Below are 55,683 nucleotides of genomic sequence, written 5' to 3'. Positions count from 1 at the left end.
TAGTGGTCGATCCGGTAGATCTGGCCTTCCGCGAAGATCTCGCCGACCGCGTCGTTGATCGCGTTGGACGACTTCAGGTCGTAGCCGAGCGGCTTCTCGAGCACGATGCGCGAGCCTTCGTTCAGGCCGACCGACGCGAGCGCCTTGCAGATTGGCACGAACAGCGACGGGCCGGTCGCGAGATAGAACACGCGGATGCCGGGCAGCGATGCGATCGCGTCGCGCAGCACGACGTAGTCCTCCGCACGGCCGAGATCGAGCTTCACGTACTCGATGCGGTCGAGAAACGACTTCCAGGCCGCGTCGTCGAACGCGTTGCCGGCCGCTTTCGCCGCATGCGGCTTCACGTGCGTGTCGACCCATTCGAGATAGCCCGCCCGATCCGATTCGTGTCGTGCGACGGCCACGATCCGACCGCCGTCCGCCAGCATGTTCGCACGGTGCGCTTCGAACAGCGCGGGCAGGATCTTGCGCATCGACAAATCGCCGGTGCCGCCGAAAAGTACGAAGGTAAAGCTGGAATCGGTATGCATGTGTCTCCGCCGTGTTGGGGGTGCTGGAAGCGATCCGTAGTGCGATAAAAATATTTTTGACACTGAATTGTAGTTTAACTACAATCCGCCGCAAGGGGTAGCACCTGGGTGAAGAAAAAAAGAAGTGCGGTCGATGAACTGCGCGAGCTTCGCCTTCGGGAACGCCTTGTGCCGAATGGTATCGGACATTGACGGAGCGCATCATCGCGCGCCGTCGCCCCCGGGCTCGCGCCGCGGCATCGCGGTGGGCCAGAAACACAAAGAGGAGACACGCCGTTGAATCTCGATTCACGCTTTCTGTAAGAGCCCGGCCGGTCATCGGCCCCGTACGCTGCATGCGTCCCGCGGCTCGATTTCCCCGTCGTTTATCAAGAAGCCGGTTCCCCGTCGGGGAACCTCACGAGTTGATTCAGTCTGGAGGAGATAAGTAATGAAAGTTCGCTCGATCATGGGCGCGCTCTGCGCCGCGGGTCTGATGGCTGGCGCCGTGGCGGCGCAGGCAGCCGAGAACGTAACCGTGCTGCACTGGTGGACCTCGGGCGGCGAGTCGAAGGCCGTCGGCGTGCTGAAGGACGACCTGCAGAAGCAGGGCTACGTGTGGAAGGACTTCGCGGTCGCGGGCGGCGCCGGCGCCGCGGCGATGACCGCGCTGAAGACCAAGGTGATCAGCGGCGATTCCCCGTCGGCCGCGCAGATCAAGGGCCCGCTGATCCAGGACTGGGCCGACCAGGGCGTGCTCGTCAACATCGATTCGGCCGCCGGCGACTGGAAGCAGAACCTGCCGCCGGAAATCGACAAGATCATCAAGTACAAGGGCCATACCGTCGCCGCGCCGTTCTCGGTGCACCGCGTCAACTGGCTGTACATCAACAAGGCCGCGCTCGACAAGGTCGGCGCGAAGGTGCCGACCACCTGGCCCGAATTCTTCGCGGTGGCCGACAAGCTGAAGGCCGCCGGCATCCAGCCGGTCGCGATGGGCGGCCAGCCGTGGCAGGACCTGACGCTGTGGGAAGACGTGGTGCTGTCGCAGGGCCCGGCGTTCTACAAGAAGGCGCTGGTCGACCTCGACCAGGCGACGCTGACGTCGCCGCAGATGCTGTCGGTGTTCGACACGGTGCGCAAGATCCAGGGCTACTTCGACACCGGCCGTAACGGCCGCGACTGGAACCTCGCGACCGCGATGGTCATCAACGGCAAGGCCGGCATGCAGTTCATGGGCGACTGGGCGAAGGGCGAGTTCGAGAACGCCGGCAAGAAGGCGGGCAAGGACTACGTCTGCGCGCCGGTGCCGGGCACCGCGAATTCGTACACGTTCAACGTCGATTCGTTCGTGTTCTTCCAGCAGAAGGGCGAGAAGAACGCGACGCCGGGCCAGCTCGCGCTCGCGAAGACGATCATGACGCCCGAGTTCCAGGAGCAGTTCAGCCTGCTGAAGGGCTCGGTGCCGGTGCGTCTCGGCGTGAAGATGGACAAGTTCGACGACTGCGCGAAGAAGTCGTATGCCGACGAGCAGACCGCGATCAAGTCGGGCGGCTTCGTGCCGTCGCTCGCGCACGGCATGGCGCAAGGCGACGCGACCGCCGGCGCGATCACCGACGTCGTGACGAAGTTCATGAACTCGCAGCAGGATTCGAAGAGCGCGGTCGCCGCGCTCGCGAAGGCCGCGAAGGTCAAGTAACGCGCGCCAGGCGCCCGGCCGGACACGCTTCATCGGCCGGGCGTTTTTGCATGTGCAGCAAACGGGCTCGCCCGCGGGCCCGTGCCGTACCCGGCGCCGGCCCGGCCTGCGTCGCCCTCGTTCCAGGAGTCGAATCAAGTGGCTGCCCCTCTTAGCGGAAACGGATCCGGCGCTGCCGCCGCACGGCGTACGTCGCCGATGTCGGCCTTCGCCGATCGCTGGATCCCGAAGCTCGTGCTCGCGCCGAGCGTCGCGATCGCCGTGGTGTTCATCTACGGCTTCATCCTGATTACCGGCTATCTGTCGCTGACCCGCTCGCGGCTGTTGCCCAACTACGAATTCGACGGCTTCGGCCGTTACACGGACCTGTTCCAGAACGACGTGTGGTGGACCTCCGCCGCGAACCTCGGCTGGTTCGGGATTCCGTTCATCGCGATCTGCGTCGGCCTCGGGCTGTTCCTCGCGATCCTGCTCGACCAGCGGATTCGCAACGAAGGCGCGCTGCGCGCGATCTTCCTGTACCCGATGGCGCTGTCGTTCATCGTCACCGGCACTGCATGGCAGTGGATCCTGAACCCGGGCCTCGGCCTCGAGAAGGTGATGCACGACTGGGGCTGGACGAGCTTCTCGTTCGGCTGGCTCGACGATCCGGACAAGGCGATCTTCTGCGTGGTGATCGCGGCCGTGTGGCAATCGACCGGCTTCGTGATGGCGCTGTTCCTCGCGGGGCTGCGCGGTGTCGACGGCGAGATCTTCAAGGCCGCGCAGGTCGACGGCGCGACGCTGCCGACCATCTACCGCAAGATCGTGATCCCGAGCATGCGCCCGGTGTTCTTCTCGGTGCTGCTGATCCTCTGCCACATCACGATCAAGACCTTCGACCTCGTCGTCGCGCTGACCGCGGGCGGCCCGGGCACGTCGTCGTCGTTGCCGGCCATGTTCATGTACACGTTTTCGTTCAACCGCGGCCAGCTCGGGCTCGGCGCGGCGTCCTCGGTGATGATGCTCGCGACCGTGGTCGCGGTGCTGGTGCCGCTGATGTATATGGAATCGAGGAGCACCCGCAATGCAGCCTAAGATGACGATCAGCCGGGCGGTGATCTATGCGGCACTGATCCTGTTCGCGCTGTATTTCCTGTTCCCGATCTACGTGATGCTGTCGACGTCGTTCAAGGACCTCGACCAGCTGCGCACCGGCAACCTGCTGACGCCGCCCACCTCGTGGACCGTCGATCCGTGGGTGAAGGCCTGGAGCGGCGCCTGTACCGGCGTGCGCTGCGACGGGATGAAGCCGTTCTTCCTGAACTCGCTGCAGATGGTGATTCCGGCCGTGCTGATCTCGTCGCTGATCGGTGCGTTCAACGGCTACGTGCTCACGCACTGGCGCTTTCGCGGCGCGGACGCGCTGTTCACGATGATGCTGGTCGGCTGCTTCATCCCGTTCCAGGTGATCCTGCTGCCGATGGCGCGCCTGCAGGGGATGCTCGGCCTCGCCAACACGATTCCGGGCCTCGTGTTCGTGCACGTCGTGTACGGGATCGCGTTCACGACGATGTTCTTCCGCAACTTCTACGTGAGCGTGCCGGCCGAACTCGTGAAGGCCGCGCGCATCGACGGCGCGGGCTTCTTCACGATCTTCACCAAGATCCTGCTGCCGGTGTCGCTGCCGATCTTCATGGTGTGCCTGATCTGGCAATTCACGCAGATCTGGAACGACTTCCTGTTCGGGATCGTGTTCTCCGGCGTCGACTCGATGCCGATCACGGTCGCGCTGAACAACCTCGTCAACACGTCGACGGGCGTGAAGGAATACAACGTCGACATGGCCGGCGCGATCATCGCCGCGCTGCCGACGCTGCTCGTCTACATCGTCGCCGGCCGCTATTTCGTGCGCGGGCTGACGGCAGGCGCGGTGAAGGGGTAAGCGCGGCTTCATCCGATACGACGAACCGGCCGCGCACCACGCGCGGCGCATCGAAACGAACCCGACGCGGCGCCCGAGTGCGCCGCGCGAGACGAGACAGAGGATTCACAGCATGGCAAGCCTTTCCATCCGTGACGTGTACAAGACCTACCCGAACGGGGTGCCGGTCCTGAAGGGTGTCGACATCGAGATCGAGGACGGACAGTTCCTGATCCTGGTCGGCGGCTCGGGCTGCGGGAAATCGACGCTGCTCAACATGATCGCCGGGCTCGAGACGGTCACGAGCGGCGAGATCTGCATCGACGGCAAGGTCGTCAACGACCTGTCGCCCAAGGATCGCGACATCGCGATGGTGTTCCAGTCGTACGCGCTGTATCCGTCGATGACGGTGCGCGAGAACATCTCGTTCGGGCTGAACATCCGGAAGGTGCCGAAGAGCGAGCAGCAGCAGATCGTCGACCGCGTGTCGGCGATGCTGCAGATCCAGCACCTGCTCGACCGCAAGCCGGGCCAACTGTCGGGCGGCCAGCGGCAGCGCGTCGCGATGGGCCGCGCGCTCGCACGCGATCCGTCGCTGTTCCTGTTCGACGAACCGCTGTCGAACCTCGACGCGAAGCTGCGCATCGAGATGCGCGCGGAAATCAAGCTGCTGCACCAGCGTCTCGGCACGACGATCGTCTACGTGACGCACGACCAGATCGAGGCGATGACGCTCGGCGACCGGATCGCGGTAATGAAGGACGGCGTGGTCCAGCAGTTCGGCGCGCCGCAGGACATCTACGATTCGCCGTCGAACCTGTTCGTCGCGGGCTTCATCGGCGCGCCGCCGATGAACTTCATCAACGGCAAGCTGGTCGAGCAGGGCGGCGGAATCGCGCTCGAGATCGACACGGGCCTCGCGCGCAGCGCGCTGATCCTGCCGTTCGACGCGGCGAAGCTCAAGTCGCACGTCGGCCGCGAGGTGATCCTGGGCCTGCGTCCGGAGCGCATCACCGACGCGCGCAACGCGCACAACGGCGAGGCGTCGAACCTGCAGCCGATCGACGTGCGCGTCGACGTGACCGAGCCGACCGGGCCGGACACGCACGTGTTCGCGCAGGTGAACGGCAAGCGGATCGTGAGCCGCGTGCATCCGGCCGCGAACCCGCAGCCGGGGCAGACGCAGTCGCTGCTGTTCGACGTGTCGAAGGCCGTGCTGTTCGATCCGGCGTCGGAAGAGCGGATCGCGTGAGGTAAGTGGGATCGAGGAATCGGACGCGTCCGGATCATCGTTCGATCCGGATGCCGTCGGTTGCCGCGATTCATGGACATGGCGAATTTGTCCGAGCATCTGCCGTGGCCCGTGCGCGTCGTGATAGCCGACGGAGGCAATCACGGACTCGGCAGTGACAAGAAGTACGAACCGATCGCGTGCATGAGTGGCATGAACAGAAGGCACGCGAAGACGGCCGGAAAATAAAACCTCGAGCGGCGGACGGTGGAGAACAGGCCGGCCACTGCGACGACCAGGCAAACGGTCGCGAGTGCGCCGAAGAGATCGCTATCTGCGATTACCGAAAGGAACACACGCATCCTTGCCTCGGCATTACTGATTGAATGCGGCGAAATTCCAGCGATACAGCTGGAATTGCTTTAGAAAGTCCTTCACTTCGGCACCCGTCGTCTCGTTTCTGTAGTTCCACCCTTCCTCGCCGGGTGCGTAGTACCCGTTTTCGACGCCCATGCCTGCATAACTGGCGCTTTGTGGATCTGCACGATTGCGGCCGAATATCCTCATGATCGTCGTGAACGGACGCACGATCACACCGCTCGAATTTCCCTGCATGATCGAAATGGACGCGGGCGAGGTGCTCGTGACCAACTGAACATGATGTCCGATGCCTGCGCGATCATTGGCCTGTACGAGCATGTCTCCTGGGAGGAGCGACTCGGCCGTCGAAAGGCGTACGGTATTCGAATCGGTGCGTTGTGTGTCCGGGGCGCCGAAAGTCAACGACACCATCTCCGCGAAACCGTACATTGTCGAATCGTATCGCTGGTGTTCCGATTCGCCGTCGATTTCCACGTTTCGATAACTGCGTACACCAGTGGTCACCTTGAGCGGCAACCCGCGCAGGGCGGCGAACTGGACAAGCAGCCGTAACGCGAAGTCCTCACATGTAAATCGATTCGCGCGCGTGCTGCCGTTGCGGTCCCAGTACGTTTCCGTCTGTAGTTGTCTTGCCAGTCGCGGAACTGCGCGCTGGTATTCGGCGACGTCGGTCCATCTACGGGCCGTTTTCCAGAATGTCTTGAATCGGACGGTGACGAGTTCGGATGCCATCCGGAGGTCGCAATCCGAAGCGTCTATTTTCCATTTGCGGCCATATCGGGAAATGATGCGAGGAGGATGCTCACAGCGACATCTGACCCAATCGTTGCTCAAGGCTTGAACGCGTCCCGCGGAAGTGAAGTCGCGCAGACGCTTTTCGCTCGGCGCGCCGGGGGCCGCTTCAATTGTCCCGACGCTCTCGCATGTGCTGCACCACGCGCGTTGTCCGACGAACGCGATTTTCCGGCGTTTGCCGTCGTCACCTACGATCGTTCCGCACTTACCGCCATCGAGTACGTAGCCGCCGCTGTCCAGCGGATCGTCTTCAACTACCGCGTAAAAAATAGTCATGCCAGTCCACTCGTTCGCGTTTGTCAGGCGGAACGTAGCACGGCACGACGGAGTCTGAAAGGTAAATGTAAACAAATGTGTCCGATAGATCGCGTTGTTTCCGGATCACCGGCGTGCGGCGACGAGGGCCCGTTTCAACGGCCCCTCGTGATTCAAACGATGCCCGGATTCAATGCGGCAACCGCACGTCGAACTTGAACGTAGCGAGCCGCGCGACGAGGATGAAGCCGGTCGCGAGCAGCACGCTGTACACCGAGTCGAACTGCAGCCACACGAGCAGCAGGTAGAACCAGCAGCCGACGAACGCGCAGGTCGCGTACGGCCGCGAATCGCGCAGGATCAGCGGGATGTCGTTGCACAGCACGTCGCGGACGATCCCGCCGACCACGCCGGTGATCACGCCCATCATCACCGCGATGAAGCGCGGCATCTCGGCGTCGAGCGCGATCGACGTGCCCGAGATGCTGAAGATGCCGAGCCCGATCGCATCGGCGATCAGCAGCAGCCGTTCGGCCGACAGCCGCGACAGCATCCGCAGCACGAACGGTGCGAACAGCGCGAGCACGAAGATCGCGATCACGTAGTCGTCGTGCACGACCCAGTAGAACGGCCGGCGCTCGAGCAGGATGTCGCGCAGCGTGCCGCCGCCGAACGCGGTCGCGAGCGCGACGACGAACGTGCCGACCGAGTCGAGGCGGTTCTTGCGCGCCTCGATGAACCCCGAAATCGCGAAGGCCAGCGTGGCGATCGCTTCCAGTATCGCGATCGCGAGCGTCAGCCTAGGATGCGGCACGCGGCCCCCGGTCGGTCGGCGCCGCGTGCGGCTGCAGCAGCACGAGCACCGCGCCCGCGCCGCCGTCGTGGCCGCGCGCCTCGCAGAACGCGATCACTTCCTCTTTCTGCACGAGCCACGCGCGCACCTTGCCCTTCAGCACCGGTTCCTTGCCGATCGAGCCGAGCCCCTTGCCGTGGATCACGCGCAGGCAGCGCAGCCCTTTCTTGCCGGCTTCGCGGATGAATTCGGCGAGCGCATCGCGCGCCTCGTCGCGCCGCATGCCGTGCAGGTCGATCTGCGCCTGCACGATCCACGCGCCGCTACGCAGCTTGCGCACGACGTCGCGGCTGATGCCGGGACGGTGGTAATACAGCGAGTCGTCGCTGTCGAGCAGCGTCTCGGGATCGAATTCGTCGGATAGCGTCGCGTTCAGCACGGCTTCCTCGTCGCGCTGCGTCTGCTTCGGCACCGGGTCGGGCGGCATGCGGCCCGACGACGCGCGCGGCGGCGCGTTCAGCGGCCGGATCGTGCCGATTTCGTTGCGGAACAGGTTCGCGTCGGCCTCCGCCTTGCGCTCGGCCTGCGCGGTTTCGATACGCGCGCGTTCGCGACGGTCGGCTTCGCCTTGCAGCGACTTGCGCAACGCACCGAGGCCCGCGAGGCCCTGGCCGCGCAACGCGGCCGTGTCGGGCACGGGCGGCGGCGCCTCGGGCGCCGGGGTCACGGGACGGGCAGCGATCTTCCGCTTCGCGGGATCGCTCGGATGGGGCTGGTTCTTCGCCATGATTCGGTAACGGGGCAGGCGCGTTCGGGCGCGCGGGCACAAAAAAAGCCGCTGCGCGGCGGCAGCGGCTTTCCGGTCGAGCCTGCTTCGCGGCAGCGGACGCCATTGTAGCGCCCGCCGCGAAAAGGCTTCCGGCTTACTTCTTGTCGTGCAGGCTTTCGAGGTAGCGCTGCGCGTCGAGCGCGGCCATGCAGCCCGTGCCCGCGCTGGTGATTGCCTGGCGGTACACGTTGTCTTGCACGTCACCCGCGGCGAACACGCCCGGCACGCTCGTCGACGTCGCATTGCCTTGCAGGCCGCTCTTCGTCAGGATGTAGCCGTCCTTCATCTCGAGCTGGCCCTGGAACAGATCGGTGTTCGGCTTGTGGCCGATCGCGACGAACACGCCCTGTACGAGCAGGTCTTCCGTCGCGCCGGTCTTCACGTTCTTGATGCGCAGGCCCGTGACGCCGGACTCCTCGCCCGTCACCTCGTCGAGCACGTGATCCCACTTGATGTCGACGACGCCTTCCTTTTGCTTCTCCAGCAGGCGGTCGATCAGGATCGGCTCCGCGCGGAACTTGTCGCGGCGGTGGATCACCGTGACCTTCTTCGCGATGCCGGTCAGGTAGAGCGCTTCCTCGACGGCCGTGTTGCCGCCGCCGATCACCGCGACTTCCTGGTTGCGATAGAAGAAACCGTCGCAGGTCGCGCAGGCCGACACGCCCTTGCCCATGAACGCTTCCTCGGACGGCAGGCCGAGATACTGCGCGGACGCGCCGGTCGCGATGATCAGCGAATCGCACGTGTATTCGCCCGAGTCGCCGATCAGGCGGATCGGCCGCTCGTGCAGTTTCGCGGTATGGATGTGGTCGAACACGATTTCGGTGTTGAAGCGCTCCGCGTGCTCCTGGAAGCGCGCCATCAGCTCCGGACCTTGCACGCCTTTCGCGTCAGCCGGCCAGTTTTCGACGTCGGTCGTGGTCATCAGCTGGCCGCCCTGCGCGATGCCGGTGATCAGCACCGGAGACAGGTTGGCGCGTGCCGCGTAGACGGCGGCCGTGTAGCCGGCGGGGCCGGAACCGAGAATCAGGACTTTGGCGTGTTTGGGCGTGGACATGTGCGAATCCGTAAAAGGCGGCCGGCGGGCGGGGTAGGCTCGCCGTGCGATCCGGGGTGACCAGGATGCCGTCATAGATGGGTATCAGACGCGCATTATAAAGGCCCCGTTGCTGCGCTGCCGAACGAGAGTTTCAATCGCGCCGATAGCGTTCGGGGCGTGCCGGCCGGACGGGGCAGCGCGCCGGGCGGCCGGCTGCCGGGTGGCGACGCGCGTTGTCGCGGGTATGGGCCATCCGGCCGGCTTGGGGTGGCCGGCGGCGCCGGATCGGCGCCCCGTCCCCGTTATGTAACCGTCATTTACACTTGGCGGCGCGGTGCAGCGTTTACAATAAGCGCGATCGAACGACAGGCGGGCGCACGGCCCGTCCTCTTTATACGGATTCATGGCAAAAGCTCCTTATTCCGCCCCGGCACAGGCGTTGCCGCACCGGATGTCGAAGCTCCTCACGGAGATCCGCTGGATTCTCCAGGTCGCGCTCTGCGCCTTTCTGGTGATGGCCCTGCTGAGCTACAGCCGGCGCGATCCGAGCTGGACGCACGCCGCCCAGGTCGATCACATCTCGAACTGGGCCGGCCGCGTCGGCGCGTGGACGGCCGACATCATCCTGCTGCTGTTCGGCCTGTCCGCCTACTGGCTGATCGTGCCGCTCGGGCGGCGCATCGCCGTCAACTACCGCCGCATCACGCGCCACGAGGCGATTCCCGACGAACCGGAGCGGCCGATCGGCTGGCTTACCGAAATCTTTGCGTTCGTGCTGGTCGTGCTCGCCTGTGACGGCATCGAGGCGCTGCGCATGTGGTCGCTGAAGGTGCAGCTGCCGCGTGCGCCGGGCGGCGTCGTCGGCGAGGCCGTCGCGGGCGCGATGTCGCATGCGTTCGGCTTCACGGGCGGCACGCTGCTGCTGCTGATCGCGCTCGCGATCGGCCTGTCGCTGTATTTCCGCTTCTCGTGGCTGTCGGTCGCCGAGCGCGTCGGCGGCGCGATCCTGTCGGCCGTCAACGTCGCGAAACTGCGCCGCGAGGCCGAGCGCGACCGCAAGCTCGGCGAGGCCGCGGCGGTGCGCCGCGAAGGCAAGGTCGAAGAGGAGCGCGTGCGCATCGAGGATCACGAGCCGGTGACGATCGTGCCGCCGGTCGTCACGCCGGCGAAGTCCGAGCGCGTCGAGCGCGAACGCCAGGTGCCGCTGTTCACCGACCTGCCGGGCGATTCGACGCTGCCGCCGGTGTCGCTGCTCGACCCCGCGCCGAAGACGCAGGAAGCGATTTCCGCCGATACGCTCGAATTCACGTCGCGCCTGATCGAGAAGAAGTTGAAGGACTTCGGCGTCGAGGCGAGCGTCGTCGCCGCGTATCCGGGCCCGGTCGTCACGCGCTACGAGATCGAGCCGGCCACCGGCGTGAAGGGCAGCCAGATCGTCAATCTCGCGAAGGATCTCGCGCGCTCGCTGTCGCTCGTGTCGATCCGCGTGGTCGAGACGATTCCCGGCAAGAACTACATGGCGCTCGAGCTGCCGAACCAGCGCCGCCAGACGGTGCACCTGTCCGAGATCATCGGCTCCGAGGTGTATGCGGCCGCGTCGTCGGCGCTGACGCTGAGCCTCGGCAAGGACATCGGCGGCAAGCCGGTGTGCGCGGATCTCGCGAAGATGCCGCACCTGCTGGTGGCCGGTACGACCGGCTCGGGCAAGTCGGTCGGGATCAACGCGATGATCCTGTCGCTGCTGTACAAGGCCACCGCCGAGCAGGTGCGCCTGATCCTGATCGATCCGAAGATGCTCGAAATGAGCGTCTACGAAGGCATTCCGCACCTGCTGTGCCCGGTCGTCACCGACATGCGCCAGGCCGGCCATGCGCTGAACTGGACGGTCGCGGAGATGGAGCGTCGCTACAAGCTGATGAGCAAGCTCGGCGTGCGCAACCTCGCGGGCTACAACAACAAGATCGACGAGGCGGCGAAGCGCGAGGAGAAGATTCCGAACCCGTTCAGCCTGACGCCGGACGATCCTGAGCCGCTCGGCCGCCTGCCGAACATCGTCGTCGTGATCGACGAGCTGGCCGACCTGATGATGGTCGTCGGCAAGAAGGTCGAGGAGCTGATCGCGCGGATCGCGCAGAAGGCGCGTGCTGCCGGCATCCACCTGATTCTCGCGACGCAGCGCCCGTCGGTCGACGTGATCACGGGCCTGATCAAGGCGAACGTGCCGACGCGGATCGCGTTCCAGGTGTCGTCGAAGATCGACTCGCGCACGATTCTCGACCAGATGGGCGCGGAATCGCTGCTCGGGATGGGCGACATGCTCTACCTGCCTCCGGGCTCGGGGCTGCCGGTGCGCGTGCACGGCGCGTTCGTCGCCGATGACGAGGTGCATCGCGTCGTCGAGAAGCTCAAGGAGCAGGGCGAGCCGAATTACGTCGAGGGCCTGCTCGAAGGCGGCACCGCCGACGGCGACGAGGGCTCGGCCGGCGCGGGAACCGGCGAAGGCGGCGGCGAGTCTGATCCGCTGTACGACCAGGCGGTCGAGATCGTCATCAAGAACCGCCGCGCGTCGATCTCGCTCGTGCAGCGCCATTTGCGGATCGGCTACAACCGCGCGGCGCGGCTGCTCGAGCAGATGGAGCAGTCGGGGCTCGTGTCGGCGATGTCGTCGAGCGGCAACCGCGAAATTCTTGTGCCGGCGCGCGACGCGGAATGAGTCCGCGGCGCCCGCAGCGCCGGCCACCCAGGGAGAAAACCGCATCATGCAGCAACTTTCGTTCGTCCCTTCCCTTCGTTCGACGCGGCGCTGGCTCGGCGCGGCGCTCGCCGGCGCATCGCTGATGCTTGCGGCGACGCACGCGTTCGCGGGCGGCACCGAGCAACTGAAGGCCTTCGTGTCGCAGGTGCGTTCGGCGAAGGGCGATTTCACGCAGCAGATCGTCAAGGCGCCGGCCAAGGGCGCGAGCGCCGCGCAGGCCGCGCCGAAGCCCACCGACAATTCGAGCGGCACGTTCGTGTTCGCGCGGCCCGGCAAGTTCATCTGGACGTACCAGAAGCCTTACCAGCAGGTGCTGCAGGCCGACGGCGACAAGCTCTACGTGTACGACCGCGACCTGAACCAGGTCACCGAGCGCAAGCTGAACGGCGCGCTGGGCGCGAGCCCGGCCGCGATCCTGTTCGGCAGCAACGATCTCGACAAGAACTACACGCTGCGCGATGCGGGCGAGAAGGGCGGCATCGACTGGCTCGAGATGCTGCCGAAGGCGCAGGACACGCAGTTCCAGCGGATCGGCATCGGCTTCCGGAACGGCACGCTCGCCGCGATGGAGCTGCACGACGTGTTCGGCAACGTCACGCTGCTGACCTTTACGAACATCCAGACGAACCCGCCGCTGAAGGGCGATACGTTCAAGTTCGTCGTGCCGAAGGGCGCGGACGTGATCAACGGCTGATCTCCGTTGCACGTTTTCCCGACACGGGCCTGCCGGCGACGGCAGGCCCGTGTTGTTTTGGGACGCGGGTGCCGGCGCGGGCACCGGACACGGGTATTGGGCGTGAGCACTGCACCCTCGGGCCCGGCGGCGCGCTCCCGCGGCTGTCATAATGTCGGGTCCGGCGGCCGGTTCGGCCGCGACCGTTTGATGTGGAGCGAGGGTTCATGTCCGATCTGTTTCAAGTCGAGCCGCGCCGCCCGCTCGCCGAGGCGCTGCGGCCGAAAACGCTCGCCGAGGTGATCGGCCAGACGCATTTGCTGGGCGAAGGCAAGCCGCTGCGGCTCGCGTTCGAATCCGGCAAGCCGCATTCGATGATCCTGTGGGGGCCGCCCGGCGTCGGCAAGACGACGCTCGCGCGGCTCACCGCGCTCGCGTTCGACTGCGAGTTCATCGCGCTGTCCGCGGTGCTCGGCGGCGTGAAGGACATCCGCGAGTCGATGGAGCAGGCGAAGGACACGTTGAATCGTACCGGTCGCCACACGATCCTGTTCGTCGACGAGATCCACCGCTTCAACAAGGGGCAGCAGGATGCGCTGCTGCCGTTCGTCGAGTCGGGCCTCGTGACCTTCATCGGCGCGACGACCGAAAACCCGAGTTTCGAGGTCAATTCGGCATTGCTGTCGCGGGCGCAGGTGTACGTGCTGAAGTCGCTGAACGACGACGAGATGCGCCAGTTGCTGAAGCGCGCGCAGGAAATCGCGCTCGACGGCCTCGCGTTCGACGACAAGGCGATCGATACGCTGGTCGGCTACGCGGACGGCGACGCGCGCCGCTTCCTGAACCTGCTCGAACAGGCGCAGACGGCGGCGACGTCGGCCGGCGTCGCGACGATCGATGCCGATTTCGTCAGCAATGCGATGACGCTGAACGCGCGGCGCTTCGACAAGGGCGGCGACAACTTCTACGACCAGATTTCGGCGCTGCACAAGTCGGTGCGCGGCTCGAGTCCGGACGGCGCGCTGTACTGGTTCTGCCGGATGATCGACGGCGGCGCGGACCCGAAGTATCTCGCGCGGCGCATCGTGCGGATGGCGTGGGAAGACATCGGTCTGGCCGACCCGCGCGCGTTGCAGGTCGCCAACGACGCGGCCGAAACCTACGAGCGGCTCGGCTCGCCGGAAGGCGAACTCGCGCTCGGGCAGGCCGTGATCTATCTCGCGTGCGCGGCGAAGAGCAACGCCGGCTACAACGCGTTCAACCAGGCGATGGCGTTCGTGAAGCAGGACAAGTCGCGCGAGGTGCCCGTCCACCTGCGCAACGCGCCGACCAAGCTGATGAAGGAGCTCGGCTACGGCCACGCCTATCGTTACGCGCACGACGAGCCGAATGCGTACGCGGCCGGCGAGACGTACCTGCCGGACGGGATGCGCGAGCCGCGCTGGTACCAGCCGGTGCCGCGCGGGCTCGAATCGAAGATCGCCGAGAAGCTTGCCTGGCTGCGCGAGCTCGATCGCGAGGCCGGCAAGAAGGACTGACGGCGCCGCGCGGGCCGGTTCGACTTGCGTCGCCGCTCAGGCGTCAGCGCTTGCGGGCCGGTTGCTGTTTCTTCCAGTATTCGAACGGCTCTTCGTGGCATTCGATGTCGAGTTCGGCCACCCGCGCATGCAGGCGTTCCTGCGCGTCGGCGACCGCGAGGTTGTAGATCGCCGGCGCGACTTCCTGAATGAAAAAATGCAGCAGTGCGCCGGCCTGGATGTTGCCGATCGGCTCGTCCATGTTTTCCGTGAAATAGCGTTGCAGCGACGCGATCGCGCGGTCGCGTACGTCCTTGTCGAGTTCGATGGTCATCGGATTCCCAGGTGTGCCGTGACGCGGAGCTGGCGCTCCGCCTGATTCGGTTGCCGCCAGCCGGCGCGGCCGTGTCGTGATTCATCATTGCGAGGCGCGCGGCAATTCGCCGACCGCCGATGCGGCGTACCGGCAATGCGATACTGCCATGGTCGCCCATTTGCGGCATTGTCCATCCGGCCGGTGCCGTGGCGGGCGCGCGGTGCGTTAGAATTCCCGTCTTACACAACGATTTTTCCAAGTCCTCCCATGCTCGACATCCAGTTGCTGCGCAAAGACCTCGACGGCGTCGCCAAGCGCCTCGCCGATCGCGGCTACACCCTCGACGTCGCCGCGTTCTCCGCACTCGAAGCGGAACGCCGCGCGATCCAGACCCACACCGAAGAGCTCCAGGCGCGCCGCAACAGCCTGTCGAAGCAGATCGGCGCGATGAAGGGCAAGGGCGAGGACACGTCGGCCGTGATGGCCGAGGTCGGCGGGATCGGCGACGACATGAAGGCGTCGGAAGCCAAGCTCGGCGAGATCCAGGCGCGCCTGTCCGACCTGATGCTGGGCATGCCGAACGTCGCGCACGAGAGCGTGCCGGTCGGCAAGGACGAAGCCGACAACGTCGAGGCGCGCCGCTGGGGCACGCCGCGCCAGTTCGACTTCGAGGTGAAGGATCACGTCGACGTCGGTACGCCGCTCGGCCTCGATTTCGAGACGGGCGCGAAGCTCGCCGGCGCGCGCTTCACGATGCTGCGCGGCCCGATCGCACGCCTGCACCGCGCCCTCGCGCAGTTCATGATCGACACGCACACGCAGCAGCACGGCTATACCGAAACGTACACGCCGTACATCGTGAACCCGGAGATCCTGTACGGCACGGGCCAGTTGCCGAAGTTCGCGGACGACATGTTCCGCGTCGAGAAGGGCGGCGCGGAAAACACGGTCACGCAATACCTGATCTCCACGTCCGAGATTTCGCTGACGAACACCGTGCGCGAGTCGATCGTCGATGGCGCCGCGCTGCCGATCAAGCTCACCGCGCATTCCCCGTGCTTCCGCTCGGAAGCCGGTTCGTACGGCCGCGACACGCGCGGGATGATCCGTCAGCACCAGTTCGACAAGGTCGAGATGGTGCAGGTCGTCGCGCCGGAAACATCGTACGCGGCGCTCGACGAGATGGTCGGCCACGCGGAAGCGATCCTGCAGAAGCTTGGCCTGCCGTACCGCGTGATTACGCTGTGCACGGGCGACATGGGCTTCTCGGCCGCGAAGACGTTCGACCTCGAGGTGTGGCTGCCCGCGCAGAACACCTATCGCGAGATCTCGAGCTGCTCGAACACCGAGGCGTTCCAGGCGCGCCGGATGCAGGCGCGGTTCCGCAACGCGCAAGGCAAGCCGGAGCTCGTGCATACGCTGAACGGTTCGGGTCTCGCGGTCGGTCGCACGCTCGTCGCGGTGCTGGAGAACTACCAGAACGCGGACGGCTCGGTCACGGTGCCGGAAGTGCTGCGTCCGTACATGGGCGGCATGGAGCGGATCGACGCGCCGGCACAGGCGTCCTAACGCGAGCCTGCCGAAGCCCTCGCAAAAAAAATTTGCAGAAAGGGCTTGTCAGCCGCGAAGCGATCGTCTTATAATCTTTTTCTCGCGGAAACGACCAGCCGCGAAATGCAGTAAGGAAGGAGAGGTGGCAGAGTGGTCGAATGTACCTGACTCGAAATCAGGCGTACGGTTTCCCCGTACCGTGGGTTCGAATCCCACCCTCTCCGCCAAAATACGAAGCCCCTTGATCCGGAAGGATCAAGGGGTTTTTCGTTTTGGGTCGCCGCGCGCACGGATCGTGTCGCATCGTCGATGCAGCTTGGCTGCATGATGAACGCCATCGCCCCGTGACGAACCGGCCGTCGGAAGTCATGACAGTTGTTGCATGGCTGCCGCACCGCGCACGCGCGCCAAACCGGAAGCCGGTGCGCCGACCGTTTCAAGCGGCGTCCATCTTCTACCCAGCCCTCACCGAACCATCACGCCGCAGCCGGATATTGCGCCAGCACCTTGTCGCGGATCGACGGCTTGATGTTCGATTGCGCCATGTCGCCGCGATAGTGCGCGACGACGCGTGGATTCATCACGCGATACCAGAGCGGCGGCACGTACGCGAACAGGATCATCGTCGCGTAGCCGGCCGGCAATTGCGGCGCATCGTCGAAGTGGCGCAGCGCCTGGTAAGAGCGCGTCGGATTCGCGTGATGGTCGGCGTGTCGCTGTAACTGATACAGGAACAGGTTCGTGACGACGTGATTGCTGTTCCACGAATGCTGCGGCGTGCAGCGTTCGTAGCGGCCGCTCGGCAGCTTGCGACGGCCGAGCCCGTAGTGCTCGACGTAGTTCACCACCTCGAGCAGCGACGCGCCGTAGACGGCCTGGATCACGAGGAACGGGATCACGACCTTGCCGGCCAGCGCGATCGCGAGGCCCCATACGACGGCGGTCATCGCCCACGCGTGCAGCACTTCGTTGCGCCAGGTCCACGGCGAATGTCCGAGCCGCTCGAGGCGGCCTTTCTCGAGCCGCCACGCGGAGCGGATGCTGCCCGCCACCGTGCGTGGAAGGAACGCCCAGAACGACTCGCCGTAGCGCGCGCTTGCCGGGTCCTCGGCAGTCGCGACGCGCACGTGATGGCCGCGATTGTGCTCGACGTAGAAGTGCCCGTACGCGACCGGCGCCAGTGTGATCTTCGCGAGCCAGCGTTCGAAGCGGTCGGTCTTGTGCCCGAGCTCGTGCGCGGTATTGATCGAGATGCCCGTCGCGGCGCCGAGCGACAGCGCGAAGCCGACGTAGTCGTACCACGCGAGCGCATGCGTGCCGACGATCCACACGCACATGAAGAACGCGACGTATTCGACGAAAGTCGCGAGATAAACGATGTACCGGTAATAGCGTTCGCGTTCGAGGTGCGGCACGACGGCTTCGGGCGGATTGTCGCGATCGTCGCCGATCAGCGTGTCGAGGATCGGGATCACGCCGAACGCGAACAGCGGGCCGAACCACCAGAACACGTGAAGGCCCGTCGACAGCGCAAGCTGTGCGGCGAGGATCGGCAGCGTGATCGTCAGCGCGCCGAGCAGCCACAGATAACGCTTGCCATCCGACCAGCTCGAAGCCGGTGCATTGGTCATTGCCATTGTCTCCCTCCAGTCGGCCGGCCCGCGGGCGGCCGCATGCAAGTTTGTTCGAATCCTCGTGGTCCGCGACGCGCGCGGTGGCACCGGATCGTCGTCCGGTTCTGCCTGTTATACGACCGGTGCGCGCGCTTGCCAAACTCCGGCGCTAGGCTTGGCGCTCCAAACGACGGGCCGCGCGCAATGCGGGCCGCTGCGGGCCGACGCGCGCTGATTGAAACATGCGGCCGACGCGGATTGGCGCGCAGGCGGGTGCGTCGTTTGTCGGACGAATGGCTCGACGTGCGGCGACCCACGCCGATGTGAAGGGGCTGCAACAAATGTTGCATTGCAATAAAGCGGCCGGTGAAGTATGGGCGCGGCGTGTTTTTTGTTGGCTTATATTACGGAGCATTACGGTCGCAGCGACGCAATGTAATGCGGCTCAAAACCGGATGGCCGCGCTTCGCAAGGAGAACGAGGCGATCCGTGCGATGACGATCGCACGTCCACCGTCCGGCAGCCTGCGTCGGTGCACCGATGCTGCAACTGCACACCAATCGATGCGGGTCGCCGCGGATCGCATGTGCCGCCTTTCGATCCGCGCCAGCGTTTGAAAATTACGATTTGACTCATGCCCCGCTTTCGGTTGAAGCTAATAGCTTGCTGTCCGAAGGGGGCTGTGCCTGCATGAGTTCGACCTTGACCGTTCGTCGTATCGCTGCCGATCAGGGCGGCGTGTATCGCGAACTCCGCGCTGCATCGCTGCGTGAGCCCTACGCGCCCGGCGAAGCGCCGGAGGCCGAATTGCTGACCGTCGAAGCGGACGCAGCGTCGGCGATCGCCGCGCAGCGCGCCGTGTCCGACGAGTCGACGACTTTCCTGCTGTACACCGAAGGCCATCCGGCCGGCATGATCGGCGCGTATTTCGACAACACGCCCGATCGGCGCGCGTTCGTCAGCGAACTGTGGGTCGCGCATGCGGTGCGTCACCTGCGCGGCGGCGTGCTGCTGCTGGAGACGGCTACCGCATGGCTCGCCGAGCGCGGCGCCACCGACGTTTACGCGTGGATCGCCGACGCGAACCGCAACGCGGTCCGCTTCTACGAGCGCGCGGGTTTCGGCAACACCGGCGAACATGCGCCGATCGCGCGGATGCCCGGCGCGATGAAATCGCTGTTCGTGTCGCAGGTGAAGCACTGACGCGGCCTCGACATTCCCAGTTCCGCGCGGCGCGATGAAAGCCCGATCGCCCGCCGGCCCGCCCGCCTGCCGGTTGCGCGTCCGCCCGGGCCGCCGCCACCCCGAGTCCCAAAAATAATGGCCGCACGCGTGGACGCCTGTAAAATACGCAAAAAATTTTTGCAGAGTGTCCATGTCGCTTAAAAAATCGCCATTCTTCGAGCTGCGCAGCGGATCGGTCGATACGTTGCTGTTCACCGTGAAGACGACCGATCTCGATGCGTTGCGTGCCGAACTGGTCAAGCGCTTCGAAGCGACTCCCGAGTTTTTCGCCGACGATGTCGTCGCGATCGACGTCCGCCGCCTGGCTGACGGCGAACGCGTCGCGCTCGCGGACATCCGCCAGATGCTGAACGACGTGCGGATGCGTCCGGTGGGCGTCGTCGCGCTGGCAACGCAGGGCTGGGCGGGGGAAGCCGGCCTGCCGTTGCTGGAGGCGCGCGATCGCCGCGCGCCGGCCGCGAAACCTGCCGACGAAGCGGAACCGGCGGCCGTGCCAGCCGTCGAGACCGCCGCCGCTCCGGCAGCCGCAGCGGCGCCCGAACAGCCGTCGGAGCCCGCGCCGACGCTCGTGCAGGCCGGCGGCCAGACGCTGGTGATCGACCGGCCGTTGCGTTCGGGGCAGCAGATTTACGCGAAAGGAGACCTCGTGGTGCTCGCGCCGGTCAGTCACGGCGCGGAAATCATCGCGGAAGGCAATATCCACATCTACGCGCCGCTGCGCGGCCGCGCCCTCGCGGGCGTGCACGGCAATCACGACGCGCGCATTTTCTGCACGTGTCTCGAACCGGAACTGATTTCGATCGCGGGTATCTATCGAACGACCGAGAACCCGCTGCCCGCCGACGTACTGGGCAAATCGGTGCAGATCCGGCTCGAAGAGGAAAAACTGATGATCGAACCGCTGCGCCTGACGTAATTCACGCGGTGCGCTCCGGATCGATCGGCTCTCATTGACGAACACAGGGTATTGGGTAAATGGCAAAAATCATCGTGGTGACCTCGGGCAAGGGCGGCGTGGGCAAGACGACGACGAGCGCGAGCTTCGCGTCGGGTCTCGCGCTGCGCGGCCACAAGACGGCCGTGATCGACTTCGACGTCGGCCTGCGCAACCTCGATCTCATCATGGGCTGCGAGCGTCGCGTCGTGTATGACCTCGTGAACGTGATCCAGGGCGAAGCGAACCTGAACCAGGCGCTGATCAAGGACAAGAAGTGCGAGAACCTGTTCATCCTGCCGGCGTCGCAGACGCGCGACAAGGATGCACTGACGCGCGACGGCGTCGAAAAGGTGCTGAACGATCTCGTCGCGATGGACTTCGAATACATCGTCTGCGATTCGCCGGCCGGTATCGAAGCCGGCGCGCTGCACGCGATGTACTTCGCGGATGAAGCGCTGATCGTCACGAACCCGGAAGTATCGTCGGTGCGCGATTCGGACCGCATTCTCGGCATCCTGTCGTCGAAGACGAAGCGCGCGACCGAAGGCAAGGAACCGATCAAGGAACACCTGCTGATCACGCGTTACAGCCCGAAGCGCGTGAGCGAAGGCGAGATGCTGTCGCTCGAGGACATCAGCGAGATCCTGCGCATCAAGCTGATCGGCGTGGTGCCCGAATCGGAAGCCGTGCTGCACGCGTCGAACCAGGGTTTGCCGGCCGTGCATATCGACGGCACGGACGTCGCGGAAGCGTACAAGGACGTCGTCGCCCGCTTCCTCGGCGAGGACAAGCCGCTGCGCTTCACTGATTACCAGAAGCCGGGCCTGCTGCAGCGCCTCTTCGGCAGCAAGTAACGGAGGCCGCCCATGTCCATCCTTTCGTTTCTCCTCGGCGAGAAGAAGAAGTCCGCATCGGTCGCGAAGGAGCGCCTGCAGCTCATCATCGCGCACGAGCGGGTCGGCGGCCGGCCGCCGGCCGATTACCTGCCGGCGCTGCAGAAAGAGCTCGTCGCGGTCATCTCGAAGTACGTTCATATTTCGGACGATGACATCCGCGTGAGCCTCGAGCGCCAGGACGATCTCGAAGTCCTCGAAGTGAAGATCGAGATTCCGCAAGCCTGACGCTTGGCGCGTGTCCCTCCGCACGGCGGTGCCCGCCGCCGTGCGCGTCTTACGCCCTGTTGCACTTTCGGGCACGCCGTAACACGGCGCCTGTCGGCCGCAAGCGACCCTCCCGCATTGAACGAATACGCTCGCGTTACTTGTTCAACCAGGAGGTTGTGATGGCTGTCTCTACCGTTTCACGTCGCATCGTTTCGCTCGCGCTGTTGGCCGCGGGCCTGTCGGCCGTCGTCGCACCGTTTGCCGCGCATGCGGACGAGATTCTCGTCGGCACGCCCGTGATCGCGCCGCAGGGGCGCATGGTCATCGCGGAGCCGGTCGCCGTGCGCACCGAGGAAATCGTCGTCGTCGCGCCGAATGCGCCGCCGCCGGTACGCTATGAAGTCGTGCCGGCCACGCGCGTGGGCTACGTGTGGGAGCGCGGACACTGGCACTGGGACCATGGCCGCTACGTATGGATCGGCGGCCACTGGGAAACCGAGCGCGTCGGCATGCAATGGGTGCCGGGGCATTGGGACCAGCGCGGTCCGAACTGGTTCTGGACGCGCGGCCACTGGGCTTGAGGCAGACGCGCGATGAAAAGAACCGCAATCGCCATCGCGCTCGTCGCGATCACGCTGGCCGGATGCATCGTCGTGCCCGCGCGGCCGGTCTACTACCGGCCGGCGCCCGTCGTGATCTACTGAGCGTCGCGCGGGCCGTGCTGTTGCGCCGGGCCGTTTGCGTCGGTCGCGGCCGGCCCGGCATCGTGCGGCGTCGCCGTGTCCGCGGCGCTGTCGGCTGCCGCCGCAGCGGCCGGCTCGTTACCGCTTTCGTCGCGCAGCGTGTCGAGCGGATCGGCGGGGGCCGCGGTTGCATCCTGGGGTTCGGTCACGCCGGTCATGTTGTCCGCCGCGGCCGCTGCGGTTGCCGCGGCCGGCGCGGCGGCCGCGACGGGCGGCGCGAGATAGCGCTGCGCGAGCGTTTCGTAGAGCGGCGGCGCGAAAAAGCGCGATACCCGGCTCGATACCAGCGCGGTCGCCATCAGCGAAATCACGAGCGCATGACCGTTGATCATTTCCATCACGATCACGAACGACGTGATCGGCGCCTGCGTGACGGCGGCCAGATAGCCGACCATCGCGAGCGCGATCAGCATCGGCAGGCTCATGTTGCTGAACACGGCATGCAGCACGTTGCCGAAGCCGGCGCCGATCGACAGCGACGGCGCGAAGATCCCGCCCGGGATGCCCGGCAGGTACGACGCGACCATCGACACCATCTTCAGGAGCGGATAGAACACCGACAACTGCTGACTGCCGTCGAGCAGGCCGCGCGCCTCCGCATAGCCGCTGCCGAACGTCGTGCCGCCGGACACGAGCCCGACGACGGCGATCGTGAAGCCGCACAGTGCGGCGAACGCGACCGGCCGCTCGCGATACAGGCCCAGCAGTTGCGTGGGCAGCCAGCGCCCCGTATTCAGCAACAACCAGCAGAACAGGCCGCCCGCGATGCCCGTCACGATCGCGGTGACCAGCACCGCGACCGCCAGTAGCTTCGGGAAATGGAGCCCGGCGTTGATCGTGCCGAAATACGTGTAGTTGCCGTTCAGCCCGAGCGCGACGACGCCGGCGAGGATGATCGCGGTGATCAGCACGCCGCTGGCACGCGCGGAGAAGCTGCGGGTCAGTTCCTCGATCGCGAACACGATGCCCGCGAGCGGCGTGTTGAATGCGGCCGACAGCCCGGCCGCGGCGCCGGCCAGCACGAGCTGGCGTTCGATCTGCGCGTTCGAGCGCGGGTAGAAGCGTCGCAGGTTGAACATCAGCGCCGCACCGACCTGCACGGTCGGCCCTTCGCGGCCGATCGTGAAGCCGCCGAGGATGCCGAGGAACGAGATCAGCACCTTGCCGAACAGAATGCGCAGCGTCAGCAGCCGGGCGCCGAATGCGCTCGGGCTGGCATGCAGCGTCGCGATCACCTGCGGGATGCCGCTGCCCTCGGCGCCGCGGAAAAAGCGACGTGTCATCCATGCCGACAACGCGGCGATCGCCGGGGTCAGCAGCAGCGGCAGCCAGACGGCGTGATCGCGCATCGCGCGGAAAGTCTCGTAACCCCAGTCGATCAACCGGGCGTACAGGACGGCTGCGAGGCCGACGACGATCGCACCGAGCCAGAAAACTCCGTATTGGCGCCAGATTCGCAGCGAGCGGCGGGTGAGGGCGGGAAACAGCGCGGGAAGGGCAGGGCGCGGCATTGGCTCGGGCCGGAGGGCAAAGAGTGGATTATAAAAAGAACGGGATGCCAGCGGGGGCGTCAAAGGTTCTTAGTGAGCGACAAAAATCCACAAAGAGATGCAATTTGTTGCAAATGTAATGTTGGCGTAATTTCTGCGCACAGCAACCTCGTTAGCATGCCAAGGTGGCCAGTCAAGAATCCCGCAAATCGTGAAACGCATCCTTATCGTGAAAGTGACGTCGCTCGGCGACGTCGTCCAGACGCTGCCCGTCGTCGCCGACCTGCATCGCGCGTTCCCCGGCGTGACGGTCGACTGGGCCGTGGACGAATCGTGCGCGGAGGTCGTACGCTGGCATCCGGGTGTGAGCGCCGTCCTGGGCGCGCCGCTGCGCCGCTTCAAGAAACTGCGCAATGCCGGCGACCTGAAGGCGATCTCGGCCTCGATCGGCGCATTGCGCGCGCACCGGTACGACGCGGTCATCGATCTGCACGGTGTCTACAAGAGCGCGATCATTGCGTCGCTCGCGCGTGCCGCGCGCCGTTTCGGCTACCAGACGCAGGATCTCGGCGAAACGGGCGCGCGTTTCGCGTATTCGCACCGCTTCGGTCCGCGGCCGGACTGCGATGCATGGCACGGGATGCGCGTGAGTGCCGGCGAAGCGCTCGGCTACGTGCCCGAAGGGGCTGCCACGTATGGCATCGTCGCCCCGCAGGATGCAAGCCTGCCGGCTGCCGTGACGGATGCCGGGCCGTTCATGCTGCTGTTCCATGCGACGTCCAATCCCGACAAGAAATGGCCGGCCGAGCACTGGGCCGCGCTTGCCACGGAGATGATGGCGCGCGGCGTGCGCGTGCTGCTGCCGTGGGGATCGGCGGCCGAGCATGACGACGCGCGGGATATCGCCGCGCGTGCGCCGGGGGCGATCGTGTTACCGGCGATGACGGTGCGTGAGCTCGGTGCGGCGCTTGGCCGAGCCGCACTCGTGGTGGGCGTCGATACCGGATTCGTGCACATGGCGCACGCACTGCAGCGGCCGACCGTGATGATTTTCGTCGCGACGTCGCGCCACCATTGCGGCATCGGCGGCGCGCCGCATGCGCTGTCGATCGGCGAGCCGGGCGCGATGCCGACCGTCGACGAGGCGCTGGGCGCGATCGATGCGGTCTGCCCCGCCTATGGCACGTTGCGCGCGCGGCTGTCCGCCTGACGCGGCGCGGCGGCCGTGATCACGCCAGCAACGCCTCGACCGTGACGACGGCGGCGATGGCCGCCAGATTCGCCAGCAGCGCCTCGAACACGAGACCGCGCCAGGTTTTCGGCCGGAACCGCAGCGCGAGCAGTAGCGCGCCGCCCAGTGCGAGCGCGAGGATCAGGACGAGGTCGGCATTGGCGAGGCGGATATTCATCGCGGCGGCTCCTTGTCGGGGCGGGTCCCCGGGCGCGCGACGGTGCGCCCAGGATCGAGTATAGGCATCGCCCGCCGCCCTGCAACCCGGGCCGCCCCGGAGGGTCAGACGAGCGACGCGTCGCGCGTTTCGCGCATCAGCAGGACGCCGATCAGGCTGATCGCCGCCGCCACAGACACATAGCCGCCGACCCACGACAGCCCGCCGCGCGCGGCCAGCAATTGCGCGATATACGGTGCGATCGACGCACCGAGAATCCCACCGAGGTTGTACGCGACGCCCGCGCCCGTATAGCGGACGTTGGTCGGGAACAATTCCGGCAGCAGCGCGCCCATCGGGGCGAACGTCACCCCCATCAGGAACAGCTCGATCGTCAGGAACAGCGCGACGAGCGGCATCGAGCCGCTGCCGAGCAGCGGTTCCATCGCGAACCCCGACAACAGCGCGGCGATCGCGCCGACGACCAGCACCGGCTTGCGCCCGAAGCGGTCCGACGCCCATGCGGACAGCGGCGTCGCGAGCCCCATGAAGACGACCGCGAAACACAGCAGGCCGAGGAAGCTCTGGCGCGGAATATGCAGCGCCGACACGCCGTACGACAGCGAGAACACCGTCGAGATGTAGAACAGCGTGTAGCAGACGACCATCGCGAGCGCGCCGAGCAGCGTCGGCCGCCAGTGCTGCGTGACGAGCGTCGCGACCGGCACGCGCACGCGCTCGTTGCGGTCGAGGGCCGCCTGGAACGCGGGCGTTTCGGTGATCTTGAGCCGCACGTACAGGCCGAGCGCGACGAGTACCGCGCTGACGAGAAACGGGATGCGCCAGCCCCAGCTGCGGAACTGCTCGTCGGACAGCGACAGCGCGAGCGCGAAGAACAGGCCGTTCGACATCAGGAAGCCGACCGACGGCCCCAGTTGCGGGAACATTCCGAACCAGCCGCGCTTGCCCTGCGGCGCATGCTCGGTCGCGAGCAGCGCCGCGCCGCCCCATTCGCCGCCGAGGCCGATCCCCTGGCCGAAGCGCAGCACGCACAGCAGCACCGGCGCGAGCGCGCCGATCGTGTCGTAGCCGGGCACGAAGCCGATCGCGGTGGTGGACACGCCCATCACGAGCAGCGAGGCGACGAGCGTCGACTTGCGGCCGATGCGGTCGCCGAAGTGCCCGAACAGGAACGAGCCGATCGGGCGCGCGATGAAGGCGATGCCGAACGTGACGAACGCCGACAGCGCTTGCGCGGTCGCAGAGCCGTGCGGGAAGAATACGGGGCCGATGACGAGCGCGGCGGCCGTCGCGTACACGTAGAAATCGTAGAACTCGATCGCGGTGCCGATGAAGCTCGCGAACACGATGCGCCGGTGGCTGACGGCGCTGGCCGAACCGGTTGCGTGTGCAACGGCCGGGGGGGATGCGGACATGGATGTCTCCGTTTTGTCGTTGGGGTGCTCGGCCGAGCGTACGCTCGGGCAGGCGACGGCCTGCCGGGAGCGGCCGGGCAAATGAGTGATGCGGATGACGCGGTGGCGGCGTGGACGCGCGCCGTGGCGCGGACGTCACCCGCCGGTCGACGATGGAGACGGGTAGGTCGTCGCCGCCCGGTGCTGGCGTGGTCGGCTCGCTTGCCGGGTGGGGCGTGCGAACGCACGCGCGGCGTGATGGCCGCGCGAGTGCGGAAAATTATAGCCAGCGCCGCCGCTCACCGGCAATCGGGCCGCGGCGGCGCATCAATCGATCGATTGCGCCTGCGCGGAGGCGGTGCTTTGCAGCTGGAAGTGGCCGTCGTCGTTGAAGAGCCAGCCTTCCATCAGTTCGAGCCGGCCGTTGCCGTCGAGCAGCCGCGACGGCGGCGCCGGCAGCGGAGCCGAGCGGCGCAGCGACGCGAGCGCGAGCGCTTCCGCTTCGCTGTCGCCGTTGCTGCGATAGACGGATGCGTTGACGACGCGGCCACTGCCATCGACGGTGAAGGCGACGACGACGAGCGAACGGAGCATGGCCTGCGGTGTGCCGTGCAGCATGCCGGACGGATTGCGTTCGGCGACACGATGCGCGACCTCGACGCGATACTGGTCGAGGTTGCCGCTGCGTATGACCGACGGAATCGTCAGCACCGAGCGTAGCGACGAAGGCGGCGTGATCGTGCACGCGGCAAGCAGGGCGACGGCGGCCAGCGCGGCAACACGCAGCCGGGCGATGCACGGACGGAGAAGGGGGCGCATGAGGTAATGGCCGGGAGGGACGATAAAAAAATGATAGGCGCCCCGGCGCGAGACGATATGGGGAGAAACGCATAGCGCGCTGGATCGGCCGCCGGGATCGCTGATGATGACGGCCGGGCGCCGCGTCGAGCAACCGTGCAACGTGCGTCGTGATGTGACGCGACATGTGACAGCGGCCGCGGCGGACGCGCGTGTTGCAAGGTTGAAAGCCACGGCACGCTGCGATCGATCGTCCGGCTGGCGCAGCGGTCCGCCGATGCGGCAATCTCGACCGCACCTCCCGGGCAATCGCCGGCGACGTGCGTCGGCCGGTTCAGAAGCCGTGCGTGACGAGCGACAGTACCGACAGGTCGGGGTGCGTGCCGTCGATGATGCTCTTGCCGATGTGGATGGCTTCGTGGGTCGCCTCGTCGAGGCTCGCGAAGCTTTCCTCGCCGTCCGCGTGAAACGGCACCGCATGGCCTGGCAGCGCCGGATTCACGCCCGGATGGCATACGTAGCCGGCGTAGGTATAGCGCGTGTCGCTGCCTGGCAGCGTGGCCGGCACGACATGGATCTCGAAGCCTTCGTAATCGACGTGGTCCGTCGCGGTCGACAGGTCGGTCATGGCGATCTCCGTGTGCCGCGCGCAGGGGTGGCGCGTGCGGCATCGAATACATCGAACACGCGGCGGCGTTCGTGTCGCCGTGTTGAACGAATTCTAGGCGATGGCGGGGCGGGCCGGGAGGCGTCCGGCTGTGTGCGGCGGCAGGCGTCCGGGCGCGCGTACTGCGTCGATCCGGCGCCGGTTCCATCAGCGAGCGACGGAAATGCGGATCATCGTATTTTTCGCGTCGGGCGCCGGTGCGCTGCTTGACGTGCTGGTCCGGTTTGCATGACTGAGCGCCGCCGCCCGTGCCCGCCGGGCGGGTGCCGCGCGAGGCGCGGCGTGAACGCACGTTCCGTCTCGACCGACGGCGCGCGTCGCACCGCGACTTCGCTACTTGCAGCGCGCGTCCTTGCGCTGCACGACGACGATCACCGGATACTTCTGGCCATGGTCGAGTTCCACGCGCGCGACGACGGTCAGCGTCGCCGGATCGGAATCGTCATACACGCTGACCTGTTCGTTGCGCAGGTAGGTCACGCCGGTGCAGTTCGACGTGCGTCCGTCGTCGCCCACCTTGCACTGAAGCTCGTTGTCCTTCAGGTAGTTGTATGGCGACGGGCTCGCGAGATATTCGCTGAGGCCGCGCGGCGAACCGCCGACGCCGGTCACGTACGCGATCGCGCACGACGCCTGCGCGTCGCTGCCGGAGGCGGTGTCGGCCGCTGCATGCGTGCTGACGGCGGCCAGCAGGGCGACGAGCGACGAGACGAGGAAGGGCTTCATGACGTGGATTTCCCGTTTCGCGAATCGGAGCGCGGGATTGTAACGGCATCCGGCGCGACGCGTCGGAACGTGCGGGGCGCGCGCGAGCGGACAAACAAAAACCCCGTCATTCTGCGAATGGACGGGGTTCGGCGAACTTCCTGGCGGAAGCGGTGAGATTCGAACTCACGGACAGTTTCCCGTCGCTGGTTTTCAAGACCAGTGCCTTAAACCGCTCGGCCACGCTTCCACACGAGGCGGCATTGTAACCGAAATGCCGCGTCGTTCATGCGTTCAGTCGTCGCGCAGGAACAATTCCTGCAGGTCGTTGAGGAAACGCTGGCCGAGCGGCGTCGGTGCGATCTGCGTGAAATCGCGCGTGATCAGCCCGCGCCGTTCCGCTTCCTTCAGCGCCGGCTCGATCGTGCTCATCGGCAGGCCCGTGCGTTCCGCGAAGCTGTGCACGGGGAAGCCCTCGACGAGCCGCAGCGTGTTCAGCATGAATTCGAACGGCAGGTCGCGCGCGCCGACTTCACGCTCTTCCTGCACGGCCGTGCCGGCCTTCGCCTGCTCGATGAAGGTCGCCGGATGCTTGTAGCGCGCCTGCCGCAGGATCCGGTTCGGGAACGACAGCTTCGTATGGGCGCCCGCGCCGATCCCGAGATAGTCGCCGAAGCGCCAGTAATTCAGGTTGTGCTTGCACTGATGATTCGGCTTCGCGTATGCGGACACTTCATAGCGCCCGTAGCCGGCTTCGGCCGTGCGCGCATGGATCCATTCCTGCATGTCGGCCGACGCGTCGTCGTCGGGAACGACGGGCGGGAACTTCGCGAACAGCGTATTCGGCTCGAGCGTCAGGTGATACAGCGACAGGTGCGGCGGCGCGAACGCCAGCGCGGTCTCGATGTCGGTGCGGCATTCGTCCAGCGTCTGGTTCGGCAATGCGAACATCAGGTCGAGGTTGAAGTTGTCGAAGTTCTTCGCGGCGATCTCGACGGCCGCGCGTGCCTGCGCGGTGTCGTGAATCCGGCCGAGCGCCTTGAGGTGCGCTTCGTTGAAGCTCTGGATGCCGACCGACAGGCGGTTCACGCCGCTGGCGCGGAACTGCGCGAACTTCGCGGCTTCGAACGTGCCCGGATTCGCCTCGAGCGTGATCTCGGCATCGGCGTCGAGCGGCAAGAGCGCGCGCACGTCGGACAGCATCCGGTCGAGGCCGGCCGCCGACAGCAGGCTCGGCGTGCCGCCGCCGATGAACACGGTATGCACCTGCCGGCCCCACACGAGCGGCAGCGCCTGCTCGAGGTCGGCGCGCAACGCGTCGAGATAGTCGGCTTCCGGGAACCGTTCGCCTTTCCATTCGTGCGAGTTGAAATCGCAGTACGGGCACTTGCGCACGCACCACGGGAAATGCACGTACAGCGCGAGCGGCGGCAGCGACGTGAGACGCACCTGGCCGGGCGACGTGAAGGTCGCGACGACGCGCGCGCCGGTGTCCGCGGCCTGGCTCATGCGACCTCCCGCAGCGAATGGGTATCGAGCAAACTCATGCTTCCTCCGCGAGCCGCGCGAGCAACGCCTTCAGCGCCAGCGCGCGATGGCTGTGCGTGTTCTTCACGGCCGGCTCGAGTTCGGCGGCCGTCGCGCCGAGCGACGGCAGGTAGAAATACGGGTCGTAGCCGAAACCGTGTTCGCCGCGCGGCGTATCGACGATCTCGCCGGCCCAGCGCCCTTCGGCGAACAGCGGTTCCGGATCGTCCGCATGGCGGACGAGCGCGAGCACGCAGCAGTAGTACGCGCGCCGGTCGTCGACGCCGCGCAGTTGCTCGACGAGATACGCGTTGTTCGCCGCGTCGCCCTTGTCGCGGCCCGCGCGCTGCGCGTAGCGTGCCGAATAGACGCCCGGCGCGCCGCGCAGCACGCGCACGCACAGGCCCGAATCGTCGGCGATCGCCGGCAGCCCGGTGAGCCGCGAAGCGTGGCGTGCCTTGGTCAGCGCGTTCTCGATGAACGTGCCGAACGGCTCTTCCGCCTCCGGCACCGCGAGTTCGCCCTGCGGGACGATCTCGATGCCGACCGTCGAGAACAGCGCGGTGAATTCGCGCAGCTTGCCCGGGTTGTTCGACGCGAGAACGATGCGCGACAGCGGCGCGACGGTACGGTCGTCAGGCATGGCTCGCACCCAGGACCTCTTTCTGCAACTGCACCAGCTCGGCGATCCCGCCCTGCGCGAGGTCGAGCAGCGCGTTCATCTCGGCGCGCGAGAACGGCACGCCTTCGGCGGTGCCCTGGACTTCGACGAAGCCGCCCGCGCCCGTCATCACGACGTTCATGTCGGTGTCGCAGCGCGAATCTTCCGCGTAGTCGAGGTCGAGCACGGGCGCGCCTTCGTACACGCCGACCGAGATCGCGGCGACGTGGTCGGTGATCGGCGAGCGCGCGAGCTTGCCGGCCGCGATCAGCGTCGACACGGCGTCGTGCGCGGCGACGAACGCGCCGGTGATGCTGGCCGTGCGCGTGCCGCCGTCGGCCTGGATCACGTCGCAGTCGATATGGATCGTGCGCGGGCCGAGCGCCTCGAGATCGAACACCGCGCGCAGCGCGCGGCCGATCAGGCGCTGAATTTCCTGCGTGCGGCCCGTCTGCTTGCCGCGTGCGGCCTCACGGTCGCTGCGCGTGTGGGTCGCGCGCGGCAGCATCCCGTATTCGGCAGTCAGCCAGCCTTGCCCGCGCTCGCGCAGGAACTCGGGCACGCGCTCGGCGACGCTCGCGGTGCAGAGCACCTTGGTATCGCCGAATTCGACCAGCACGGAGCCTTCGGCGTGTTTCGTGTAGTGGCGCGTGAGGGCGACCTTGCGCAGTTCGTCGGCGCGGCGGCCGCTCGGGCGGGAAACGGAAGACGTCATGGGGAAGTCGCGGAAGGAGAGGAAACCCCGATTTTAGCGCCGAACGGCGGGCGTGCCCGGCGGGGTGGTCCGCAAAAATGGGATAATGCGCGCTTCCCGCCCCGCGCCTTCCGATGCGCCGGGCGCCTCGATGTATTCCCCGCCCGCGAGGGCACCAGACGGCGAGACGAACCATGATCTACAGCATGACGGGCTACGCGAGCGCGACGCGCGAACTTGCGACGGCTGCCGGCAACGGCGGCACCAGCGTGTCGGTCGAACTGCGCACCGTGAACTCGCGCTTCCTCGATCTCAATTTCCGGATGCCGGACGACGTGCGTGCGTGCGAACCCGCGCTGCGCGAAATGCTGATGAACAAGCTGTCGCGCGGCAAGGTCGACGTGCGGATCAACCTGCAGCGCGGCGAGCAGAGCATCGGCGCGGGCGCGCTGAACCAGTCGGCGCTCGGCCAGCTTGCCGAGCTGGAGCGCGCGGTGCTCGATTCGTTCCCGGGCGTCGGCCGCCTGCGCGCGGGTGAAGTCCTGCGCTGGCCCGGCGTGCTCGCCGAGAGCGGCGTGTCGGCCGAGGCGATCCGTGACGCGGTGCTTGCCTGCGGCAAGGAGGCGATCGGCGAGCTCGTCGTCGTGCGTTCGCGCGAAGGCGCGCAACTGGCGACGATGCTGCTGTCGAACGTCACCGAGATGGAGGCGATCGTCGCGCGCATCACGCCGCTCGTGCCGGAGCTGATCGCGAAGCATCAGCAGAAGATCGTCGAGCGGCTGCAGGAAGCGCTCGGCCTCGCGGCGCCCGAAGGCGGCTCGACGGTCGTCACGCGCGAGGAAGCCGCGGAGCGCATCCGTCAGGAAGTGACGATGTACGGAATCCGGATCGACATCGCGGAAGAGCTGTCGCGGCTCACCGCGCACCTGAATGAAACGCGTCACGTGATCGAGAAGGGCGGCCGCGTCGGCAAGCGTCTCGACTTCATGATGCAGGAACTGAATCGCGAAGCGAACACGCTCGGCTCGAAGGCGGCGGCGAAGGAACTCGCCGACGCGTCGATGGCGCTGAAGCTGCTGATCGAGCAGATGCGCGAGCAAGTGCAAAACCTGGAGTAACAGCAACATGACCGACCCTAACCGCGACGGCCACGCGTCGCATTCGCTGCATGGCGGCGTCTATCCCGGTAACCTGTTCATGGTCGTCGCGCCGTCGGGCGCCGGCAAGTCGACGCTCGTGAATGCGCTGCTGTCGAAGGACCGCGACATCTGCCTGTCGATCTCGTACACGACGCGCAAGCCGCGCCCGGGCGAGCAGGACGGCCAGCACTACCACTTCACGACCGTCGAGGATTTCCGCGCGCGTCACGCGGCGCACGAATTCCTCGAGAGCGCGGAAGTGCACGGCAACTACTACGGCACGTCGCGCGTCTGGATCGAAGAGCAGATGAGGAACGGCCACGACGTGCTGCTCGAAATCGACTGGCAGGGTGCGTTGCAGGTGAAGAAGCAGTTCCGCAACGCGGTCGGCATCTTCATCCTGCCGCCGTCGCTCGATGCGCTCGAAGAGCGCCTGAAGAAGCGCGGCCAGGACGAACCGAACGTGATCACGCGGCGCCTGCTGGCCGCCGGCAGCGAGATCGCGCACGCGTCGGAAGCGGAATACGTGGTGATCAACGAGAATTTCGAGCGTGCGCTCGCGGAACTCGAATGCATCGTCGCGGCGACGCGCCTGCGTTTTGCTTCGCAGTACGCGCGACACACGGAGCTGTTCATCGACCTCGGCGTCCATCTGCCCCACGCGGAATGACGCGGGGCACGAGGGACATAAGGTAGAATAAGGACTATATTCAGAAGGAATTACCAACATGGCTCGCATTACCGTCGAAGACTGCCTGAAGCAAATCCCGAACCGCTTCGAACTGGCGCTCGCCGCCACCTACCGCGCGCGGCAGCTCGCGCAAGGCCATACGCCGAAAATCGAAAGCCGCGACAAGCCGACCGTCGTCGCGCTGCGCGAAATCGCCGCCGGCCAGGTCGGCGTCGAGATGCTGAAGAAGGTGCCGGTGTAACGCGCATCCGGCCCGTTCCAGCCATGTAGTCCACGCGCGCAACGACTCGACCTGGAGGCGAATATGAGCACCACCCCATCGTCCGCCTCCGCGGATTCGACCACCGAAGCCACGGCCCAGTCGCCTGCGCGCCAGTACATCGACGCGGTCCTCGAACAGTCCTTCCGGCATCTGTTCGGGCCGACCGCCACACCGGAGCAGCCGCGCAAGCACGGCGTCGTTTCGATCGCGAAACTGACGGCCGCGCTTGCCGAGTATCTCGCTCCGGACGAAATCAAAGAGGTCAAGGCGGCGTTCCACTTCAGCGACGAAGCCCACCTCGGTCAATATCGCCAGAGCGGCGAGCCCTACATCACCCATCCCGTCGCCGTCGCGGAAATCTGCGCCGGCTGGAAGCTCGACGCGCAGGCCGTGATGGCCGCGTTGCTGCACGACGTGATGGAAGACCAGGGCGTGACCAAGAACGAGCTGGCCGAGCGATTCGGCCCGAAGGTCGCCGAGCTGGTCGACGGCCTGTCGAAGCTCGACAAGATGGAATTCCGCAGCCGCGAGGAAGCGCAGGCGGAAAACTTCCGCAAGATGCTGCTCGCGATGGCGCGCGACGTGCGCGTCATTCTCGTCAAGCTCGCCGATCGCCTGCACAACATGCGCACGCTCGGCGCGGTGCCGATGGAAAAACGCCGCCGCGTCGCGCGGGAAACGCTCGACATCTATGCGCCGATCGCGCACCGGCTCGGGTTGAACAACACGTATCGCGAGCTGCAGGACATGAGCTTCGCGAACTTCAACCCGCATCGCTACGCGACGCTCGAGAAGGCGGTGAAGGCCGCGCGCGGCAATCGCCGCGAAGTGATCAGCAAGATCCTCGAGGCCGCGCAGCGCGCGATGGCCGACGCGAAGATCGACGCCGAGATCACCGGCCGCGAGAAAACCATCTACAGCGTCTATCGCAAGATGCGCGACAAGCAGCTGTCGTTCTCGCAGGTGCTCGACGTGTACGGCTTCCGTGTCGTCGTCGACAGCCCGCTCGACTGCTACACGTGCATCGGCGCGTTGCACGCGCTGTACAAGCCGGTGCCCGGCAAGTTCAAGGATTACATCGCGATCCCGAAGATCAACGGCTATCAGTCGTTGCACACGACGCTCGTCGGCCCGTTCGGCGCGCCGATCGAGTTCCAGGTGCGTACGCGCAAGATGCACGAGATCGCCGAGGCGGGGGTCGCCGCGCACTGGCTATACAAGAACGGCAGCGCGGATCTCAGCGACGTGCAGAAGCGCGCGCATCAGTGGCTGAAGTCGCTGCTCGACATCCAGAGCGAAGCGGGCGATTCGAGCGAATTCCTCGAGCACGTGAAGATCGACCTGTTCCCCGACGCGGTCTACGTGTTCACGCCGAAGTCGAAGATCATGGCGCTGCCGCGCGGCGCGACGGCGCTCGATTTCGCGTATTCGATCCACAGCGATCTCGGCAACCAGTGCGTGGCCGTGAAGATCAACAACGAACTGCTGCCGCTGCGCACCGAATTGAAGAGCGGCGACATCGTCGAGGTGATCACCGCGCCGTATTCGAAGCCGAACCCTGCATGGCTCGGCTTCGTGCGCACCGGCAAGGCACGCTCGGCGATCCGTCACTATCTGAAGACGATGCGCCTGAACGAGTCCGTGCAGCTGGGCGAGCGGCTCGTCGACCAGAGCCTGAAGGGCTATGGTCTCGCGCTGGCCGATGTCGAGCCGGAAGTGTGGGAGAAGCTCGTGCAGTGGACGGGCAACAAGAGCCGTCAGGAAATCTTCGCGGACATCGGCCTCGGCCGTCGCGTCGCCGCGGTGATGGCCAAGCGCATCGAGGTGCTGATGAGCGGCCGCGACGCGGACGACGATCTGCCGAAGTCCGAGCGGCATCCCGCGCATCATGCGCCGCCGGTCGTGATTACCGGCACCGAAGGGATGTCCGTGCAGTTGTCCGCATGCTGCCGGCCGATCCCGGGCGACGCGATCATGGGTTACATCGGCATCGGTCTGGGCATGGCGATTCATACGACGGACTGCCGTGTCGCGCAGCGCATCCATCGCCGCGATCCGGGCCGCTGGATCGACGTCGAATGGGCGCCGCAGCCGGGCCGCCTGTTCGATGTCGCGGTGAAGGCGTTGGTGAAGAACACGAAGGGCATCTTTGCGCGCGTCGCGGCGGACATCACGTCGGCCGACGCGAACATCGTCCATATCGCGATGGACGAGGATCTGACGCACGAATCGACGGTGCTGCGCTTCGTGATCCAGGTCAGCGACCGCGTGCATCTCGCGAACGTGATGCGGCGCGTGAGAACCAATCCCGACGTGATGCGGATCATGCGCGAGCGCTCGACCGACGACGGTGCGCATGCGCGCCATGACGGCGGCATGCGTATCGAGCGCGAGCGGCAGGACTACTGACGCTCACGTGCCCTGGCGGGTGGATTCGATGCTCGACGGACGGCGGCCAATGGCCGCCGTTTTCATTGACGCGGCCGAAAGGGCGCGTGACGTTGCCGGCGCGTTGCCGAAGGCGTGCGGGCGATGGTGCGAGTGAGGAGGGCGGGCGCAAAAAGAAAAAGGGCTTTCCCGAAGGAAAGCCCTTTTAAGGTGGCGCGGCTGGCAGGATTCGAACCCACGACCCCTTGGTTCGTAGCCAAGTACTCTATCCAACTGAGCTACAGCCGCACGCAAAACGGTACTGCTTCAACTGTCGGAACCTTCTGCGATGGGAAGGCCCCCAAAAAAGTGGCGCGGCTGGCAGGATTCGAACCCACGACCCCTTGGTTCGTAGCCAAGTACTCTATCCAACTGAGCTACAGCCGCACGCAACAACAAACTTCTACTGCTTCGAACTGAAAGGGCCTTCGGTTCGGAAGGCCCTCGAAAAAGTGGCGCGGCTGGCAGGATTCGAACCCACGACCCCTTGGTTCGTAGCCAAGTACTCTATCCAACTGAGCTACAGCCGCACGCAGAAGCGGAAGTATAGCAGAGTCGTATAAAAAGGGAAGCCTTATTCGCGAATTTGGTGCCATGGCCTTGGCCGGCCGCCCTTCGTGTACCCTTGGGGGATCAGTCATCCACGTTGAATCTGCATCATGAACAAGGCGTTTGTCAAAGAGTCGGACGGTGACGACGATCTCGACCAGGCTCAACCCGCGATTCCCGCGGGTGCGAAAAACTACATCACGCCGGCGGGCCACAAGCGGCTGCGGGACGAGCTGCTGAACCTGATCGACGTCGAGCGCCCCGAGGTCGTGCGGCTCGTGTCGTGGGCCGCATCGAACGGCGACCGGTCGGAGAACGGCGACTACATCTACGGCAAGCGGCGGCTTCGGGAGATCGATCGCCGCATCCGCTTCCTGACGAAGCGACTCGACCTCGCCGAAGTCGTCGACGCGAGCCGGCAGGAGAATGTCGACCAGGTGTTCTTCGGCGCGACGGTCGATTACGAGACGCCGGACGGCGAGGATCACACGGTGACGATCGTCGGGATCGACGAGGTCGACCTCGATCGCGGCTGCGTCAGCTGGATTTCGCCCGTCGCGCGTGCGCTGATCAAGGCGAAGATCGGCGACACCGTCACGCTGATGACGCCGGCCGGCCCGCAGCCGATCGACATACTCGACGTCCGGTATCCGGGGCGGGGCGACGCCTGAGCGTATCGGTCCGATGCAGCCAAGTAAAAGCGCCCCGACGGGGCGCTTTTTTATTCGCGTGTACGTTGCGTTGGCGTTGCCGGTTGCTCAGAAGCGATGGCGCAGGCCGGCGGTCACCGCGATCTGCTTGTTGGTCGACGAAGCGCCACCGAGGCCATTGACATAGGCGCCGATGCCCAGGCCGTCCGTGCTGACTCGCTGATACACGCCTTGCACATACACGTCGGTCCGCTTGGACAGCGCATAGTCGGTCTGCAGGTTGAACTGATTCCAGCCCGGATGACGGCCGTCCAGGAAGCCGGCGGTGTACGTGTACGACCCGGCCAGCGACAAGGCCGGCGTGAGCGCGTAGCGCGCGTTCACTTCGTAGTTGTTGAAGCGGGCGAACGTGCCGTCGAGACCTAGGCCGCTCGACACGCCCGAGGCACCCGCGGAGATGCCGAGCGCCCGGTTCACACGCGTTTGCGTGAATACGAAGCCGGCCGTTGCGGGGCCGAACGTGTAGTTCAGGCCGCCGCCGAACACGCGCTGACGCTTGCCGACGAACGTGTTGTCGCCTGCCACCGCGCCGGCGCTGTTGGTGACCGCAGCTGCCGTGAGCCCCGAGATGTCATTGTTCAACTGCAGGTAGCCGGCGCCGATGTTGAAGCCGGCGTAGGTATACGACACCCCCGCGCTGTATGCACGGTTGTTCGAGAACTGGTTGCTGTTCGAGAAGCCGTACAACGCGCCGAACTTCAGGCCGCCGAAATTGACGCTCGTATATTTGACGGAGTTATTGATCCGGAACGAATTGTTCAGGTTGTCGTTGTCGAACGGGTGGGCAAATTGAGTGCCGCCGAATTGCGTGCCGGTCAGCGACAGCGGCCCGATGTAATCGACGACGCTATCGTATTGGCGACCGAGGGTGACGGAGCCAAACTGGTCTTGCGACAGGCCGACGAACGCCTGGCGGCCGAACTCGCGGCCATTTTGGCCCAGCGTGCCGTTGGCGATGTTGAAGCCGTTCTCCAACACGAAGATTGCTTTCAGTCCGCCGCCGAGATCTTCCGTGCCGCGCAGGCCCCAGCGGCTGCCGTTGATCTGGCCGCTGCGTTCCGACCATGAGCTATGCCCGCCCTGATTGTTCGTGTAGGTGATGCCTGCATCGATCAGGCCGTACAGCGTAACGCTGCTTTGAGCATGGGCTGCGGTAACGAATACACCCGACAACGCGGTGACGATCAGGGTTTTTTTCATGGATCTGTCTCCAAACAGGATGATGTCGATCGAACCTGCGGTGGACTGGCCGTGTTTTGCTTGACGCTGTAGCCGGCCCGGCAGAGCGGCGGTGCGCTTATCAGAAAGCCATCCGCAGTGTACGGAGGGTGCGAAGCGGGGGCGGCTCACGCTTTAAGAAATAGTGTATTTTGGAATCCGCAAAAATTGAAAAACTCGCGGAAACCATTACCTGGTAAGGGTTTGCGGCAGTGCGGCGAAGGGAAATAGCAATCAGGACTGCGTAACGGGTGTTGCGCGATTGCGACAGACGGTCAGCAGCGGACAGGAGCGGCTATAGCGCGATTATTGACACATCGGCAATAGAGGTTTGTGTGGAGCATGGATAATGAAAGGTGGTTCTCTCGCTATACTGCGATCTCTGCTTTCCGAAGCAGACTTTTTCGTTGACGGAAAAGATCTCCAAACCTTTGTCGGCGCGACTTCCCAGTCGCGCTTTTTTTTGCCCCGCTGCCCGCTGCGCTTACCGCGTGTACGAGCGGCGCTTGCGCTTGCCCGCGGGCGTGGCATCTTCTGCTTCGACCGGCGGCGGTGTGTAGGTCCAGTCTTCCATCACGTAGTGACGGGCATCCAGGGGCGATGCGAGCAGGTTCTGCCAGTGATCGCCGTGCCACGTCATATCGAATTCGGTGTCGCACGGCGCTTCGCGCGCGGACTCGGCCAGGGCGCGGGACTTGCGACGTACGCGTCCGAGCCGGCTCGCGAAGCGCTTGATTCCGTCCAGCCACATGACCCTCTCCTTCCTTTCGGCGTTGATTCAGGATCGCAACGTCCCCGGATTTCCGCAACCCGGAAAAAACCCGAGGATTTTACCGGGTCGATTTGTCCCCGGTAGTAATTTCACGGACTGCATTATTAGCGATCCGGTCCCGGTAATATTGACAGGTTTTTGATGCGAACCAATTAATCAAAGGCGATGGTGTACCGATTCCAGTGGTATTAGCGTCTTTTCGATAAAAGAGCCGCCAAAAATTTTCTTGACGCACCCGGATTGTCCAATTTATAAAGTCAGCACTCCGTCCTCGGGCGGCGTGCTGGTGCGGGTGCCGGCACAATGTTTCGGGATTTCGGGTAACGGCTATAAAAATAGCTTTTTTGATCTTATCGAGTGGGGAACGAAGACATGGATACCGGTATCGTGAAATGGTTTAACGATGCTAAAGGCTTTGGTTTTATTACGTCGGACAATGGCGGTGAAGATTTGTTTGCGCACTTTTCCGAAATCCGGATGGACGGCTTCAAGACGCTGAAGGAAAACCAGCGTGTCTCGTTCGACGTCAAAGTCGGGCCGAAAGGCAAGCAGGCAGCGAATATCCAGGCGGTCTGACGCGCCACGCATTGCCGATCACGTCCGGCCCCCGCATCGCGGGGGCTTTTTGCTTTCCGGGGACGGAACGACCCCGTCCGGGCTGGTCGCGAGTGCGCATGCCGGTGCATACTCACGGAAGCATCGTTTCCCAGTCTTTTCATGTCCGCTTCCCGTCCGTCCGATCCCGCCAGCGAACAGCCGCTCGTCTTCGTCGACCTTGAAACCACCGGCGGCTCGCTCGCCGATCACCGCATCACCGAAATCGGCGTGGTCGAAATCGGGCCGCTCGGCGTATCGACGTGGACGAGCCTCGTCAATCCGGGGCAGGCGATTCCGCCGTTCATCCAGCAACTGACTGGCATTTCGGACGCGATGGTGCGTGACGCGCCGACGTTCGCGTCGCTCGCGCCGGCACTGTTCGAGCGGCTCGACGGCAAGCTGTTCGTCGCGCACAACGCGAGCTTCGACCGCGGCTTCCTGCGCGCTGAATTCGAGCGCGCCGGGCTGGCCTTCAATCCCGATGTGCTCTGTACGGTGCGGCTGTCGCGCGCGCTGTTTCCGCGCGAATCGCGGCATGGGCTGGATGCGCTGATCGAACGGCATGGGCTCGTTCCGGCCGCGCGCCATCGCGCGCTGGCCGATGCCGACCTGCTCTGGCAGTTCTGGCGCCAGTTGCACGACATCGTGCCGCTCGAGCGGCTGCGCGAGCAGATCGCGCGGACGACGCGTCATTTCCGTCTGGGCGGCGATCTCACCGAGGCCTGGCTGGATACCGCGCCGGCAGGGTGCGGCGCGTATGCGCTGTTCGGGGAGCGTGACGAAGCGCTGTATGTCGGCCGCAGTGTGCGCGTGCGGCAGCGGCTGCGTGCGCTGCTGACCGGCGAGCGCCGCTCGTCGAAGGAAATGCGGCTCGCGCAGCAGGTGCGGCGCGTCGAATGGCGCGAGACCGGCAACGAGCTCGGGGCGATGCTCGCCGAAGCGCAATGGATCGCGCGGTTGCGCCCGTCGTACAACCGGCGCCCCGCAGCCGACGCCGTCCGCGCGGGCGGGGCGCCCTGGCCGTTCGAAGGCGCCGTCGCGTTCGAGGCGAGCGGAGAGCGCCGCCTGTTTCACGTGATCGACGGCTGGTGCTATCTCGGTTCGGCGGAGTCGCTCGATGCGGCGGCGCGGCTCGTGGCCGACGCGACGGACGGCACGTTCGAACCGTTCACCCATCGCCTGCTGCAGACACATCTCGCGCGCGGCCTGCAGGTGATTCCGCTCGTGGCGCTCACGCCGGCGGATTGAGCGCCGCGACGGGCCTTCGTCACTGCACCCGCGTCAGCCGATCGCGCTGGCTCCGCCGGCGGAGCAGACGTGCGACAGCGCGGTATCGAGTGCCTGCGTCTGCGTGGAATCGTAGCGCGTGAGCGTCTTCCAGTTCGCGATGCTGCGCGCGAGCCGCGCCTGGCAATCGGGCGCCTCGCGAAGCGGGGCAACCTGCGCGAGACCAGAGAGCATCTTCTGCGTCAGCCGGTCGAGTGCCGGCCGCGTGCTGGTGGCGAGATCGGGCGGCGCGCCTTCCGGTGGCCGCGTCGTGCGCCAGGTCGCGAACAGTGCGTTCTGCACGTCCTTGCTTGCCGTGATCTGATCCTCGAAGAACGTTCGGGCGAACGCGGGATCGACGCCGGCCTGGCCGGCACGTTTTTCGACCTCGGTGAGCAGGGCCGCTTCGCGCGGCCGGTCCTCGATGGCCTTGTGATTCGCCCATTTCCATCGCGCCACGGGTTCGGCGAGCCCGAGGCGCTGCGACGCGAGCGCAACGACGTTGGTGAGGGCGGTGTCGTCGCCGTCTGCACGGGCGGTATGCGGCGACGAAAGGAGCGTGACGCCGAGCGCGGCGACAGCGAGGCTGGCACGAATGGCTTGCTTCATCGGAACGATCGGGAGAGCCGGGCGGGCCGGACGTGGAAAACCAGAAGAATAGACGAAGACAGTCGCGCGGCGTAGCGTCGCGACAGGAGAATCAGCAGGCGTGCTGATCCGGCACCGTCAGGCTGTTGCGGCCCGGGTGCGAGGCGAATTGCGCGCGAAGCGCACGGAGGAACCGCACGATAGCGAGGATCGACACGCGGCGGTTACAGAACCGGACTGACGTTCACTTCGGCGCGTACAGCTTGTGCTGCTCGTCGAAGAATGCCCGAACGTGTTCAGGCAATTCGGCGAGGAATTCCACGCCGACGGGTTCCGGATCCGGGCTCATCACTTGCTCGGGCGGTGGCATGCGAGTTGGTCTTTCGTCCATGGTCGTTTCTCCAGCAGGTTCAATGATTATCAACCTCGCGCTCGAATTTATGCCAGCGGCGAATCGTTAGATTTTGTCTCTGTTGTATTAACGGCACATGCGCTCCGACGCGAAGTGCGATGCCCGGTATTGCCGCTTCGCGATCGGCAACAATCGGGCCGCTTGTTATACTTGCGCGCACTTTTTCCTGGACCGCGATGAGACGAACGACGCGATGGATTGGCCTCGTATGGCTGGCGCTGGTACTGAACGTACTGTCGCCCGTCGTCGGCTACGCGCGTCTCGCGTCGAGCGGCTCCGGCACCCTCACGCTCGAGTTGTGCAGTGCAGCGGGCGCGCGTCAGGTCGTGCTCGCGCAAGCGGGCGACGACCGCGACACGTCGTCGCTCGACCATGCCGGCGTCCCGCATTGCGTGTACTGCCCCGGCTTCGCGGCCAACGTCGCGCTCGGCACGAGCCTGCCCGCGCTTCCGGGCTTCGTGCGCACGTTCGCGTATCGGGTGGCCGCGCCGGTCGTTTCCGATGTGCCCCGCAAGGGCATCCGTCTCGCGCAGCCGCGCGCCCCGCCTGAAAACGTTCCGGTCTGATTGATGTCGTCCGCGCGCCCCGGTGGCGCGCGAGCCGCCCGCGGCCCCGGTCCGCGCGTCGCGCCGTTCGTGCGCGGCTTGCGCCCCTGTGTCCGGCGGCGTCCGCTCACGTTTTCAGGAACTCACTCATGTCGTTCACCTTTGCCGCGCGGCCCTCGCGCGGCCGGCTCGCGCTCGCCTGCGCGGCCGCTTTCGCATGGCCCGCCGCTTACGCGACTTCGACCGACGATGTACGCGCCGAGGCCACCCGCGGCGGTGGCGTCGATCGTCCCGCCGCCGCGCCGGCTGCCGCTGGTGTCGCGGCAGCGTCCGCACCGGCCGGCGATACGCTGACCGCCGTCAGCGTGACCGCGCAGCGTCAACCGGTCGACCCGGATACGCCGGCCGTCGTCACGTCGATCACGCGCGAGCAGATCGATGCGCACACCAACGTCACCACCGAGGACGCGCTGAAGTACGCGCCGAACCTGATGGTCCGCAAGCGCTATATCGGTGACCGCAACAGCATATTCGCGGGTCGCGACTTCAACGAACTACAGAGCGCGCGCGGGCTGGTCTATGCCGACGGCGTGCTGCTGTCGAACCTGCTCGGTTCGAGCTATGCATACCCGCCGCGCTGGTCGCTGATTCCGCCCGACGACATCGCGCGCGTCGACGTACTCTATGGCCCCTTTTCCGCGCTCTATCCGGGCAACGCGATCGGCTCCACCGTGCTGCTCACCACGCGCCGCCCGGAACAACTCGAGGCGTCGCTGTCGACGCAGTTCTTTACGCAGCGCTACCACGACGGCTACGGCTTTGCCGACAGCTTCGGCGGCAATCACCAGACCGCGCGGATCGCGAACCGCGTCGGCCGGTTCTGGTTCGCGCTGTCGCTCGACCGGCTGGAAAACAACGGCCAGCCGATGCAGTACGCGAGCCCCAATTCGGCCTACAACCCGAAACTGGGCGCCGCCGTGCCGGTGACGGGCGCCGCGACCGACATCGGCCCCAACGGCAAGCCGCGGACCATCGTCGGCGCGCAGACGATCGAGCGGACCGAGCAGCTCAACGAGACGGTCCGGATGGGCTATGCGTTCAGCGATCACGTCGATGCGACGCTGACGCTCGGGCATTGGGAGAACCATTACCGGCAGCACGGCGAGACCTTCATGCGAGATGCGACGGGCAATCCCGTCTACGGCGGCAACGTGTCGATCGGCGGCCAGAACATGACGGTCGCGCCGAATGCGTTCGCGCCGCAGCGCGGCGACCAGGAGAACTGGCTGTACGCGCTCGGGTTGAACGGCCGGCTCGATTCCGGCTGGCGGCTGTCAGGCGTCGTGTCGGCGTACGACGTGTCGCGCGACGTGCTCCGCGCGGCCTCGACCGTGCAGGGTGGGGCGGGCACGCTGTTCCAGGGCGACGGCACCGGCTGGCGCACGCTCGACCTGAAGGCCGAGGCGCCGGCAGTGAAAGGTCATACGTTCACGTTCGGCTATCACTACGACAACTACTTCCTGCGCAACGTCACGTACAACACGGCCGACTGGCTGGCCGGCCCGACCACGTCGCTCGCGAGCGTCTATCGCGGCGACACGCGCACGCAGGCGCTGTTCGGGCAGGACGCGTGGCGTTTCGCGCCGCGCTGGCTCGCGACGCTCGGGCTGCGCTACGAGCGCTGGGATGCGTATGGCGGCGCGCTCGGCAATGCGCGCGGCACGCTCGGCTATGCGGACCGCGGCGCGAACGCGCTGTCGCCGAAAGTCGCGCTGCAGTGGGACGCGACGGAGGTCTGGCGCTTCCGGCTGTCGTTCGCGACCGGCACGCGCTTCCCGACGGTCGGCGAATTGTTCCAGGGCACGATTTCGAACAACGCGATCGTCAACAACAACCCGAACCTGCGGCCGGAGAAGGCGATCGACTGGGACTTCACGGCCGAACGCGACGTGGGCGTCGGCGTCGTGCGCGCCAGCGTGTTCCAGGGCGATCTGCGCGACTCGATCTACAGCCAGACGACGGTGTCGGGCGCGACCACCGTCACCAACATCTCGAACGTCGATCGCGTGCGCGTGCGTGGCGTCGAACTCGCGTTCAGCGGCGAGAACGTCGGGGTGCGCGGGCTCGATCTCGACGCGAACGTATCGGCGAGCAACGCGCAGATCCTCGCCGATGCCGCGAACCCGGCCTACGTCGGTTCGCGTTTCCCGCGCATTCCTCGCATGCGCGCGAACCTGCTCGCGTCGTATCGCTTCGACGAGCACTGGCTCACGAGCGTCGGCGTGCGCTACTCGGGCCGCCAGTTCAACACGCTCGACAACAGCGACGTGAATCCGGACGTCTACGGCGGCACGAGTTCGTTCACGGTCGTCGATCTGAAGGCGCGCTACCGCTTCGATCGTCACTGGACCGCGTCGGCCGGCATCGACAACGTGACGGACCGCCGCTACTACACGTTCCACCCGTATCCGGGCCGCACGTTCTATGGAGAACTGAAATGGTCGCTGTGAAATCGAGGCCGCGGGCGGCGCTCGTTGCGGGATGGCGAGGGGCGATGTCGCGCCCCGTGTGGATCGGGCGCGATGGCGTGCACGAAGCGCGCAGCGGATTGCCGAAGGCCGGCGTACTCGACCGCGGGTTGCGGCACGCGAAGCGCTGACGGAGCCGGTGGCGCGCGGCGAAGCGGCCGCGCGCCGCGCCGGATGCGAAAACGCGCCCGAAGGCGCGTGGAGAGAAACGTCAGGCCGCTCGCCTGAATAGCCGGATCACGAACAGCAGGATCACCGCGCCGATGACTGCGACGATCACCGAGCCGATGAAGCCGCTGCCGATGCTGATGCCGAGCAGCCCGGCAAGCCAGCCGCCGATCACCGCACCGACGATCCCGACGATGATGTCGACGATCAGCCCGAAGCCGCCGCCCTTCACGAGCAAGCCGGCAAGCCAACCGGCGATCGCGCCGATGATGAGCCACATAATCAAGCCATGAGTCATGGTGGTCCTCTCCTTGGGTTGAGTCGAAATGACCGGGCACCGGCTGTCGCACGCCGCAAGCGGGTTGAAAGCGGCATGCGGCCGTCGCGCCGCCCACGCAATGTAACGCGATAGACGGGTCAGGATCGTTAAGTAATGTTATGCACCCTTAAGCAGATTTTCCAGGGGATTTGTCTGGGTACGGCACACTCGTGTGCGCGCGATGCAGGGTGAGCAGGAGATCGAGTGTGACGGCCATGTCGCCTGCGTGTGCGTCGTGCCGCGGGGGCGAGCACGGGCAGTCGGGCTGCACGAGATAGAGGATGCCGTTGCATTCACGTCGAGCAGCCGGCCTTCGTCGTCATGGCCGCGGGAGGTCGTGCCGCCGCGTACCGCGAGGGGCGGCCGATACGATCGATGGGCGTGAATGGGGGAAATGTCGTGCGGAGGTGTCGGCGGGGTTGCGCAGACAATGTGCCGCCACGATGATCGCGACGGACAACGTGCGCATGCGGTTGCCGAACGGGGACGCGAAGATCGTGGACTGTGTGATGGGACAGTGTGTCGCCGAGGGACTGCAGGATTTCGGCGCCGGAAAAGAGAAAAGGCCTGACAAGCATCGCTTGTCAGGCCTTTATATCTTGGTGCCGGAGATAGGAGTCGAACCTACGACCTTCGCATTACGAATGCGCTGCTCTACCAACTGAGCTACACCGGCAGCAGAGAAATGAAATTATATGGTGAAATCCGCGATCTTGGCAATAGGTTTTGCGAAATTTTTTCAGCTTGCTGCGGCTGCTTTGCGAAACCTTCGATCCGGCGGACTTTCCGCTTTCACTTCACTGCGACGCGACCCGTTAGGGCCACATCGCGAAGGCGCGATTGTACTGATGTCTCGCACCCTCGTCCAGTGCTGCAGTGCAATTATTTTGCTTCGTCGTGATAGCCGGTCACGCGCTCGACTTCGTTCTTCGAACCGAGGAACACGGGCACGCGCTGGTGCAGGCCAGTGGGCTGCACTTCCATGATGCGCTGCGTGCCGGTCGTCGCCGCGCCGCCCGCCTGTTCGACGATGAACGACATCGGGTTTGCTTCGTACATCAGACGCAGCTTGCCCGGACGATCGGGCGTGCGCTTGTCGGCCGGGTACATGAAGATGCCGCCGCGATTCAGGATCCGGTGCACGTCGGCCACCATCGACGCGATCCAGCGCATGTTGAAGTTGTCGCCGCGCGGGCCGTCCTTGCCGGCGTTCAGCTCGTCGACGTAGCGCTTGACCGGGTCGTACCAGTGGCGTGCGTTCGATGCGTTGATCGCGTATTCGCGCGTGTCGGCCGGGATCTGCATGTTGCTCTGCGTGAGCACCCACGAGCCGACTTCGCGGTCGAGCGTGAAGCAGTTCACGCCGTTGCCGGTCGTCAGCACGAACACCGTCTGCGGGCCGTACACGGCATAACCCGCGGCGACCTGCTCCGTGCCGGGCTGCAGGAACGATTCCTCGGTCGCCTGCTTGCCGTCCGGGCAGCGCAGCACCGAGAAGATCGTGCCGATCGACACGTTCACGTCGATGTTCGACGAGCCGTCGAGCGGATCGAACACGAGCAGGTATTCGCCGCGCGGGTAGTTCGCCGGGATCGGGAAGAACGTTTCCATTTCTTCCGATGCCATCGCGGCGAGGTTGCCGCCCCATTCGTTCGCGTCGAGCAGGATCTCGTTCGACAGGATGTCGAGCTTCTTCTGCACTTCGCCCTGGACGTTCTCGCTGCCGGCGGTGCCGAGCGCGTCGCCGAGCGCACCCTTCGACACGTTGTAGCTGATCGCCTTGCACGCGCGGGCGACGACTTCGATCAGCAGGCGCAGGTCGGCGGGGAGGTTGTTGGTCTCACGTTGCTGTTCGATCAGGAACTTCGACAGCGTGGTGCGGCGGGCAATGGACATGACAGACTCCGAAAGGCCAAAGAATCCTTGAATGGCCGCAATTTTACCCGTCGCGCCTTCGGTGCCGCCGGCTTTTTTCGTCCGGTTACATGGCCCGGCCACCGAATCGGCGCGGTATCGGGCGGCGACGCCGGGCGGAGCGCGCTTCGTCGAGCAGGCCGTCCGAGCGGTCCGACCCCGCGATTGGGTGCGGTTACAGCCGTGCTCGTGCAATAAAAAAGCCGGCGCCGCGGGAAGCGGCACCGGCTCGAGCGTGCGAACGCGACAGGCCGAACGTGCGAGTTACGCGAGCGCCTTCTCGACGATCTCGCGCACGTCACGCGATTTCGCGCCGGCGGCGACCTGTTCGAGCGCGTCGCGCATCCGGTCGCGCAGCGCCGGCGTGAAGCGGCGCCACAGTTCGAGCGAGCGTGCGAGGCGTGCCGCGACCTGCGGGTTGATCGCGTCGAGCGCGAGCACCTGTTCGGCCCAGAACGCGTAGCCCGAACCGTCCGCCGCGTGGAATTGAGCCGGATTCGCCGCGCAGAAGCTGAAGATCAGCGAACGCGCGCGGTTCGGGTTCTTCAGATTGAACGCGGGGTGGGCGAGCAGCTTGCGCACCTTCGCGAGCGTCGGCTGCGCGGGCGTGCCGCGTTGCGCCGCCTGCATCGCGAACCACTTGTCGATCACGAGCGCTTCCTTCTCGAAGCGACGGTAGAAGTCGTCGAGCGCCTTCTCGGCCGGTTCGTTCGCGCCCGCCGCGGCCGCGGACAGCAGCGCGCCGAGCGCCGCCGCGCGATCGGTCATGTTGTTCGCCGCGTCGTACTGGGCGGTGGCGAGGCGCACGGCATCGGCCGGATCCTCGAGTTCGGCGAGATACGCGAGCGCGAGGTTCTTCAGCGCGCGGCGGCCCGAGGCTTCCGGCGTCGGCTCGTAGGCGCCGGGCGTCTGGTGCTGCTCGTACGCGGCGAGCCAGTCGGCGCGCAGCGCGGTCGCGAGCTCGCGACGCACGAACTGGCGCGCGCGATGCACGGCGGCCGGATCGGCCTCGGCCATCTGGTCGGCGAGATAGGTTTCCGACGGCAGCGTCAGCGCGAGTTCGCGGAATGCCGGCGACAGGCTTTCATCGGTCAGCACGCGGCGGAACGCGGCGACGAAGTTCTCGCCGAGCGTGAGCGGCGCGTTGGCGGCGGCACGCGCGGCGAGCGTCAGCAGCGCGCGCGTCGCGAGGCGCTGGCCGGCCTCCCAGCGGTTGAACGGATCGCTGTCGTGCGCGAGCAGGAACGCGAGATCGTCGTCGCTGTAGTCGTACTCGACGATCACCGGCGACGAGAAGTTGCGCAGCAGCGACGGCAGCGGCGCTTCCGGCACGTCGACGAACGTGAAAGTCTGCTCGGTGTCGGTGAATTCGAGCACGCGCGTCGTGCCCGAGGCGGCGGCTTCGCCGTCCAGACGCAGCGGCAGGTCGCGGCCGTCGCGGCCGATCAGGCCGATCGCGAACGGGATCAGCAGCGGCCCTTGCTGCGTTTCGCGCGCGGCCGGCGACGCGTCGCCGTAGCCTTGCGCGAGGGTGACCGTGTAGCGGCGCGCGGCCGCATCGTACGCGGTGCGCACCGACACGCGCGGCGTGCCGGCCTGGCTGTACCAGCGCTCGAACTGTGCGAGGTCGCGCCCGTTCGCGTCGGCCATCGCGTGGCGGAAGTCGTCGCAGGTCACCGCATGGCCGTCGTGGCGCTTGAAGTAGAGATCCATCCCCTTGCGGAAGCCGTCGCGGCCGAACAGCGTCTGGTACATCCGCACGACTTCCGAGCCTTTCTCGTAGACGGTCATCGTGTAGAAGTTGTTGATCTCGACGTAGCTCTCCGGGCGCACCGGGTGCGCCATCGGGCCGGCGTCCTCGGCGAACTGCAACTGGCGCAGCACGCGCACGTCCTCGATGCGCTTGACCGCACGGGCCGCCGATTCGACGTCGTCGCCCGCGGCCATGTCGGCCGAGAACTCCTGGTCGCGGAACACCGTCAGGCCTTCCTTCAGGCTCAACTGGAACCAGTCGCGGCAGGTCACGCGGTTGCCGGTCCAGTTGTGGAAGTACTCGTGGCCGACCACCGACTCGATGTTCGCGAAATCGGTGTCGGTCGCGGTCTCGGGGTTCGCCAGCACGTACTTCGTGTTGAAGATGTTGAGCCCCTTGTTCTCCATCGCGCCCATGTTGAAGTCGCCGACCGCGACGATCATGAAGCGGTCGAGATCGAGCTCGAGGCCGAAGCGCTTTTCGTCCCAGCGGATCGAGTGGATCAGCGAATCCATCGCGTGTCGCGTCTTGTCGAGATCGGCCGGTTCGACCCACACCTGCAGCAGCTTTTCCTTGCCGGAGCCGGTCGTGATCGTTTCCTCGATCGCGACGAGCTTGCCCGCGACCAGCGCGAACAGATAGCTCGGCTTGCGGAACGGGTCTTCCCATTTCGCGAAGTGGCGGCCGTCGGGCAGGTCGCCCGAATCGACGAGGTTGCCGTTCGACAGCAGCACCGGGTACGCGGCCTTGTCGGCGCGCAGCGTGACGGTGTACGACGCCATCACGTCGGGGCGGTCGAGGAAGTAGGTGATGCGGCGAAAGCCTTCGGCTTCGCACTGCGTGAAGAAGTTGCCGCTCGACACGTACAGGCCCGACAGCGTCGTATTCTGGTCGGGTGCGCACGCGCTTTCGAGCGTCAGCTCGAACGCGTCGGGCACGTTCTCGACCGTCAGGCCGTGCTCGTGCGCGCGCACCGCGCCGTGCGGCGCGCCGTCCAGCCGCGCGCCGAGGAATTCGAGCGCCTCGCCCATCAGCTCCAGGTGCGGCGCGGGCGCGGCATCCGGATTGCGGCGCACGCGCATCGTATTCCTGACGATCGTGCGGGCCGGCGCGAGATCGAATTCGAGTGCGACGGAATCGATGAGGAAGGCCGGCGGCGTGTAGTCGGCGCGGCGGATCACGGTGGAGGAGGCGTTGTCGGACATGGTCGTCGAGATCGGTGGAGTGGGGGACGGGCCCGTTGCGCGGGCCAGGCGAACCGGGCCATTGTACAAAGGCTTGCGGCTGCGTGCCGGGCGAACTTTTTACCGCTTCCGGGAGTCCGCGTATTATCGGCATCCCGTTGTGCTTCGCGCGGTGCGACGAACGGGTGACGGATCGACGAGGATCAACATGAAACGCGAATGGATTTTTCGCGGTGCGGGCTGGGCGGCGGCGCTGTGCGTCGCGCTGCTGACGGGCTGCACCAGCTACGTGACCACCCAGGTCACGGCCTTCTCCGACTGGAGCGGCAGCGACGCGACCCGCACCTATGCGTTCACGCGCACGGATGCGCAGAAGAACAGCATCGAACAGTCGACCTACGAGCCGATCGTTGCGAACGAGTTGTCCGCGTATGCGTTCCGACAGGTGCCGCAGTCGCAGGCACGCTATCTCGTCGGGCTGACCTATGCGGTCGGCAGCGATCTCGTGACGGTGCCGCAGCCGGTCTACTATGACCCGTGGTTCATGGGACCCGGGCCGTACTGGCGGGGCGGGCCATGGAGTCCCTGGGGTCCGTGGGGCCCCTGGGGGCCGATGCCGGCCGGCTATGTCGCGCAGACCTACCAGGTGTTCGACTACACGCTGGGCATCCGCATCACCGAGCGTGCGACGGGCAAGGAGGTCTACAACGTGTCGGCGCGCACGACCGGCGACAACGGCACGCTGCTGTACGCGATGCCGTTCCTCGCGCGCAGCGCGCTCGCCGATTTCCCGTTGTCGAACGGCGCGGTCCGCACGGTCCGGCTGCCGGTCGACAAGCGCGGCGGGCCGGCGGCGCCGGCCGCCAACGAGCGCGCGGTGCCGGCAGCGCCCACCTCGGGCGCGGCCGTCGCGAAGTAGCGCGACGGCCAACTCGGCGCGGCTGTCCGGCCGCGCCAGCCACCTTCCTGTCTGTCAGACCCCGATACCCAGCAGCGCCAGCGCGCCGAGCACGACGAACAGCACGGCCGCGATCCCGTGCACGAGCTTGGTCGGCAGGCGGTGCGCGAAACGGTCGCCGAGCAGGATCGCCGGCACGTTCGCGAGCATCATCCCGAACGTCGTGCCGGCCACGACGCCGATGTAATCCTGGAAGCGCGCGGCCAGCGCGACGGTCGCGATCTGCGTCTTGTCGCCCATTTCCGCGAGGAAGAACGCGACCAGCGTCGCGCCGAACACGCCGAGCCGCGAGCGGGTCGCATTGGCTTCGTCCTCGTCGAGCTTGTCCGGCACCAGGATCCACAGCCCCATCGCGATGAACGAGAACGCGAGCGCCCAGCGCATGATCGACGGCGTGACGAGCACGCCCAGCCATTCACCGAGCGCGCCGGCGAAACCGTGGTTGACGAGCGTCGCGACGAGCACGCCAAGAATGATCGGCACCGGCTTGCGATAGCGCGCGGCCAGAACGAGGGAAAGCAGTTGGGTCTTGTCGCCGATTTCAGCGAGGGCGACGGCGCCGGTGGAGATCAGGAAGGCTTGAGACACGAATGGGGTTCCACGGGCCGTTGTTGTGCGTGCGAGCGACGATCCGCCGCGCGCCGGGCCCTGATGCGGCGCGCAGTGAACCATCGGTCTCGCCAGGCCAACGTGGCTGCGGCCGCCATGGCCGAACGGCCAAGTCTGTTGACGGACGCCTCCGTCACGATGCGCGCCGGGGGCACGGGACATCGAGCGGAGCGGCTACTCCCCAATGAGCGGCGAATTCTAGCATGGCCCGTTGCGCGCGGGAAAGCGGCCAGGCCGCCGTGCCGCGTACCGGAGGGTTTCGATTGCCGGCATGCACGGCGGCCAAGCGGCCGCGCATGCCGGACGGGCACCCGCGGGCAACCCGCGGACGTTACGCGGCGGCCGGGCGGCGCGCGGCGCCGCGCTCGTGCACGAGTTCGCCGGCTGCATAGGTGCGGTACACCGCGCGGTCGTCGCCGAGCAGCGCGAACGCGAACAGCAGTTCCTCGAGCGACTCCGCGCGCTTCGTGCGGCGCGCGAGCAGCGGCGTCGCCTGCGGATCGAGCACGACGAAGTCGGCTTCGGTGCGCGGCTTGAGCGTGCCGACCGTGTCGGCGAGATCGAGCGCCTGCGCGGCGCCGGCCGTCGCGAGCCAGAACATCCGCGTGGCGGTCAGGTGATGGCCCGACAGCCGCGCGACCTTGTGCGCCTCGTTCATCGTCTGCAGCATCGAGAACGACGTGCCGCCGCCGACGTCGGTCGCGAGCGTGACCGGCACGTCATGTTCGCCGGCCTTGTCGAAGTCGAACAGGCCGCTGCCGAGGAAGAAGTTGGATGTCGGGCAGTGCGCGACGACGGTGCGTGTCTCGGCCATCCGGCGGCGATCCTCGTCGTCGAGATGGATGCAGTGACCGTACACCGCGCGCGGACGCAGCAGCCCGTAGCGGTCGTAGATGTCGAGATAGCTGCGATGGCCGGGGAACAGCTCGGCCACCCATTTCACCTCGTCGACGTTTTCCGCGACGTGGCTTTGCACGAACACGTCCGGATGGCGGCGCGCGAGTTCGCCGCACGCTTCCAGCTGCGCTTCGGTCGACGTCGGCGCGAAGCGCGGCGTGAGCGCGTACATCTGGCGGCCCTTGCCATGCCAGCGGTCGATCAGCTCGGCGCTGTCGTCATAGCCCGATTGCGCGGTGTCGCGCAGGAACTCGGGGCAGTTGCGGTCCATCAGCACCTTTCCCGCGATCATCCGCAGGTTGCGCGCGTCGCTCGCCGCGAACAGCGCCTCGGCCGACTGCTTGTGCACCGTGCAGTAGACGAGTGCGCTCGTCGTGCCGCACGCGAGCAGTTCGTCGACGAAGAAGTCGGCGACTTCGCGCGCGTGCTCGGGGTCGCCGAACTGGCGCTCGGTCGGGAACGTGTACTGGTCGAGCCACGGCAACAGGCCGGGCGCCGGCGACGCGATCATGTCCGTCTGCGGATAGTGGATGTGCGTGTCGATGAAGCCGGGCACGATCAGCTTGTCGCGCAGGTCGTGGACCACCGCGTCGCGCGCAAGGGTCGCGGCGAGCGGCGCATACGGGCCGGCCGCGACGACCTTGCCGTCGTCGACGATCAGGAGCCCGTCGGTCTCGTAGTTCGCGGCCTGGCTGGATTGCGCCGGGTCGCCGTTGAAGGTCAGCAGCTGGGAACGGAAAGCGGTTTGCGTCATGACGAAGGGTCCTGCATCAAGGTAAGGCGAACAGAAGAAAGCGATTGACGCCGCACGGCGGCGGGATGGTGCTTCGCGAGCGGCGGCCGCACGCGGTGTGTGGCACGGCCGGAGGCGACGGCGCGGGCGAACGTGGCGGCCGAAGCCGCCAGCGAGTGGTTGCCCGCATACCTCGCAGCCGTTGCGCCTGCAGCCGATATGCCCGCATCCGGTACGACGGCGAACGGCACGGCAAGCCGCGACGGCCGGTACGTGCGGGCGACGACGGGCTGCGCCGTCGCTCTGCATGCACGCAGGCGCCCGGCCCGGCGCAAGGCCGAACGGGGAATCGCGAAGCGGATGCGGTTGCCGCGTTTCATCTGTCTAGCGTGCCTCGATGCGGGCCGTCACGCGGCCTGCCAGTACGCGTCGAGGCGCGCGTACAGTGCGTCGCGCTGCGCGGGTTCGATGAACGACGCCTCGAAGCCGTTGCGGATCACCGCATGGACTTCGGCATCCGTGAGCTGCAGCCCTTCGGCCGTCGCGAAGTAGTTTTCATTGACGTAGCCGCCGAAATAGGCCGGATCGTCGGAGTTGATCGTCACCGCCACGCCGCGATCGAGCAGCGCCTTCAGCGTGTGCTTCGCCATGTCGTCGAACACGCACAGCTTCAGGTTCGACAGCGGGCAGACGGTGAGCGCCGTGCGCGTTTTCGCGAGACGCTCGACGAGCGCCGCATCCTCGATGCTGCGCACGCCGTGGTCGATCCGGTCGACCTTCAGCACGTCGAGCGCTTCGTAGATGTAGGCGGGCGGGCCTTCCTCGCCCGCGTGCGCGACGAGCTTCAGCCCGAGTGCGCGCGCCTTTTCGAACACACGTGCGAACTTCGTCGGCGGATGGCCGAGCTCGGACGAATCGAGCCCCACGCCGATCAGGCGATGACGATAGCGCTCGAACAGCGGCAACGCGGATTCGAACGTCGCGAGCGCGTCCTCTTCGGACAGGTGGCGCAGGAAACACAGAATCAGCTTGCTCGACAGCCCGCGCGCTTCGGCATCGGCGAGTGCGCGCTCGATGCCCGCGACGACCGTCTCGATCGGCACGCCGCGCTCGGTGTGCGTCTGCGGGTCGAAGAACAGTTCGGTGTGGACGACGTTGTCGGCGAGCGCGCGCTCGCAGTACGCGGCCGTCATGTCGTAGAAATCCTGCTCGGTGAGCAGCACGCTCGCGCCGGCGTAGTAGATGTCGAGGAACGATTGCAGGTCGGTGAACGCGTACGCGGCGCGCAGCGCGTCGATCGAGTCGTACGCGAGCTTCACGCCGTTGCGCTGCGCGAGCGCGAAGATCAGCTCGGGCTCGAGCGAGCCTTCGATATGGATGTGCAGCTCCGCTTTCGGCGCACGGGCAATCTTGTCCTTGAATGTCGGGGTCATGGCGTCGTTCTTGGTCGGTCAGTAAGTAGGGGAGGCCTGCGCGGACGCATTCGCCTCGACGGCCTGCAGCAACTGCGCGGCCACCGAGATCGCGATTACTTCGGGCGCCTTGTCGATGATGCCTTCGACACCGATCGGGCAGCGCATCCGCGCGACCTGGGCCGGGTCGATGCCGATCGCGGCGAGGCGATGATCGAACTGCACGCGTTTCGTGCGCGAGCCGGTCATCCCGAAGTAGGCATAGTCGCCGCGTCGCAGGATGCGCTCGGCCAGCACGAAATCGAGTGCGTGGTCGTGCGTCATCACGACGAAGTAGGACTGCGGCGGCGCTGCGTCGACTGCGTCCGCCGGGGAAGCGGCCGCGTCGATCGCGAGGTTGCCGATGCCGGCGAGCGCGTCGGCCGGCGGGAACACCGCATCGGGCCCGTCGATCCAGCGCACGTGGCACGGCAGCGTCGCCAGCACCTTCACGAGCGCGGTGCCGATGTGCCCCGCGCCGAACAGCACGACGGGGAACGCATACGGCGCGATCGTTTCGGTCATCAGCGATACGCCGCCGGTTTCCCACAGCAGGCAGTCGGCGCGCGCGGCTTCCGATTCGGGCTCGCTCAACAGCGGCGCGCCCGGCGAGGGGCCGAATGATACGCTACGCACGGTCGCGGCGCCGGCCGCGACGCGCTTCGCGAGCGACATGATCCAGCCGAGGTCGCCGACGTCGAGCCGCTCGAACGCGAGCACCACGGCGCCGCCGCAGCACTGGCCGAGGCTCGGGCCGA

General features: G+C 66.1%; 52 protein-coding genes, 6 tRNA genes and 1 riboswitch (1 of these 59 only partly in view). Of the genes, 25 read left to right on the top strand and 33 right to left on the bottom strand.

What is annotated here, in order from left to right:
- Positions 1 to 533, bottom strand: partial view of a glucose-6-phosphate dehydrogenase gene (gene zwf, locus H3O04_RS06500; protein ID WP_011544826.1) — the beginning only. 937 nt of this gene lie to the left of the window's left edge; the window shows 533 of its 1,470 coding nt (coding positions 1-533); the start codon lies at positions 531 to 533; its stop codon lies beyond the left edge, outside the window.
- Between the two features lie 430 nt (positions 534 to 963).
- On the opposite strand from zwf, the gene H3O04_RS06495 reads away from it, so the two are divergent.
- From H3O04_RS06495 to H3O04_RS06480, 4 genes are all read left to right on the top strand, one after another.
- Positions 964 to 2,211: an ABC transporter substrate-binding protein gene (locus H3O04_RS06495; protein WP_006496596.1), complete on the top strand. Its 1,248-nt coding sequence runs from the start codon at positions 964 to 966 to the stop codon at positions 2,209 to 2,211.
- Positions 2,212 to 2,349: 138 nt separating this feature from the next.
- The gene (locus H3O04_RS06490) at positions 2,350 to 3,288 is read left to right on the top strand and encodes a carbohydrate ABC transporter permease (RefSeq protein WP_011544827.1); all 939 of its coding nucleotides are present in this window, start codon (positions 2,350 to 2,352) and stop codon (positions 3,286 to 3,288) included.
- Positions 3,278 to 4,135: a carbohydrate ABC transporter permease gene (locus H3O04_RS06485; protein ID WP_006476648.1), complete on the top strand. Its 858-nt coding sequence runs from the start codon at positions 3,278 to 3,280 to the stop codon at positions 4,133 to 4,135. Before H3O04_RS06490 ends, H3O04_RS06485 begins: the two co-directional genes overlap by 11 nt.
- A gap of 112 nt (positions 4,136 to 4,247) precedes the next feature.
- Positions 4,248 to 5,366 (top strand): ABC transporter ATP-binding protein, encoded by a 1,119-nt coding sequence (locus H3O04_RS06480; protein ID WP_006476647.1) that lies wholly within the window; start codon positions 4,248 to 4,250, stop codon positions 5,364 to 5,366.
- A gap of 354 nt (positions 5,367 to 5,720) precedes the next feature.
- Here the strand turns inward: H3O04_RS06480 and H3O04_RS06475 are convergent, their stop codons facing one another.
- The 4 genes from H3O04_RS06475 to trxB form a co-directional block, all read right to left on the bottom strand.
- The gene (locus H3O04_RS06475; protein ID WP_202587350.1) at positions 5,721 to 6,797 is read right to left on the bottom strand and encodes a PAAR domain-containing protein; all 1,077 of its coding nucleotides are present in this window, start codon (positions 6,795 to 6,797) and stop codon (positions 5,721 to 5,723) included.
- A gap of 169 nt (positions 6,798 to 6,966) precedes the next feature.
- Positions 6,967 to 7,590, bottom strand: a complete 624-nt coding sequence (locus H3O04_RS06470) for a trimeric intracellular cation channel family protein (protein ID WP_011544829.1) — start codon at positions 7,588 to 7,590, stop codon at positions 6,967 to 6,969.
- A complete protein-coding gene (locus tag H3O04_RS06465) occupies positions 7,577 to 8,356 on the bottom strand; it encodes a Smr/MutS family protein (RefSeq protein ID WP_202587347.1) in 780 nt (259 codons plus the stop codon). The genes H3O04_RS06470 and H3O04_RS06465 overlap by 14 nt, the downstream gene beginning before the upstream one ends.
- Before the next feature lie 136 nt (positions 8,357 to 8,492).
- Positions 8,493 to 9,455: a thioredoxin-disulfide reductase gene (trxB, locus tag H3O04_RS06460; protein ID WP_023475210.1), complete on the bottom strand. Its 963-nt coding sequence runs from the start codon at positions 9,453 to 9,455 to the stop codon at positions 8,493 to 8,495.
- A 385-nt stretch (positions 9,456 to 9,840) separates the two neighbouring features.
- On the opposite strand from trxB, the gene H3O04_RS06455 reads away from it, so the two are divergent.
- The 3 genes from H3O04_RS06455 to H3O04_RS06445 all read left to right on the top strand — a co-directional run bounded on the left by H3O04_RS06455 (position 9,841) and on the right by H3O04_RS06445 (position 14,403).
- The gene (locus H3O04_RS06455; protein WP_012328086.1) at positions 9,841 to 12,150 is read left to right on the top strand and encodes a DNA translocase FtsK; all 2,310 of its coding nucleotides are present in this window, start codon (positions 9,841 to 9,843) and stop codon (positions 12,148 to 12,150) included.
- A 46-nt stretch (positions 12,151 to 12,196) separates the two neighbouring features.
- Positions 12,197 to 12,886, top strand: coding sequence for an outer membrane lipoprotein chaperone LolA (gene lolA, locus H3O04_RS06450; protein WP_023475207.1), 690 nt, complete (start codon positions 12,197 to 12,199; stop codon positions 12,884 to 12,886).
- A 206-nt stretch (positions 12,887 to 13,092) separates the two neighbouring features.
- The gene (locus tag H3O04_RS06445; RefSeq protein ID WP_012328088.1) at positions 13,093 to 14,403 is read left to right on the top strand and encodes a replication-associated recombination protein A; all 1,311 of its coding nucleotides are present in this window, start codon (positions 13,093 to 13,095) and stop codon (positions 14,401 to 14,403) included.
- 43 nt (positions 14,404 to 14,446) lie between these two features.
- Here H3O04_RS06445 and H3O04_RS06440 read toward each other — a convergent pair whose 3' ends face one another.
- Positions 14,447 to 14,716, bottom strand: a complete 270-nt coding sequence (locus tag H3O04_RS06440; RefSeq protein ID WP_006476640.1) for a DUF2164 domain-containing protein — start codon at positions 14,714 to 14,716, stop codon at positions 14,447 to 14,449.
- A 249-nt stretch (positions 14,717 to 14,965) separates the two neighbouring features.
- Between H3O04_RS06440 and serS the strand changes: the two genes are divergently transcribed.
- Together serS and H3O04_RS06430 are read left to right on the top strand one after the other, a co-directional pair.
- Entirely contained in the window at positions 14,966 to 16,267 is a 1,302-nt protein-coding gene (gene serS, locus H3O04_RS06435; protein WP_012328090.1) for a serine--tRNA ligase, read from the top strand.
- 118 nt (positions 16,268 to 16,385) lie between these two features.
- A tRNA-Ser gene (locus tag H3O04_RS06430) sits at positions 16,386 to 16,476 on the top strand.
- A gap of 249 nt (positions 16,477 to 16,725) precedes the next feature.
- Here H3O04_RS06430 and H3O04_RS06425 read toward each other — a convergent pair.
- Positions 16,726 to 17,886 carry an alkane 1-monooxygenase gene (locus H3O04_RS06425; protein WP_078040759.1) on the bottom strand — a complete coding sequence of 387 codons (1,161 nt, stop codon included), beginning with the start codon at positions 17,884 to 17,886 and terminating at the stop codon, positions 16,726 to 16,728.
- 516 nt (positions 17,887 to 18,402) lie between these two features.
- Between H3O04_RS06425 and H3O04_RS06420 the strand changes: the two genes are divergently transcribed.
- The 5 genes from H3O04_RS06420 (at position 18,403) to H3O04_RS06400 (ending at position 21,728) form a co-directional block, all read left to right on the top strand.
- Entirely contained in the window at positions 18,403 to 19,065 is a 663-nt protein-coding gene (locus H3O04_RS06420) for a GNAT family N-acetyltransferase (RefSeq protein WP_237666198.1), read from the top strand.
- A 172-nt stretch (positions 19,066 to 19,237) separates the two neighbouring features.
- Positions 19,238 to 20,023 carry a septum site-determining protein MinC gene (gene minC / locus H3O04_RS06415; protein WP_011544839.1) on the top strand — a complete coding sequence of 262 codons (786 nt, stop codon included), beginning with the start codon at positions 19,238 to 19,240 and terminating at the stop codon, positions 20,021 to 20,023.
- Between the two features lie 59 nt (positions 20,024 to 20,082).
- Entirely contained in the window at positions 20,083 to 20,898 is an 816-nt protein-coding gene (gene minD, locus H3O04_RS06410; RefSeq protein ID WP_006476635.1) for a septum site-determining protein MinD, read from the top strand.
- A gap of 12 nt (positions 20,899 to 20,910) precedes the next feature.
- Entirely contained in the window at positions 20,911 to 21,165 is a 255-nt protein-coding gene (minE, locus tag H3O04_RS06405; RefSeq protein ID WP_006476634.1) for a cell division topological specificity factor MinE, read from the top strand.
- Positions 21,166 to 21,326: 161 nt separating this feature from the next.
- On the top strand, positions 21,327 to 21,728 hold the full coding sequence (locus H3O04_RS06400) for a YXWGXW repeat-containing protein (protein ID WP_074800867.1): 402 nt from the start codon (positions 21,327 to 21,329) through the stop codon (positions 21,726 to 21,728).
- A gap of 116 nt (positions 21,729 to 21,844) precedes the next feature.
- Here the strand turns inward: H3O04_RS06400 and H3O04_RS06395 are convergent, their stop codons facing one another.
- Complete coding sequence (locus tag H3O04_RS06395; protein WP_202587346.1) at positions 21,845 to 23,401, bottom strand: chloride channel protein; 1,557 nt, start codon at positions 23,399 to 23,401, stop codon at positions 21,845 to 21,847.
- A 190-nt stretch (positions 23,402 to 23,591) separates the two neighbouring features.
- On the opposite strand from H3O04_RS06395, the gene waaC reads away from it, so the two are divergent.
- Positions 23,592 to 24,590 carry a lipopolysaccharide heptosyltransferase I gene (gene waaC, locus H3O04_RS06390; RefSeq protein ID WP_027806772.1) on the top strand — a complete coding sequence of 333 codons (999 nt, stop codon included), beginning with the start codon at positions 23,592 to 23,594 and terminating at the stop codon, positions 24,588 to 24,590.
- Between the two features lie 19 nt (positions 24,591 to 24,609).
- Here waaC and H3O04_RS06385 read toward each other — a convergent pair whose 3' ends face one another.
- From H3O04_RS06385 to rph, 9 genes are all read right to left on the bottom strand, one after another.
- Complete coding sequence (locus H3O04_RS06385) at positions 24,610 to 24,789, bottom strand: hypothetical protein (RefSeq protein ID WP_006486620.1); 180 nt, start codon at positions 24,787 to 24,789, stop codon at positions 24,610 to 24,612.
- Positions 24,790 to 24,893: 104 nt separating this feature from the next.
- Positions 24,894 to 26,204 (bottom strand): MFS transporter, encoded by a 1,311-nt coding sequence (locus H3O04_RS06380; RefSeq protein WP_011694205.1) that lies wholly within the window; start codon positions 26,202 to 26,204, stop codon positions 24,894 to 24,896.
- 306 nt (positions 26,205 to 26,510) lie between these two features.
- The gene (locus tag H3O04_RS06375) at positions 26,511 to 27,002 is read right to left on the bottom strand and encodes an energy transducer TonB family protein (protein WP_011544846.1); all 492 of its coding nucleotides are present in this window, start codon (positions 27,000 to 27,002) and stop codon (positions 26,511 to 26,513) included.
- Between the two features lie 313 nt (positions 27,003 to 27,315).
- Positions 27,316 to 27,609 (bottom strand): hypothetical protein, encoded by a 294-nt coding sequence (locus H3O04_RS06370; protein ID WP_124476227.1) that lies wholly within the window; start codon positions 27,607 to 27,609, stop codon positions 27,316 to 27,318.
- A gap of 372 nt (positions 27,610 to 27,981) precedes the next feature.
- Entirely contained in the window at positions 27,982 to 28,374 is a 393-nt protein-coding gene (locus tag H3O04_RS06365) for a hypothetical protein (RefSeq protein ID WP_124476228.1), read from the bottom strand.
- Positions 28,375 to 28,515: 141 nt separating this feature from the next.
- Positions 28,516 to 28,603, bottom strand: a tRNA-Ser gene (locus tag H3O04_RS06360).
- Positions 28,604 to 28,647: 44 nt separating this feature from the next.
- A complete protein-coding gene (gene hemW / locus H3O04_RS06355; RefSeq protein WP_023475194.1) occupies positions 28,648 to 29,862 on the bottom strand; it encodes a radical SAM family heme chaperone HemW in 1,215 nt (404 codons plus the stop codon).
- Between the two features lie 34 nt (positions 29,863 to 29,896).
- Positions 29,897 to 30,523: an RdgB/HAM1 family non-canonical purine NTP pyrophosphatase gene (rdgB, locus tag H3O04_RS06350; protein WP_012328099.1), complete on the bottom strand. Its 627-nt coding sequence runs from the start codon at positions 30,521 to 30,523 to the stop codon at positions 29,897 to 29,899.
- The gene (gene rph, locus H3O04_RS06345) at positions 30,516 to 31,256 is read right to left on the bottom strand and encodes a ribonuclease PH (protein ID WP_023475192.1); all 741 of its coding nucleotides are present in this window, start codon (positions 31,254 to 31,256) and stop codon (positions 30,516 to 30,518) included. The genes rdgB and rph overlap by 8 nt, the downstream gene beginning before the upstream one ends.
- A 173-nt stretch (positions 31,257 to 31,429) precedes the next feature.
- On the opposite strand from rph, the gene H3O04_RS06340 reads away from it, so the two are divergent.
- The 4 genes from H3O04_RS06340 (at position 31,430) to H3O04_RS06325 (ending at position 35,736) form a co-directional block, all read left to right on the top strand.
- On the top strand, positions 31,430 to 32,353 hold the full coding sequence (locus tag H3O04_RS06340) for a YicC/YloC family endoribonuclease (protein WP_012328100.1): 924 nt from the start codon (positions 31,430 to 31,432) through the stop codon (positions 32,351 to 32,353).
- A gap of 7 nt (positions 32,354 to 32,360) precedes the next feature.
- The gene (gene gmk, locus H3O04_RS06335; RefSeq protein WP_124591693.1) at positions 32,361 to 33,044 is read left to right on the top strand and encodes a guanylate kinase; all 684 of its coding nucleotides are present in this window, start codon (positions 32,361 to 32,363) and stop codon (positions 33,042 to 33,044) included.
- Positions 33,045 to 33,102: 58 nt separating this feature from the next.
- Complete coding sequence (gene rpoZ / locus H3O04_RS06330) at positions 33,103 to 33,306, top strand: DNA-directed RNA polymerase subunit omega (RefSeq protein ID WP_006025620.1); 204 nt, start codon at positions 33,103 to 33,105, stop codon at positions 33,304 to 33,306.
- Between the two features lie 63 nt (positions 33,307 to 33,369).
- Positions 33,370 to 35,736, top strand: coding sequence for a RelA/SpoT family protein (locus tag H3O04_RS06325; RefSeq protein ID WP_006476619.1), 2,367 nt, complete (start codon positions 33,370 to 33,372; stop codon positions 35,734 to 35,736).
- Between the two features lie 190 nt (positions 35,737 to 35,926).
- On the opposite strand, the gene H3O04_RS06320 is transcribed toward H3O04_RS06325, so the two are convergent.
- The 3 genes from H3O04_RS06320 to H3O04_RS06310 all read right to left on the bottom strand — a co-directional run bounded on the left by H3O04_RS06320 (position 35,927) and on the right by H3O04_RS06310 (position 36,284).
- A tRNA-Arg gene (locus H3O04_RS06320) sits at positions 35,927 to 36,003 on the bottom strand.
- A 61-nt stretch (positions 36,004 to 36,064) separates the two neighbouring features.
- Positions 36,065 to 36,141: transfer RNA gene (locus tag H3O04_RS06315), tRNA-Arg, on the bottom strand.
- Between the two features lie 66 nt (positions 36,142 to 36,207).
- Positions 36,208 to 36,284 (bottom strand) — tRNA-Arg (locus H3O04_RS06310).
- 129 nt (positions 36,285 to 36,413) lie between these two features.
- Here H3O04_RS06310 and greB point away from each other — a divergent pair.
- A complete protein-coding gene (gene greB, locus H3O04_RS06305; protein ID WP_124591692.1) occupies positions 36,414 to 36,974 on the top strand; it encodes a transcription elongation factor GreB in 561 nt (186 codons plus the stop codon).
- A gap of 87 nt (positions 36,975 to 37,061) precedes the next feature.
- Here the strand turns inward: greB and H3O04_RS06300 are convergent, their stop codons facing one another.
- Complete coding sequence (locus tag H3O04_RS06300) at positions 37,062 to 38,213, bottom strand: porin (RefSeq protein ID WP_012328103.1); 1,152 nt, start codon at positions 38,211 to 38,213, stop codon at positions 37,062 to 37,064.
- A gap of 502 nt (positions 38,214 to 38,715) precedes the next feature.
- Positions 38,716 to 38,982 carry a hypothetical protein gene (locus H3O04_RS06295; protein WP_023475190.1) on the bottom strand — a complete coding sequence of 89 codons (267 nt, stop codon included), beginning with the start codon at positions 38,980 to 38,982 and terminating at the stop codon, positions 38,716 to 38,718.
- 393 nt (positions 38,983 to 39,375) lie between these two features.
- Here H3O04_RS06295 and H3O04_RS06290 point away from each other — a divergent pair, with 393 nt between their 5' ends.
- On the top strand, positions 39,376 to 39,579 hold the full coding sequence (locus tag H3O04_RS06290; RefSeq protein WP_006476615.1) for a cold-shock protein: 204 nt from the start codon (positions 39,376 to 39,378) through the stop codon (positions 39,577 to 39,579).
- Between the two features lie 141 nt (positions 39,580 to 39,720).
- On the top strand, positions 39,721 to 40,848 hold the full coding sequence (locus H3O04_RS06285; protein ID WP_023475189.1) for an exonuclease domain-containing protein: 1,128 nt from the start codon (positions 39,721 to 39,723) through the stop codon (positions 40,846 to 40,848).
- A 33-nt stretch (positions 40,849 to 40,881) separates the two neighbouring features.
- On the opposite strand, the gene H3O04_RS06280 is transcribed toward H3O04_RS06285, so the two are convergent.
- On the bottom strand, positions 40,882 to 41,475 hold the full coding sequence (locus tag H3O04_RS06280; protein WP_202587345.1) for a chorismate mutase: 594 nt from the start codon (positions 41,473 to 41,475) through the stop codon (positions 40,882 to 40,884).
- A 223-nt stretch (positions 41,476 to 41,698) separates the two neighbouring features.
- The gene (locus H3O04_RS06275) at positions 41,699 to 41,845 is read right to left on the bottom strand and encodes a hypothetical protein (RefSeq protein WP_006476612.1); all 147 of its coding nucleotides are present in this window, start codon (positions 41,843 to 41,845) and stop codon (positions 41,699 to 41,701) included.
- Between the two features lie 197 nt (positions 41,846 to 42,042).
- On the opposite strand from H3O04_RS06275, the gene H3O04_RS06270 reads away from it, so the two are divergent.
- On the top strand, positions 42,043 to 42,432 hold the full coding sequence (locus H3O04_RS06270; protein ID WP_043886776.1) for a DUF2946 domain-containing protein: 390 nt from the start codon (positions 42,043 to 42,045) through the stop codon (positions 42,430 to 42,432).
- 128 nt (positions 42,433 to 42,560) lie between these two features.
- A complete protein-coding gene (locus tag H3O04_RS06265; RefSeq protein WP_202587344.1) occupies positions 42,561 to 44,921 on the top strand; it encodes a TonB-dependent receptor in 2,361 nt (786 codons plus the stop codon).
- 229 nt (positions 44,922 to 45,150) lie between these two features.
- Here H3O04_RS06265 and H3O04_RS06255 read toward each other — a convergent pair whose 3' ends face one another.
- The 4 genes from H3O04_RS06255 to pepN form a co-directional block, all read right to left on the bottom strand.
- Positions 45,151 to 45,405: a GlsB/YeaQ/YmgE family stress response membrane protein gene (locus tag H3O04_RS06255; protein ID WP_006476609.1), complete on the bottom strand. Its 255-nt coding sequence runs from the start codon at positions 45,403 to 45,405 to the stop codon at positions 45,151 to 45,153.
- A gap of 621 nt (positions 45,406 to 46,026) precedes the next feature.
- Positions 46,027 to 46,102: transfer RNA gene (locus H3O04_RS06250), tRNA-Thr, on the bottom strand.
- Positions 46,103 to 46,308: 206 nt separating this feature from the next.
- Entirely contained in the window at positions 46,309 to 47,322 is a 1,014-nt protein-coding gene (locus H3O04_RS06245) for a class 1 fructose-bisphosphatase (RefSeq protein ID WP_012328107.1), read from the bottom strand.
- A 282-nt stretch (positions 47,323 to 47,604) separates the two neighbouring features.
- The gene (pepN, locus tag H3O04_RS06240) at positions 47,605 to 50,298 is read right to left on the bottom strand and encodes an aminopeptidase N (RefSeq protein WP_202587343.1); all 2,694 of its coding nucleotides are present in this window, start codon (positions 50,296 to 50,298) and stop codon (positions 47,605 to 47,607) included.
- Positions 50,299 to 50,485: 187 nt separating this feature from the next.
- On the opposite strand from pepN, the gene H3O04_RS06235 reads away from it, so the two are divergent.
- A complete protein-coding gene (locus tag H3O04_RS06235) occupies positions 50,486 to 51,196 on the top strand; it encodes a DUF4136 domain-containing protein (protein WP_202587342.1) in 711 nt (236 codons plus the stop codon).
- A gap of 54 nt (positions 51,197 to 51,250) precedes the next feature.
- Here the strand turns inward: H3O04_RS06235 and H3O04_RS06230 are convergent, their stop codons facing one another.
- From H3O04_RS06230 to xdhC, 5 genes are all read right to left on the bottom strand, one after another.
- Entirely contained in the window at positions 51,251 to 51,823 is a 573-nt protein-coding gene (locus H3O04_RS06230) for a TMEM165/GDT1 family protein (RefSeq protein WP_011544859.1), read from the bottom strand.
- Positions 51,824 to 51,917: 94 nt separating this feature from the next.
- Positions 51,918 to 52,039, bottom strand: a riboswitch (yybP-ykoY riboswitch).
- A gap of 136 nt (positions 52,040 to 52,175) precedes the next feature.
- On the bottom strand, positions 52,176 to 53,495 hold the full coding sequence (gene guaD / locus H3O04_RS06225; RefSeq protein WP_124476233.1) for a guanine deaminase: 1,320 nt from the start codon (positions 53,493 to 53,495) through the stop codon (positions 52,176 to 52,178).
- Positions 53,492 to 53,854 carry a hypothetical protein gene (locus H3O04_RS06220; RefSeq protein ID WP_202587341.1) on the bottom strand — a complete coding sequence of 121 codons (363 nt, stop codon included), beginning with the start codon at positions 53,852 to 53,854 and terminating at the stop codon, positions 53,492 to 53,494. Before H3O04_RS06220 ends, guaD begins: the two co-directional genes overlap by 4 nt.
- Before the next feature lie 27 nt (positions 53,855 to 53,881).
- Positions 53,882 to 54,907: an adenosine deaminase gene (locus H3O04_RS06215; RefSeq protein WP_006476603.1), complete on the bottom strand. Its 1,026-nt coding sequence runs from the start codon at positions 54,905 to 54,907 to the stop codon at positions 53,882 to 53,884.
- An 18-nt stretch (positions 54,908 to 54,925) separates the two neighbouring features.
- Positions 54,926 to 55,683: xanthine dehydrogenase accessory protein XdhC (xdhC, locus tag H3O04_RS06210; protein ID WP_202587340.1), on the bottom strand; the 758-nt coding region annotated here is incomplete at its 5' end.

Origin of the sequence: Burkholderia sp. KCJ3K979, from assembly GCF_016759955.1 — a bacterium.
Classification (GTDB): domain Bacteria; phylum Pseudomonadota; class Gammaproteobacteria; order Burkholderiales; family Burkholderiaceae; genus Burkholderia; species Burkholderia orbicola.
The sequence above is the reverse complement of the archived record's forward strand: the minus strand, read 5'-3'. Positions and strand labels throughout refer to the sequence as shown.

Bases quoted from the DNA above. Each gene is read 5' to 3' on its own strand.
- H3O04_RS06290 (WP_006476615.1), top strand. From the start codon at position 39,376: ATGGATACCGGTATCGTGAAATGGTTTAACGATGCTAAAGGCTTTGGT.
- H3O04_RS06275 (WP_006476612.1), bottom strand. From the start codon at position 41,845: ATGGACGAAAGACCAACTCGCATGCCACCGCCCGAGCAAGTGATGAGC.
- H3O04_RS06285 (WP_023475189.1), top strand. From the start codon at position 39,721: ATGTCCGCTTCCCGTCCGTCCGATCCCGCCAGCGAACAGCCGCTCGTC.
- H3O04_RS06215 (WP_006476603.1), bottom strand. From the start codon at position 54,907: ATGACCCCGACATTCAAGGACAAGATTGCCCGTGCGCCGAAAGCGGAG.
- H3O04_RS06365 (WP_124476228.1), bottom strand. From the start codon at position 28,374: ATGAAGCCCTTCCTCGTCTCGTCGCTCGTCGCCCTGCTGGCCGCCGTC.
- H3O04_RS06480 (WP_006476647.1), top strand. From the start codon at position 4,248: ATGGCAAGCCTTTCCATCCGTGACGTGTACAAGACCTACCCGAACGGG.
- H3O04_RS06425 (WP_078040759.1), bottom strand. From the start codon at position 17,886: ATGGCAATGACCAATGCACCGGCTTCGAGCTGGTCGGATGGCAAGCGT.
- H3O04_RS06445 (WP_012328088.1), top strand. From the start codon at position 13,093: ATGTCCGATCTGTTTCAAGTCGAGCCGCGCCGCCCGCTCGCCGAGGCG.
- H3O04_RS06495 (WP_006496596.1), top strand. From the start codon at position 964: ATGAAAGTTCGCTCGATCATGGGCGCGCTCTGCGCCGCGGGTCTGATG.
- H3O04_RS06220 (WP_202587341.1), bottom strand. From the start codon at position 53,854: ATGAAACGCGGCAACCGCATCCGCTTCGCGATTCCCCGTTCGGCCTTG.
- H3O04_RS06235 (WP_202587342.1), top strand. From the start codon at position 50,486: ATGAAACGCGAATGGATTTTTCGCGGTGCGGGCTGGGCGGCGGCGCTG.
- H3O04_RS06375 (WP_011544846.1), bottom strand. From the start codon at position 27,002: ATGCGCCCCCTTCTCCGTCCGTGCATCGCCCGGCTGCGTGTTGCCGCG.
- H3O04_RS06255 (WP_006476609.1), bottom strand. From the start codon at position 45,405: ATGACTCATGGCTTGATTATGTGGCTCATCATCGGCGCGATCGCCGGT.
- H3O04_RS06440 (WP_006476640.1), bottom strand. From the start codon at position 14,716: ATGACCATCGAACTCGACAAGGACGTACGCGACCGCGCGATCGCGTCG.
- H3O04_RS06245 (WP_012328107.1), bottom strand. From the start codon at position 47,322: ATGTCCATTGCCCGCCGCACCACGCTGTCGAAGTTCCTGATCGAACAG.
- rdgB (WP_012328099.1), bottom strand. From the start codon at position 30,523: ATGCCTGACGACCGTACCGTCGCGCCGCTGTCGCGCATCGTTCTCGCG.
- H3O04_RS06385 (WP_006486620.1), bottom strand. From the start codon at position 24,789: ATGAATATCCGCCTCGCCAATGCCGACCTCGTCCTGATCCTCGCGCTC.
- H3O04_RS06265 (WP_202587344.1), top strand. From the start codon at position 42,561: ATGTCGTTCACCTTTGCCGCGCGGCCCTCGCGCGGCCGGCTCGCGCTC.
- H3O04_RS06465 (WP_202587347.1), bottom strand. From the start codon at position 8,356: ATGGCGAAGAACCAGCCCCATCCGAGCGATCCCGCGAAGCGGAAGATC.
- H3O04_RS06420 (WP_237666198.1), top strand. From the start codon at position 18,403: ATGCTGCAACTGCACACCAATCGATGCGGGTCGCCGCGGATCGCATGT.
- greB (WP_124591692.1), top strand. From the start codon at position 36,414: ATGAACAAGGCGTTTGTCAAAGAGTCGGACGGTGACGACGATCTCGAC.
- minC (WP_011544839.1), top strand. From the start codon at position 19,238: ATGTCGCTTAAAAAATCGCCATTCTTCGAGCTGCGCAGCGGATCGGTC.
- H3O04_RS06270 (WP_043886776.1), top strand. From the start codon at position 42,043: ATGAGACGAACGACGCGATGGATTGGCCTCGTATGGCTGGCGCTGGTA.
- H3O04_RS06455 (WP_012328086.1), top strand. From the start codon at position 9,841: ATGGCAAAAGCTCCTTATTCCGCCCCGGCACAGGCGTTGCCGCACCGG.
- gmk (WP_124591693.1), top strand. From the start codon at position 32,361: ATGACCGACCCTAACCGCGACGGCCACGCGTCGCATTCGCTGCATGGC.
- H3O04_RS06325 (WP_006476619.1), top strand. From the start codon at position 33,370: ATGAGCACCACCCCATCGTCCGCCTCCGCGGATTCGACCACCGAAGCC.
- hemW (WP_023475194.1), bottom strand. From the start codon at position 29,862: ATGAGCCAGGCCGCGGACACCGGCGCGCGCGTCGTCGCGACCTTCACG.
- H3O04_RS06340 (WP_012328100.1), top strand. From the start codon at position 31,430: ATGATCTACAGCATGACGGGCTACGCGAGCGCGACGCGCGAACTTGCG.
- rph (WP_023475192.1), bottom strand. From the start codon at position 31,256: ATGACGTCTTCCGTTTCCCGCCCGAGCGGCCGCCGCGCCGACGAACTG.
- H3O04_RS06370 (WP_124476227.1), bottom strand. From the start codon at position 27,609: ATGACCGACCTGTCGACCGCGACGGACCACGTCGATTACGAAGGCTTC.
- H3O04_RS06280 (WP_202587345.1), bottom strand. From the start codon at position 41,475: ATGAAGCAAGCCATTCGTGCCAGCCTCGCTGTCGCCGCGCTCGGCGTC.
- H3O04_RS06395 (WP_202587346.1), bottom strand. From the start codon at position 23,401: ATGCCGCGCCCTGCCCTTCCCGCGCTGTTTCCCGCCCTCACCCGCCGC.
- H3O04_RS06485 (WP_006476648.1), top strand. From the start codon at position 3,278: ATGCAGCCTAAGATGACGATCAGCCGGGCGGTGATCTATGCGGCACTG.
- H3O04_RS06380 (WP_011694205.1), bottom strand. From the start codon at position 26,204: ATGTCCGCATCCCCCCCGGCCGTTGCACACGCAACCGGTTCGGCCAGC.
- H3O04_RS06400 (WP_074800867.1), top strand. From the start codon at position 21,327: ATGGCTGTCTCTACCGTTTCACGTCGCATCGTTTCGCTCGCGCTGTTG.
- H3O04_RS06295 (WP_023475190.1), bottom strand. From the start codon at position 38,982: ATGTGGCTGGACGGAATCAAGCGCTTCGCGAGCCGGCTCGGACGCGTA.
- guaD (WP_124476233.1), bottom strand. From the start codon at position 53,495: ATGACGCAAACCGCTTTCCGTTCCCAGCTGCTGACCTTCAACGGCGAC.
- minD (WP_006476635.1), top strand. From the start codon at position 20,083: ATGGCAAAAATCATCGTGGTGACCTCGGGCAAGGGCGGCGTGGGCAAG.
- rpoZ (WP_006025620.1), top strand. From the start codon at position 33,103: ATGGCTCGCATTACCGTCGAAGACTGCCTGAAGCAAATCCCGAACCGC.
- H3O04_RS06475 (WP_202587350.1), bottom strand. From the start codon at position 6,797: ATGACTATTTTTTACGCGGTAGTTGAAGACGATCCGCTGGACAGCGGC.
- trxB (WP_023475210.1), bottom strand. From the start codon at position 9,455: ATGTCCACGCCCAAACACGCCAAAGTCCTGATTCTCGGTTCCGGCCCC.
- pepN (WP_202587343.1), bottom strand. From the start codon at position 50,298: ATGTCCGACAACGCCTCCTCCACCGTGATCCGCCGCGCCGACTACACG.
- serS (WP_012328090.1), top strand. From the start codon at position 14,966: ATGCTCGACATCCAGTTGCTGCGCAAAGACCTCGACGGCGTCGCCAAG.
- lolA (WP_023475207.1), top strand. From the start codon at position 12,197: ATGCAGCAACTTTCGTTCGTCCCTTCCCTTCGTTCGACGCGGCGCTGG.
- H3O04_RS06300 (WP_012328103.1), bottom strand. From the start codon at position 38,213: ATGAAAAAAACCCTGATCGTCACCGCGTTGTCGGGTGTATTCGTTACC.
- minE (WP_006476634.1), top strand. From the start codon at position 20,911: ATGTCCATCCTTTCGTTTCTCCTCGGCGAGAAGAAGAAGTCCGCATCG.